Below are 48114 nucleotides of genomic sequence, written 5' to 3' on the forward strand. Positions count from 1 at the left end.
TCACCTTGCCCGACTTGGCATCGAGCGAGACGAGGGTGGTGTCGGCCTGGTGCAGCAGGATGGCGCCGTCGGCATAGGCCAGGCCACGGTTGACCGTGTCGCAGCACATGACCGGGATCACGGACGGGTCCTGCTTGGGCTCGTACTTCCAGACGATCTTGGCGTCGTGGTCGAGGTCGAGCGCGTAGACGAGGTTGGGGAAGGGGGTGTGCACGTACATCATGTTGCCGACGACGAGCGGGGAGCCCTCGTGGCCGCGCAGCACGCCGGTCGAGAAGGTCCAGGCGACCTGGAGGTTCTTGACGTTGCCGGCGTTGATCTGGTCGAGCTTCGAGTAACGGGTGTTGGCGTAGTCAACCGTCTGAAGCACCTGCTGAGCAGGATTGTTGATTTCTTTGATGAGGTTTTCGTTGGCGATGGCCGGGGCCGCAGCCGCCATGCCAGCACCGAGTGCGAGAAGATGGACCGCTCTCATGGATTCCTCCGACAGATCTTAAATCCCCGCGCGCAATCTTTCTGATTACGAAGGAGGACCTGACCTGTTGTTTGCGACAGGGATCAAAGCTCCGATAGCGGGCAGTTGAGTCGGGGGCCGCAAGGCCACCGAGCCAGAAGCCACCATCCCTTTGGCGACCTCCTCGAAACCGAAGCTTGAACGAACTCTAAGAAAAATTTGGCCGCCGTCAACTCGCTTGCGGGCTCCAAAAACGGGTCCCGTTCAAGTCCTAGTGACCCGCGCGCGGGGGATCGATCGTCTATCGCTCTGCAATACGAATTGTTGCAGTGCAAAACAAAAGTCTTGCCCTACAAAGTTACTTTTCAGTTCCCCAGCCTCGGCTCATGACGATGCTGCATGGACGAGACGCGAAAGCGACACCGCCATGCTCGGTGCGAGGGAGGCGTGCCCGCCGCGGAGGCACCGGCCGCGTTCAGGAGAGTTCGGCAAAGAATGCATTGCAAAATGCCCAAGCTTGCGTTCGGGACCCGCAGAGGCCCGCCAATCGCGTCGGACGGTCGCGACCGGGGCGTTTGGCGGCCCTCTGCGGCGAGACGGCGCAGACACGTCGCGCGCTCGAACCGAGCCCATTCTCCCAAGGACCTGTGGAGGAGCGGACCGCGAGCCGTCGCCTCAGTACCTCGTGAGAGCGGTTTCGGCGCGACTCAGCGCGTCAGGTGCGCTGGAGGCCGGCCTTCACCTTGTCGGGCGTGAACGGCGCTGAGCGCAGGCGCGCGCCGCTCGCATCGAACACGGCGTTCGAGATCGCGGAGGAGACGATGGCGGCCGAGGGTTCGCCGGCACCCCACGGCTTGTCGCGCGGCCGGTCGATCAGGTCGATCGCGATCTCCGGCACCTCGGGGAAGGTGAGGATCGGGTAGCTCTCCCAGTCGAGGCTCGTCACGCGGGAGCGGTCGAAGGTGACCTCCTCCTTGAGCGTGCGGCTGACCGTCTGGATGATGTTGCCCTCGATCTGGTTGCGCACCCCGTCCGGGTTGATGATCTGGCCGCAATCCTGCGCCACGCAGAACCGGGTGACCCGGATGGCGCCGGTCCGGCGCTCGACCTCCACCTCGGCGACGGCCGCCACGTAGGTCCGGTAGAGTTCGTACTTCACGTAGGAGAGGCCGCGCCCGCGCAGGATCTCGCCCTCCTGCTGGCGCGGCGAGGGCCGGCTGTCCCAGTTCGCGAGGGCCGCGGCCCGTCGCAGCACCGTGATCCCGCGCTCGTCGCTCAGGCTGCGCAGCCGGAATTCCAGCGGGTCGACGCCTGCGGCGGCGGCGAGTTCGTCCAGGAAGGATTCGTTGGCGAAGGTGTTCTGCATCCGCCCCGGCGTCCGGATCCAGGAGGGACGCAGCGGCGTCTCGGCGAGCCGGTGGCAGACCGTGCGCACATTGGGGAAGGCGTACGGCACCCCGGAATTGTGGATGATGTTCCCGGGCGCGTTGTTCGTCTCGTGCGGCAGGCCCGCGAGGCTCGCGGCCACGAGCGGCACGTTGCCGGCCGCGCCGTCGGGGATGAAGAACTCGGAGGCCCAGGCCGCGACGTTCCCCTCCCCGTCCAGGCGGGCGGAGAGATCGATCAGGGTCGGCGGCCCCTTCGGGTCCCAGCCATGCTCGTCGGCCCGCGACCATTGCACCCGCACCGGATGGCCGACTGCGCGGGCGAGCAGCGCCGCATCGCCCGCCGCGTCCTCGTGCCCGTTTCGCCCGTAGCAGCCCGAGCCCTCGATGTAGATGCAGCGCACGTCGTCGAGGGGCAGGCCCATCATCGCGGCGAGCTGCTTGCGGAGGGCGTGCGTCATCTGCGACGCCGTCCAGACGCTGAGCTTGCCCTCGCTCAGCATCGCCACCGCGCAGGAGGGGCCGATCGAGCCGTGCGTTTGGATGGCGAAGTCGTAGGTCGCCTTGAGTATCCTGCCCTCGCCCGGAAGAGAACCGACGGCGTCGCCGACATTCATGGTGACGTCGTCCTTGACGATTCGGGTGCCGCGGACGTGCTCCCAGAGGCGAGCCTGGTCGGGCAGTTCCTCGGCTTCCGACCAGCGCGCCTGGACCTGGCGCGCGGCCTTGATCGCCGCCCACTCGGTGCGGGCGACGATACCGAGGAAGTTGCCCTCGCGCACGATCCGGATCAGGCCCGGCACGTCGCGTACCGAGGTCTCGTCGACGCTCTGGAGCTGCGCCCCGATCGCCGGCGGGCGCACCACGCGCCCGTGCAGCATGCCGGGGAGCCGGAAATCCTGCATGTAGGCGAAGCGTCCGGCGATCTTCTCCGGGATGTCGAGGCGCTGCACGGACCGGCCGACCAGGGTGTAGCTCCCCGGGTCCTTCGGCGCGGCCTCCTTGTCGACCTTGAGGGAGAAGCGTCCGTCCTTCAGGAGCTCGCCGTAGGCGACGCCCTCTCCGCCTCCCTTCGGACGCACGATCCCGGCCTCGGTCTCGAGGTCCTCGCGCTTGCGGCCGAGGCGCTCGGCGGCGAGCGTCAGGATCTGGCGGCGCGCGGTGGCGCAGGCGAGGCGGATCTGCATGCCGCCGTTCTGGATCGACAGGCTGCCGTAGGTGGGACCTTGGTCGGGGGTGAGCGCCGTGTCCCCCTGGACGAGGGTGACGTGGTCGAGGGGCAGGTCGAGCTCCTCGGCCGCCATCTGGATCAGGGCCGTCCGCACGCCCGTGCCGAGATCGACCTTGCCGGAATAGATGGTGGCGAAGCCGTCGCGGCTGAGCGCCAGGAAGGCGTCGACCTCCTCCGGCGAGACGGGCTTGGAGGGCGCGGTCGCCGAGGCGGCGTGCGCCGGGCCCTGACCGCTCAGGGCGAAGCCGACGACGAGGGCGCTGCCCTTTAGGAGCGCGCGGCGGGAGAGGTTCATCGCGACCATCGTCCCCTCCCCTACAGGCTCGCCGAGGCGCGCTCGACCGCGCGCACGATTCTCAGATGCGTACCGCAGCGGCAGAGATTGCCGGCGAGTGCCTGCAGGATCTCGGCCCGGCTCGGCTTCGGGTTCTGCGCCAGCAGCGCGGCCGATTGCATGATCATGCCGTTGATGCAGTAGCCGCACTGGGCCGCCTGCTCTTCCACGAAGGCCGCCTGCAGCGGATGCGGCGTGCCGCTCGTCGCGAGACCCTCAAGCGTCACGACCTTCTGCCCCGGCTGCAGCGCCGAGAGCGGAGTCGTGCAGGAGCGGACAGCCTGTCCGTCGACGTGAACCGTGCAGGCGCCGCACTGGCCGAGGCCGCAGCCGAAGCGCGGACCACGCAGCTCCAGCTCGTTGCGAAGCACGTAGAGGAGAGGGGTATCCGGATCGTCGGGAGAGACGGTGACGGCGCGGCCGTTCACGGAAAGGGATATGGGCTTGCCCATCGCGGCTCCTCGCACCGTCCCCGGCGCGCCTGTCGGGTTCAGATTGAATACAATCTTCCGCGCCGAGGTAGAGACCCGATCGCGGGTGAAGGTCAAGATTCAGCGGGGCTGCACCCCGCGTGAGCCGCTCGACGTGCCGCGCCCTTCCCTCGGACGCTCAGAGGCCGCTCAGCAGCCCCGTGCTCTCGAACTCCGCGACGTCGCCCACGAGGTCGGTCAGCGCGATGTCGATGCGCCGGCCGTTCTTGAGGCGCAGCACGGAATCCGGCTCCAGCCAGATCGGGCGCAATCCGACGGGGCTGCCGACCAGGGTGCCGTGGGCGACGATGCTGCCCTGGCGGCGCTCGATCACCACCCTGTAGCGCACCCGGACGGGTTCGCAGCCCACGGCAGAGACGTGGCCGCGTCCCGTCAGCGTCTGCAGGACTTCGTTCGGTTCGTACATCGGGCCGGGATACGCGGGAGAGGTGCGGGACGTTCCGGCAATCAACTTGCCGATTAATCCCGGCACCGCAACCGGTCACCGGTCCCGAAGGCCCGAATGATCCTCAAGAATGAGCGAGATCATCCCACGTCGCGAACGACCACGCGCCCTCGCTCGATCGAGAGGGCGAGGCGCCCGCTCTTCAGGGCGAGGGCCTTCTCGCCGAACAGCCCGCGACGCCAGCCGTGCAGGACCGGCACGTCGGCCTCGTCGTCGTCCGCGAGTGCCTCCAAATCGTCGACGGTCGCGATGATCTTCGGGGCCACGCCTTCCGCCTCGCAGACGGCCTTGAGCAGCACCTTGAGCAACTCGACGAGGGCACCATTGCCGCCGCCGCCGCGCCCGCGGCTGCGCTCGGGCATGGCGATCTCGCCGGTGTCGCGGGCGAAACCCCGCTCGACCGCGGCGAGGATCTCGGCGCCCGTGCGCGAGCGTTCGAAGCCGGCGGGGATCGAGCGCAGGCGGCTCAGCGCCTCGACGCTGCGGGGGGCGGACGTGGCGACGTCGATGACCGCCTCGTCCTTGAGGATCCGTCCCCGCGGGACGTTGCGGGTCTGCGCCTCGCGCTCGCGCCAGGCGGCAACCTCCATCAGCACCGCGATCTCGCGGGGCTTGCGCATCCGCCCGGAGAGCCGGCGCCAGGCCTGGGCAGGGTCGGCCCGGTAGGTCTCGGGCGAGGTGAGCACGCCCATCTCCTCGTCGAGCCACGCGCCACGGTCGGTCTCGACGAGCTGCCCCGCCAGCACCTCGTAGATCTTCACGAGATGCGTCACGTCGGATAGGGCGTAGGCGAGCTGAGCGTCCGAGAGCGGCCGCCGGGACCAGTCGGTGAAGCGGGACGACTTATCGATCTTGGCCTTGGCCACGTCGTTGACGAGCTGCTCGTAGGAGACCGAGTCGCCGTAGCCGCAGACCATGGCCGCGACCTGCGTGTCGAAGAACGGGTGCGGCAGGATCTCGCCCAGCATCCAGATGATCTCGAGATCCTGCCGGGCCGAGTGGAACACCTTCACCACGCCCTCGTCGGCCATCAGGTCGACGAAGGGCTTCAGGTCGATCTTGGGCGCCAGCGGGTCGACGAGCACCGCCGTGCCGTCCGGCCCCGCCATCTGGATCAGGCAGAGCTTCGGATAGTACGTGGTCTCGCGCATGAACTCCGTGTCGACGGTCACGAAGGGCTGTGCGGCCAGGCGGGTGCAGGCGTCGGCGAGCGCCGACGTGGTGGCGATCAGGTCCATGGCCCGGCTATATCGAAGGTTTGTCGGGAAAGGGAGGCGCGGCGCGCGCGAAGTCCCCGCAATTTCAAGCGCGTCCGTCAGGCCGCCTGACGCCCCGGGCGGCTCTTCAGGCGTCGCATCGCCGCAGACCGCTCCCGGCGCTGCGCCTCGGCCCGAGCGAGGAGCAGGTCGAGGATGCCGGCCTCGACGCGCTGCCCGGTCGCCCCGTCGGTCAGCCGACGGATCCGGTCGACCCGGAAACCGCGATAGCCGCCGCGCCCGCGGTCGATGCCGCCGATGAGCGTCCGGCCGGGGCCGAGCTTCAGCTCGCGCGCCTCCAGCCGGCGCGCGCTCCACGCGCCGTTCCCATCCTCGTAGACGAGCTCGAAGCTTCCTTCGAGCGGCAGGACGCGCCACGCGCCTTCCTGCCGCTCGGCCGGACGAGGCTCGGGCCGCGCCTCCGGAAAGGCCTCGTCGGCCTGCCCGCCCGGGGCAGCCGCGGAGGCGAAAAAAGCGTGCATGTTCATGGGACTTATATGGGATCGCCGGGTGCGAATCGGAAGGGCTGGCCCGTACGCATGGCGCGGGTCTTCCGGCTTCGCGGAGCCTTCCGCTTGACTTCCCTCCCCCCGCGTGAATGGTGCCGGCCTCCCACCCGAAGAAGTCCGCCATGCACCGTTATCGTACCCATACCTGTGGGCAGCTCCGCCCGTCCGACGTCGGCGGGACCGTCCGCCTGTCCGGCTGGTGCCACCGCATCCGCGACCACGGTGGCGTGCTCTTCATCGATCTGCGCGACCATTACGGCCTGACGCAATGCGTGGTGGATTCCGATTCCAAGGCGTTCAAGGCCGCCGAGAGCGTGCGCTCCGAGTGGGTGATCCGCATCGACGGGCGCGTGCGCACGCGGCCCGCGGGCACCGAGAACGCTGAGCTGCCCACCGGCGCGGTCGAGGTCTACATCGACGATCTCGAAGTGCTGGGCGCCGCCGCCGAGCTGCCGCTCCCCGTCTTCGGCGACCAGGAATATCCGGAGGAGACGCGGCTCAAGTACCGCTTCCTCGATCTTCGGCGCGACAAGCTCCACGCCAACATCATGAAGCGCGGCGCGATCGTCGATTCGCTCCGCCGCCGGATGCGCGAGGGCGGGTTCTTCGAGTTCCAGACCCCGATCCTGACGGCCTCGTCGCCGGAAGGGGCCCGCGATTACCTCGTGCCCTCCCGCGTCCACCCGGGCAAGTTCTACGCGCTGCCGCAGGCGCCGCAGCAGTTCAAGCAGCTCACGATGATCGCGGGCTTCGACCGCTATTTCCAGATCGCGCCCTGCTTCCGCGACGAGGATGCGCGCGCCGACCGCAGCCCCGGCGAGTTCTACCAGCTCGACATCGAGATGAGCTTCGTCACGCAGGAGGACGTGTTCCAGGCGGTCGAGCCGGTGCTGCGAGGGGTTTTCGAGGAGTTCGCCGAGGGCAAGCGCGTGACGGCGGAATTCCCGCGCATCACCTACGCCGACGCCATGATGAAGTACGGCGTCGACAAGCCGGATCTGCGCAACCCGCTGATCATCGCCGACGTCACCGACGAGTTCGGCGAGGATTCGGTCGAGTTCAAGGCGTTCAAGGGCGTCATCAAGTCGGGCGGCGTGGTGCGCGCCATCCCCGCGACGGGTGCCACGGGCCAGCCCCGCTCCTTCTTCGACAAGCTGAACGACTGGGCCCGCTCGGAAGGCGCGCCCGGGCTCGGCTACATCGTGTTCGAGGAGGAGGCCGGCCAGCTCTCCGGCAAGGGCCCGATCGCCAAGTTCATCCCCGCCGAGATCCAGGCGCGCATCGCCGTGAAGGCCGGCGCGAAGGCGGGCGACGCCGTGTTCTTCTCCGCCGGCCCTGAGCCGAAGGCGGCCGCGCTCGCCGGCAAGGCCCGCATCCGCATCGGCGACGAGCTGAACCTCTCGGACAGGGATCAGTACGCCTTCTGCTGGATCACCGATTTCCCGATGTACGAGTGGAACGAGGAGGAGAAGCGCATCGACTTCTCGCACAACCCGTTCTCGATGCCGAACTTCGACCATGACGCCTTCCTGAAGCTCGGGGCGGAGGACGAGGCGACGATCCTCGGCATCAAGGCGTTCCAGTACGACATCGTCTGCAACGGCACCGAGCTGTCCTCGGGCGCGATCCGGAATCACAAGCCCGAGATCATGGAGAAGGCGTTCGGGCTGGCCGGCTACGGGCGCGATGTGCTGGAGGCGAAGTTCGGCGGCATGCTGAATGCGCTGCGCCTCGGCGCCCCGCCCCACGGCGGCATCGCGCCGGGCGTCGACCGTATCGTCATGCTCCTGTGCAACGAGCCCAACATCCGCGAGGTGGTGCTCTTCCCCATGAACCAGCGCGCGGAGGACCTGATGATGGGCGCCCCCTCGGAGGCGACGCCGAAACAGCTGCGCGAGCTTCACATTCGCCTGAACCTGCCCGAGAAGAAGGGCTGAGCCTCTGCCCGTAGCCGGAACCGCGGATATCTCGGAGGCAGCCGGGCGATCGCGTCCGGCTGCCTCCGGTCGCCGGGTCTGCGCGATGCCGCCTCACGTGCCGTCTGCCCGCCCCCTCGCCCTCCTCGCAGCCGCAGTGCTCGTCCTTCCGGCACCGGCGGGGGCGGCCCAGCCGAAATCCTGTCGCCCGACGCTCGGCGAGTATCGGGCGCTCAAGCCCGGTTTCAGTTACGCCGAGGCCAGCGCGCGGCTCGGCTGCGGCGGGCGGCGGGAGACTGCTCTGAAGGTCGGCACGCTGCGCCGGTCGACCTATAGCTGGATGGGGCGGGGAAGCTACGGCGCCAATCTGAACCTGACCTTCGTCAACGACCGCCTGATCGACACGTCGCAGCTCGGGCTGCGCTAGGGATCAAGGCGGCTGGGGCCGAGCCGGACCGTCCATCCGGGAAGCCTCCGGGAGTGACCGTGCCGAGCCTCGTCGCGATCGTCGTCGCCCACGACAGCGCCCACGCCCTTCCGGACTGCCTCGCCGCGCTCGCCGCCGAGCACGTCCCGGCGATCGTCGTCGACAATGCGAGCCGCGATGACTCGGGGAGGATCGCGGAAGCCGCCGGTGCCCTGGTCATCCGCAACAGGCGCAACGAGGGCTTCGGCCGTGCGAACAACATCGGTGCGCAGGCAGCGGAGCATGCAGCGCGCATCCTCATCCTCAATCCGGATCTCGTCCTTCAGCCCGGCGCGGCCGACGCGTTGCTGCGCGCCGCCGACGCCTATCCGGACGCCGGGCTCCTCGCCCCCCGCCTCGTGGAGCCGGACGGCCGCGTCTTCTTCCAGCCCCGCTCGCTGCTCTCGCCCTACCTGCCGAACCCGAAGGGGCGCCTCGCCCTGCCGGAGGGCAACGTCTGCGCGCCCTTCCTCTCAGGGGCCTGCCTGATGGCAGAGCGCGAATTCTTCCTTGGCCTCGGCGGCTTCGACGAGAACATCTTCCTGTTCTACGAGGATGACGACCTCTGCCGCCGGGTCGCGGATACGGGCCGCGCACTCGTGCACGTCGATGCCGCCGTGGCGAGCCACGGACGGGGCCGCTCCTCCGCTCCCGAACCCGGCCGCGTGTTCCGCACCCGCTGGCACCAATCCTGGTCGCGGGCCTATGTCAGCCGCAAGTACGGGCTGCCGGACCCGAGCCCGCGCACCGTCGCGGTCAACGGCGCGAAGCTCGCCCTGTCGCGCATCGCGCTTCGCCGCGCATCGTGCGAGCGCTATGCCGGCTCGGCCGCGGGCGCCCTCGCGGCCATGCGCGGCGAGACCGCGCTCGCGAAGGAGGGCTTGGCCGGATGAGCAGGTCGATGGCCGCGCGGCTCCCGTGACCGCGCTGCCCCCTTCCGCGGCGCGGAACCTCGCCGTGCGCCTCCTGTGCGGGCACGGTTTCGTGATGCGCGCCGGGAACGAGCGTGGCGACACCCTCTATCTCGCCCGCGCGGGAGAGGCGTGGCTGGTGCGGGTATCGAACCACGCCCGCACGGCGCTGCAACGCGCCCGCCGCCGGGATATCCTGACGAGCCTCGTGATCCGCGAGCCGCGGACGCCCGCCCAGGTTGAGGCCCTCGTCGCGGCCGCGATGCGGGACTTCGACGCCGAGCGGCGCAGGCGAGCGGATCAGCCCTCGGCCGAGCCGTCGCGGAAATAGGGCTCGACCGCTCCCTTGAGCTTCACGGTCATCGGGTTGCCGGCGCGGTCGAGGGTCTTTCCGGCGCTGAGGCGCACCCACCCCTCGCTGACGCAATATTCCTCGACGTTGGTCTTCTCGACGCCCTTGAAGCGCACCCCGACGCCGCGCTCCAGCGCCTTCTCGTCGTAGAAGGGGCTGTTCGGATTGACCGCGAGGCGGTCCGGAGGCGTGTCGGGCGTGGCGTCGGACATAGGGCTGGTCTCGTCTGCGTCGGATTTCAGCGCCTACGGGATTCAGGGCCGCCCTGCAACGGCGCCGAGAGCCGCGATGAGCGCGTCCGCCCGGGGCGATTGCAGCAGCGGGACGAGGGAGGCGACGCGCTCCGGCGGGAGGTCCCACCACGCGCAGGCGAGCAGGGCCTCGACCGTCTCCGGATCGAAGCGATGGCGCGCGATCCGGCTCGGGTTGCCGACGACGATCGCGTAGGGCGGCACGTCGCGGCTGACGACGGCGCGCGCCCCGATCACCGCCCCATGCCCGATCGTGACCCCGGGCAGGATCAGGCATCCGGAACCCAGCCAGACATCGTGCCCGATCACCACGTCGCCACGGGAAACTTGGTAGTCCTGAGGGGCCTCGACGTCCGGCCAGAGGGCCGTCATCGCCGCGAACGGATAGGTGGAGATCCACTCCGTCCGGTGGCCGCCGCCGAGCAGGATCTCGGCATCATCCGCGATGGAACAATAGCGCCCGATCGTCAGGTGCCGCCCCGACTTCGCGAAGCGCACCCGGGGCCTCCCGTAAGAATAGGCGCCGATGGAGAAACCGTGCTTCCGGACGAGACGGCGCAGGTGGATGCGGGTCTCGTTGTGCGGGTTGCGCGCATTCCGCAAGCGGTGCAACAGAACCTTCAAGCGGCGCGCCCCGTCCCGGCGCGGGCAGGCACCGTGCCGAGACGCGGCGAGCAGGGAGAGAGGGCCATGGCCGACAACATGTCCGAGGATCTCAAATCCGGGGCGCTCGTCTATCACCGTCTGCCCCGTCCCGGGAAGCTCGAGATCCAGGCCACCAAGCCGCTGGGCAACCAGCGCGACCTCGCCCTCGCCTATTCTCCCGGCGTCGCCGCCGCCTGCATGGCGATCCACGACGACCCGCAGGAAGCGGCGACCCTGACCATCCGCCAGAACCTCGTCGCCGTGCTCTCGAACGGCACCGCCGTGCTCGGCCTCGGCGATATCGGACCGCTCGCCTCGAAGCCCGTGATGGAGGGCAAGGCCGTCTTGTTCAAGAAGTTCGCCGGTATCGACGTGTTCGATATCGAGGTCGACGAGCACGATGTCGACAAGCTCGTCGACGTGGTCTGCGCGCTGGAGCCGACCTTCGGCGGCATCAACCTTGAGGACATCAAGGCGCCCGAGTGCTTCGAGGTGGAGGAGCGCTGCCGGGCGCGGATGAACATCCCGGTCTTCCACGACGACCAGCACGGCACCGCGATCATCGTGGCGGCGGCCGTGCTCAACGGGCTCGAACTCGCCGGCAAGCAACTGGCGGACGCCCGCATTGTGACCTCCGGCGCCGGCGCGGCGGCGATCGCCTGCCTCAACCTCCTCGTGTCGCTCGGCGCCAAGCGCGAGAACATCACCGTCACCGACATCAAGGGCGTGGTCTTCAAGGGCCGCACCGAGCTGATGGACCGCTGGAAGGAGGTCTACGCCCAGGAGACCGAGGCGCGCACGCTCGCCGACGTCATCGCGGGAACGGACGTCTTCATCGGCCTCTCGGCGGGCGGCGTCCTCAAGCCCGAATACCTGGAATCGATGGCGGAGAACCCGCTCATCATGGCGCTCGCCAACCCCTACCCCGAGATCATGCCGGACCTCGCGCAGGAGAAGCGCCCCGATGCGATGATCTGCACCGGGCGGTCCGACTTCCCGAACCAAGTCAACAACGTCCTGTGCTTCCCCTACATCTTCCGAGGGGCGCTGGACGTCGGTGCCACCTCGATCAACGAGGAGATGAAGAAGGCTGCCGTGAAGGCGATCGCGGCGCTCGCCCGCGAGACGCCCTCCGACGTCGTGGCCCGCGCCTATGGCGGCGAAGCCCGGCCCTTCGGCCCCCGCTCTCTGATCCCGAGCCCGTTCGACCCGCGCCTGATCCTGCGCATCGCCCCGGCCGTGGCGAAGGCGGCGATGGATTCGGGGGTCGCCGGGCGGCCGGTGGCCAACATCCAGGCCTATGCCGAATCCCTCGACCGGTTCGTGCACCGCTCCGGCTTCATCATGAAGCCGCTCTTCTCGAAGGCGAAGGAGGACCCGAAGCGGGTCATCTACGCCGAGGGCGAGGACGAGCGGGTACTGCGCGCCGTCCAGGCCATCGTCGAGGATGGGGTCGCCAAGCCGATTCTCGTCGGCCGCCCGCGGGTGATCGAGACCCGCCTCAAGCGCTTCGGATTGTCCCTGCGCCTCGGTGAGGATTTCGAGCTGATCGATCCAGAGGACGATCCGCGCTACCGCAAATACGTGCAGACCTACCTCGACGTGGCCGGCCGCCGCGGCATCACCCCGGACGCCGCGCGCACGGTGGTGCGCACCAACACGACGGTGATCGGCGCGATCGCGGTCCATCGCGGCGAGGCGGACGCGCTGATCTGCGGCCTGGAGGGCCGGTTCGAGACGCGGCTGCGGGCGATCCGCGACATCATCGGGCTCAATCCCGGCGTGACCGAGTGCGCCGCGATGAGCCTGATCGTCACGAAGAAGGGGGCCTACGTCCTCGCCGACACCCATGTCCGGCACGACCCGACCGCGGAGGAGATCTGCGAGGTGGCGATCGCCTGCGCGAACCACGTGACGCGCTTCGGGCTGACGCCGAAGATCGCGCTCCTCAGCCACTCCGATTTCGGCCAGTCGGATTCCGCCTCGGCCCGGAAGATGCGCCATGCCCTCGGGCTGATCGAGAAGCGCGCACCGGATATCCAGGTCGACGGCGAGATGCAGGCCGATTCCGCGATGTCGGAATTGGTGCGCGACCGGGTGCTGCCGGGCTCGCGGCTCAAGGGGGCGGCCAACGTCCTCATCTTCCCGAATCTCGACGCGGCCAACATCGCCTTCCAATTCGCGAAGGTCCTGTCCGACGCGCTGCCGGTGGGTCCGCTCCTGATCGGGCCGTCGAAGCCCGCCCACATCCTCACGCCGTCCGTGACGGCCCGCGGCATCGTCAACATCACCGCCGCGGCGGTGGTCGAGGCCCAAGCCGGCGGCCCTCTCCGGGTCGAGGAGGGCGGCGAGTCCGGCGCCGGGATGATCTCGGAATAAGAAATCACCCTGAAAGGGTGGAGCCCCGGGCGTCGGCCCGGGGCTCCCGGTCTTTCAGTCGAGCCCTCGCCTCAGAGCCGGTATCCCTCCGGCTTCACGGCACCGAGGCGCCCGCCGAAGAAGGCCGCGAGCGCGCCGAGGACGAGGGCCAGCGCCGCGTAGAGCGCTCCCTGTGCCGCCGCGCTGCGGGTCGCCTCGGCGGCGGCCTGCGCCTTCTGCTTGGCCTCGGTCGCGGCCTGCTCGTACTGCTTCTGGTAGGTCTGGACCTGGGCCCGCGCCTGATCCACCGGGATGTTCTGCGCCTTGGCCAGCGCCTCCGCGGCCCGATCCTCGGCCTTGGCCTTCTCGCCGGCATCACCCGACAGATACGCGCGGATGGCGCCGACGGCCGCGTCGCGGAGCGCCGCCGGGTCCTGCCCGCCGGTGGATTGACGGACCTGCTGCTCGATTCCTTCGAGAGGGTTCGAGATCTTGTTCAGGTTCGGTGCCGCGACCTGGGCCGCCGTCTGCACCGAACTGCCGATCGCCTGACCCGCGCCGCCGATCGCGCTCGACACCGTGCCGAAGGCGCCACCGATCAGGCCGCCGACCGTCGAGGTGAGGAGATAGAGCACGACGAGGGTCGTCACTGCCCAGGAGACGAGGCCGTGATAGGCCGCAGTCGAACCGGACGCCCGCCCCGACAGACGCCCGGCGAGATAGCCGCCGATCAACGAGGCGACGATGCCGGATCCGACCCACCAGAGGCCGGCCGTGAGGGAGGCCGTGCCGGCGCTCGGATTGCCCGCACCCGTTGTGCTGAGCGCCGACAGGCCGACCCCGAGGCCGATCATGTTGAGAATGATCTGCGCGACCAGGGCCGCGACGGCGCCGGCGAAAATCGCGCCCCAGGAGACCTGATGCAGCAGGACGGCACGGGCTTCGGCCGGTGCGACGGAGGACGAGAGGGCCAAGATGGAACTCCTTGCTGAAGACGATGGCGTGTGAGGGAATGCGCAGGCGAGATAGGGTCGCTCAGCGGCGGCCGTGCAGGATCAGGCCGAGCCCGTATCCGACGAGTCCGGCAACGAGGAGCGCCGCGATGGGTCGGCCGCCGACCTGCTCCACGACGGCCTCGCCGCCCATGCGGAGCGACCGCAAACCCCGATCGTAGACTTCACCCGTATGCTCGGCCGCCTCGTCGGCGGCTTGGCCGATCGCCTCGCGGGCACCCGCGAGCAGCCGCTCGCCGCGTGCCTCGGCGGAGCGCAGGCGGCCGCCGATCCGGGCCCCGCTATCCCCCGTGACATCGCCGAGCGCACTCTCGGCATCGCCGGCGATTTCCTTGGCGGCGGCGCTGATGGAATTCAGGGTCATGTGCTTGTCTCCGGACATGGATCCGCTCTCGCGGGCGGCAGGGCCGACCGCGTCGCGGGATCCCGGTAGGATTGATCTGCTCTCGATCGGGAATGGCGCGGCGGAGGCGCATGGCGCCGCCGGTGAGACCGGGACGCCCTCCTGCCGATGCCGGCCCGAACCTCGACGAACACCCTCATGCCAGGGATCGCGAGGATCGGACCGAGACGACGGCCTGCCGAGTGTCCCTGTCACGCTCCCGATCGATGCGCCGCGTCTGGCGCGGCGGGTGAACGCGAGATGGGGCGCTTTCGCACCAGGGCAATGATGCGATTTCACCAATCCAGAGCCGAAGGCACGATCACAAAGTCGTGCTTCTACTTTGAATTGTATAATCTAGGTTGTGAGTTGCGGAGTGCGGTGCGGCCCCGGCTGCGTGGGCGCGGCCGGTCTCAGCCGATCTCGATCCTGCCGTCGAGGCCGAGGATGCGCCCGAGGCCGCGGACGCGGTTGAGCAGGCGGTCGCCGGCGAGAGCCTCCCAGGCCGGAGGCAGGCGCAGCACGACCTTGCCGTCCTCCACCACCAGGGGCATCCGTTCCAGCGTCCCGCCCATCCCGGCCGAGATCGGGAAGGCGACGCGCAGGAGGCCACCGACGAGGCGGGCCCGGTCGAACAGACGAGGGCCGGCGAGGCTGCGCAGCATCGGGCTCGCCTTCTCCGGTGCGACGCCCTCGTGGCGGAAATAGACGGCCAGCGCCAGATAGGCCCGGCCCGGGTGATCGACGCCAACGAAGGCCGCGTTCGTGATGATGTTGATGCTCTGCTCGCCGCGGTAATCGGGGTGGGCCCGCCAGCCGATGTCGGAGAGCAGGCAGGCGGCGTGGCGCAGGCGCCGCTCGTCCGCCGTCTCCGGCCCGTCGAGGGTTTCGACGAACCGGTCGGTCCAGGCGAGGAGTTCTTCCCCGTGCGCGGGCGAACGGGCACGCAGGGCGTTCAATTCGGAGGCCGCGGCGATCAGCGGGTCGATCAGTCGTGTCTCGCGGTCGAGCTGCTCGAAGAGCAGGCCCTCCCGCACGCCGGAGGCCGAGATCGCGACCTCCCGCGGGCGACCCGCCCGGATGATCTCCTCCAAAACCACGGCACCGTAGGCGAGGAGCGGCCGCCGCGCCTCGGAGATCGACTCGACGTCCTGCAACTGCGCCGCGTCGACCTGCTCGACCATCTCCAGGAAGTTCAGCTCGTCCGTCGGCTCCACGCTGTAGCCGTGCATCACGTGGACGGGGTAGCCGCGGGCCGCTTGGTGCAGACGCGCCAGCGCCCGCCACGTGCCGCCGACCGCGTAGAAGCTGCGGCCCTTCAGCGTCTCGAGCTGCGGCGCCGCCTTCTTGAGGTGCTCGCGCACGAGCTTGGCCGCCTTCTTGAGGGAGCCGCCAGAGAGGTCCTGGAGCGCGAGACCGCCGAGCGGCATCGTCACGCCCTGCCCCACGATGAAGCCGCGCACGTCCACGAGTTCCAGGGAGCCGCCGCCGAGATCGCCCACCACGCCGTCAGGCGCGTGAAAGCCCGAGATCACGCCGAGAGCCGAGAGTTCCGCCTCGCGCCGGCCGGAGAGCAGCTCGATCTTCTGCCCGCAGGCGGCTTCCGCCGCCGCCAGGAAGGCGGGGCCGTTCTCGGCGTCGCGTGCGGCAGCGGTTGCCAGCACGAACAGACGCGAGACCCGCATCGTCGTGCACAGGACCCGGAAGCGGGCGAGCGCGGAGAGGGCTCGGCGCGTCGCGTCCTCGTTGAGCCGGCCCGTGGTCAGCACAGTCCGGCCGAGCCCGCAGAGCACCTTCTCGTTGTAGAGCGGGGTCGGAGCCCGGGTCAGCCCGTCATACGCGACGAGGCGGACCGAGTTCGATCCGATGTCGATGATGGCGACGGGGGCGAGACGCTCGCCGTCGTCGGAGGGGTCGGATTGCACGAGCGTCAGGTTGGTGCGCTGGAGCCCCAAGGCGCGTATCCCTCGTTTCGGGCCCGCGGGCGGCCGCCGCGGGCTCGGCTTCGCTCAGGCGCCGCGCCGGATCCCATCCCGGGCCCGAGGCCCGGGCTCAGGTCCGCTGCGCTCTGCGACTGAGCGCGCGGGGGCTCGATTTCTTCGACGACTTGCCGCGCCCGGACAGGCTCGGATTCGTCATGAAATACTTGTGCGCGTTGAACGGCTCCTCGCCGTCCGCGGGCTTCATGCGCTCGCTCGCCCCGGACGCCAGTACACGCCAGCTCTGCCGGTTGTCGAGGAGGTTCGCCAGCATGATCTGATCGAGCACCTGCTGATGCACAGTCGGATTGAGGATCGGCAGGAGCGATTCCACGCGCCGGTCGAGGTTGCGCTGCATCAGGTCGGCCGAGGAAATGTAGACCGTGGCCTTCGGATGGGGCAGCCCGACACCGTTGCCGAAGGCGTAGATGCGGCCGTGCTCTAGGAAGCGTCCGACGATCGACTTCACCCGGATCGTCTCTGAGAGCCCGGGGATCCCCGGGCGCAGGCAGCAGATACCGCGCACGATGCAGTCGATCTGCACGCCGGAGCAGGAGGCGTCGTAGAGCGCGTCGATGATCTGCTGGTCGACGAGCGAGTTGCACTTGATCCAGATCGCGGCGGGCCGGCCCGCCTTGGCGTGCTCCACCTCCGCCTCGATATGCTCCAGGAGCCGCGTCTTGAGGGTCAGTGGGGAGACCGCCATCCGCTCGAGCTCGGCCGGCTCCGCGTATCCGGTGATGAAGTTGAAGAGGCGGGAGACGTCGCGGGCGATGGCGGGATCCGCCGTGAAGAAGGACAGGTCCGTGTAGATGCGGGCCGTGATCGGGTGATAGTTGCCGGTGCCGACATGGCAGTAGGTGACGAGCCGGTCGCCCTCGCGCCGGACCACCATCGAGAGCTTCGCGTGGGTCTTCAGCTCCACGAAGCCGAACACCACCTGCGCACCCGCCTTCTCGAGGTTGCGCGCCCAGCGGATATTGGCTTCCTCGTCGAAGCGGGCCTTCAATTCGACAAGGGCGGTGACCGATTTGCCGGCCTCGGCGGCCTCGGCGAGCGCCGCGACGATCGGCGAATTCGAGGAGGTGCGGTAGAGGGTCTGCTTGATCGCCACCACGTTCGGGTCGCGGGCGGCCTGGAAGAGGAATTGCACCACGGAGTCGAACGACTCGTAGGGGTGGTGGACGATGAAGTCCTTCTGCCGGATCGCCGCGAAGACGTCGCCGCCCGATTCCCGGATGCGCTCGGGGAAGCGCGGATTGTAGGGCTTGAACTTGAGATCCGGCCGGTCGATCCCGACGATCTGCGACAATTCGTTGAGCGCGAGCATTCCCTCGATCAGGAACACGGCCTCGCTCGCGATCTCCAGCTCGTCCGCCACGAAGGCGCGGAGATCCTCCGGCATCCCGGCCTCGACCTCGAGGCGGATCACCACCCCGCGGCGGCGCTGCTTCAGCGCGGTCTCAAAGTGGAGGACGAGATCTTCCGCCTCCTCCTCGATCTCGAGATCGGAGTCGCGCACCACCCGGAAGGCGCCCTGGCCGCGGACGAGATAGCCCGGGAAGAGCCGGCCGGTGAACATCACGATCACCTGCTCGATCGCGATGAAGCGGGCGACCGGATCTCCGGCGAGGTCCGGCAGGCGCACGAAGCGGTCGAGCACGGCCGGCAGGCGGATCAGGGCGCGCAACACCCGTCCGTCGCGCGGGCGCACCAGCATCAGGGCGATGGTGGAGCCGAGATTCGGGATGAAGGGGAAGGGGTGGGCCGGGTCGATCGCGAGGGGTGTCAGGACGGGGAAGACGTGGTTGAGGAAGTAATCCTCCAGCCAGCGCCCGTGCTCGGCCGCGAGCTCACCCGGATCGACGAGGTCGATGTCGACGCCGTGCAGCTCGGCCTTCAATTCGCGCCAGCGCGCCTGCTGGTCCTCGGCGAGGCGCGAGACCTCGTGGCCGATCCGCAGGAGCTGCTCGGAGGGCGTCAGGCCGTCCTGCGAGGGCACGACGAGGCCCGCGCGGACCTGATCATGCAGGCCGGCCACGCGCACCATGAAGAACTCGTCGAGGTTGTTGGCCGAGATGGAGAGGAAGCGCAGCTGCTCCAGCAACGGGTGATTGGTGTTGGAGGCCTCTTCCAGCACGCGCCGGTTGAACTGCAGCCAGGACAATTCGCGGTTGACGAAGCGCTCGGGCGAGTGCCGCAGATGACGCCCCGCCTCCAGCACCGGCTCGCGGGCCGTGCTGCCGGCGAGGTCGGCGGCCGGCTCGGTCCGCGTCTCGGCGGATTCCGCCGTCGCCGGCCAATCATCGGCGGCCTCGGCCGGTGCCTTGGACGCGCCGCCGCGGGTCGCGGGCATGCGGCGCACGGCCGCCGTGCGCGCCGCGGCAGCCTGCGCCGGGGCGCGCCGGCGGGACGGCGCGGCGGGATCGCGGATCTCGACGGCCTCCGGAGCCTCGTTCTCCCGTGCGTCCGTGCTCGGCTCCATCTCCGACACCCTTCATCCTCCGCTTGCCGTCTTCCGGGCGGGCTCACTAGCACGCGCGCCCGGCATTGATTTGACAGTTCCGTGACGCCGGCCGCCGAATTCGCCGTCGGCCGGCTCAGTCGCCCTCCTCCTGCATCCCGAGGCGCTCCAGCACCGCGAGCGCGAGCGGCCGGGTGATCCGGCGCCCTCGGCCGAGGGCGTCGCGGTCGAGCTCGCTCACGACCTCGCGGGCGCGGGCGAGCGACCGGTCGATGCGGAGCGCCAGAGCATCGACGACGCTCAGATCGACCACGAGTTGCCGGTCGACGAACAGCTTCACGATCACCGCCCTGAGCAGGGCGTCGTCCGGGGGCAGGATGCTCGCGCCCGGGGCGAGCCGCAGGCGCGAGAGCAGGTCCGGCGTCCGGATCCCGAGCCCGTCGACGGGCTCCGCGCTGGTGACCAGCACCGGGCAGCGCCGCTCGCGGGCGAGGTTGAGAAGGTGGAACAGGGCGGCCTCGTCGAGGCTCCCGGCCCTGTCGACATCCTCGACGACGAGGGCGCCGTTCGAGACGAGGTGCGTGACGCTGGCGGCGCCGACCTCGGCGGCGGTCACGGTCCAGGCATGGGCCCGCGTCGCCCAGATCGAGGCGAGATGGCTCTTGCCGCTGCCTGACGGGCCGGTGAGGACGAGCACCGTATCCGGCCAATCGGGCCACGCCTCGATCAGGGCGTAGGCCGCCTCGTTGGCGGGGCTCACGAGGAAGTCCTCGCGGCCGTAGCGCGGGTCCAGGGGCAGATCGAACGTGAGTTGTCGGGGCGGTGCGTTCTCGCGCATGCGGGCTCTAGTCTCGCCGGGGCGGCTGCCCCGTCAAGGGCTGCATGCCGTCCCGATGCGGCAGGAGGGGCGGCTCGTCGGCGTGGTAGAGCCGGCTCTGCAGATAACGCTCGATGGCGAAGCGCACGACCACGCCGATCGAGGCCGCGATCGGCACCGCCAGGAGCAGGCCGACGAAGCCGAACAGGGAGCCGAAGGCGAGGAGCGCGAACATCAGCCAGACCGGATGCAGGCCGACCGACTCGCCGACGAGCTTCGGCGAGATGATGTTGCCCTCCAGGAACTGCCCGACCAGGAAGACTCCGACGGTGAGGCCGATATGCAGCCAGTCGGAGCCCGGCCAGAACTGCACCAGGGCGACGCCGACCGAGAGCAGGAATCCGGTGAGAGTGCCGACATAGGGGATGAACGTGAGGAAGCCCGCGATCAGCCCGATCAGGACGCCGAAATTCAGCCCGACGAGCCAGAGGCCCACCGCGTAGAAGGTGCCGAGGATCAGGCAGACGAGGGTCTGCCCGCGCACGAAACCGGTGATCGCGCCGTCGATCTCACGGCCGAGACGACGCACCACCGGGCGGTGGCGGGGTGGAACCCAGGAATCGAGCTTGGCGATCATCCGGTCCCAATCGACGAGAATGTAGAAGGCGACGACCGGCGTCACGACGAGGAGCGAAGCGATCGAGATCAGCGCCTGGCTCCCGGACCAGAGCGACTTCAGGAAGGTGAGGAGCCACGCGCCGCCCTGGCTCGCCAGCGTGCCGACCGAGGATTGCAGCTCGGTGAGCACATCCGTGCCGCCGATCCGTTGGAGCAGCGGCCCGACCCGCTCGGCCAGGATCCCCTGCAGGCGTGAGATCGTGCCGGGCAGCGTGGTGATCAGCGCGGCGATCTGGCTCGCGGCGAGCGGGATCACGATCAGCAGCGTGATGACGAGGACGACGACGAAGAGCGCGAGGATCAGCAGGCTCGCCGCGAGGCGCCCGAGGCCGAGCCGCTCCAGCCGGTCCGCCAGCGGGTCGAGCAGGTAGGCGAGCGCGATGCCGGCCACGAAGGGCAGAAGCACGTCGCGCAGCAGGTAGAGGAGGATCAGCAGGACGAGCGCCGCGCTGAACCCGATCAACGTCCTGCCGCGCATCTGTCCGTTCCTACACCGTTCGACCGGCGCCGAGAGTGGGAACGAAGCTGCGCCCGATCAAGGGCGCGCCCCCGGGGATCCGGTGCCGTCCCGCAGGACGCGGCCGTAGGCGGCGAGCGACAGGAGGCTCGTTCCCGCCACGATCCAGCAGCCGACCAGAACGGCTCCGCCGATGGGAAAGTCGCCAGCGCGCGCCACGAGGACGAGGGTCGCGAGGCCGATCTGCGCCGCCGTATTGAGCTTGCCGATGAGCAGAGGCCGGATCGCGAGGCGGCGGCCATTGAGCCGGGCGAGGAGGATCGCGCCGATCACGATGAGGTCGCGGGCGATCACGACCGCGAGAAGCCAGACCGGCAGCGCGCCGACGGTCGCAAGCGCCACGAAGACGGAGACGAGAAGCGCCTTGTCGGCGAGGGGGTCGAGAAGGGCGCCGAGGCGGCTTTCCATTCCGAACCGCTTGGCGAGGAAGCCGTCCAGCGCGTCCGAGGCCCCGGCGACGACGAAGAGGGCGAGCGCCGCGCCCCAGGCGCCCTGCCCGATCAGGACGAGGATGACGGGCACGAGGCCGAGGCGGCCGAGGGTGATGAGGTTCGGAAGGGTCATGCGGTGACCGGCAAGGCGCACGGCTCGCCTCTGCGGCCGACGCCACCGCCGTGCTAGCATCCGCGAGCGGATATGCAGAAGCCTGATCGACCGGCGCGGCCGCGACGCCCGGCTCTCCTTCGGGGTGGCGACGCACGGTGCGGGCGGAGCCGACTCGCCCTTCCCGCCGCAACCCGGTAGAGGAACCGCGGGATCGCGGCTGGGACGAGCGAGCATGACGGACAAGGGGCTGACCTACGCGCAGGCGGGCGTCGACATCGATGCCGGCAACGCCATGGTCGAGACGATCAAGCCGCTGGTGCGCGCGACGCGCCGCCCCGGGGCGGATGCCGAGATCGGCGGATTCGGCGGCCTGTTCGACCTCAAGGCCGCGGGCTTCAAGGACGCGATCCTCGTAGCGGCGAATGACGGCGTCGGCACCAAGGTGAAGATCGCGATCGAGACGGGGCGCCACGCGACGATCGGCATCGACCTCGTGGCAATGTGCGTCAACGACATCATCGTCCAGGGCGCCGAGCCGCTCTTCTTCCTGGATTACTACGCCACCGGGAAGCTCGTGCCCGGCGTCGGCGCCGACATCGTGCGGGGCATCGCCGATGGGTGCCGGCAGGCCGGCTGCGCGCTGATCGGCGGCGAGACCGCCGAGATGCCGGGCCTGTACGAAGGCCAGGATTACGACCTCGCGGGCTTCGCCGTGGGTGCGGCCGAGCGCGGCACGCTGCTGCCGCGTGACGGGATCGCCCCGGGCGATGGGGTGCTCGGCCTGCCCTCATCCGGCGTGCACTCGAACGGCTTCTCGCTGGTGCGCCGGATCGTGGCGAAGACCGGCTTGGCCTGGGACGCACCCGCTCCGTTCGCGCAAGGGGTGAGCCTCGGCGAGGCGCTTCTGGAGCCGACCCGGATCTACGTGAAGCCGCTGCTCGCCGCGCTCGGCGCGAACCACGGCATCAAGGCTCTCGCGCACATCACGGGCGGAGGGTTTCCCGACAACCTGCCCCGCGTGCTGCCGGACGGCGTCGGCATCGAGATCGACCTCTCGGCCGTCGCGCCGCCTCCCGTCTTCGGCTGGCTCGCCCGCGAGGGCGGCGTGGCCGAGCCCGAGATGCTCCGCACGTTCAATTGCGGCATCGGTATGGTGATCGTGGCCGCGGCGGCTGAGGTCGAGGCGGTGGCCGAGGCCCTGAGAGCGGCCGGCGAGGCGCCGGTGCGGCTCGGGCGGATCACCGAGCGAGGGGCGGAGCCCGTCACCTTCACGGGCGCCCTCGCGCTGTGACGGGCGCCATGCGCAAGCCCCGCGTCGCGATCCTGATCTCGGGGCGCGGCTCGAACATGGTCTCGCTGATCGAGGCGGCGCAGGCGCCCGATTTCCCGGCCGAGATCGTGCTCGTTCTGTCGAACCGGCCCGAGGCGGCGGGACTCGCGCGCGCCTCGGAGGCGGGAATCCCGGCCCGCGCGATCGACCACCGGGCCTATCCCGACCGGGCGAGCTTCGACGCGGCGCTGCAGGCGGCGCTCGAAGCGGAGAGGATCGACCTCGTCTGCCTCGCCGGCTTCATGCGGATCTTCACGCCGGGTTTCGTCGAGGCGTGGTCGGGCCGGATGCTCAACATCCACCCCTCGCTGCTGCCCCTGTTCCGGGGCACCCACACGCACGAGCAGGCGCTCGCGGCGGGCGTGCGCCTGCATGGCTGCACGGTGCATTTCGTGGTGCCGGAACTCGACGCCGGGCCGATCGTGGCGCAGGCGGCCGTGCCGGTCCGTCCGGGCGACGATGCCGACAGCCTCGCGGCGCGCGTAATCGTCGAGGAGCACCGCCTCTACCCTGCCGCGCTCGCCCTGGTGGCAGGAGGGAGGGCGCGGCTCGCAGAGGGTCGGGTCGTGTTCGACGAGGCTCTGCCGCGGGCGCAGGGCGCCCTCCTGAGCCTCGTCGCGTAGCGGGAATGCTCCCGCGTCAGGGACGAGCGCCGCGGCTCAGACCGGGCGCTGCAGCTTGCAGGAATCGAGAGCCGACAGCGCCTTCGCGCGGGCCGAATCGTTGAAGTAGCCGGTCGTGCGGTAGGCCTCGATCTCGGACTCGTCGAGGGTGCGCAGCGTCTGCTTGGCGTAGCAGCCGCAGGGGCGCTCCAGCGAGGCTTCCGACGCGCTGGTGAGGCGGGCCTGGATCACCGCGCAGGCGTGGCGCACGCGGCTCTCGAGGTTGGCCTTCGGTGCCGTGCGGAGCGCCGGGTCGGGCTGGTACTGCTCGAAGGGAGCCGAGGAGCCACCGGCGAGGGCGGCGGTCGCGCCGAGCGCGAGCAGGCCGGCGGCGATCAGCGTGGAGAAGCGGCGGGTCATGGTGGAATGAGTCCGTTGGCAGGCGCGTGGAACCTTCGCCGTTGGACTCCTCGCTACCCCGCCCCGTCAAGGGCGCCCCGGCCACACCGCATCCCGATCGTGAGATCCGGCAAAACGGCGTCGCCGAAGGCGCATCGGTGTGGCGCGGCGGTCACCGCGGACCGCCGGCGCCAGGTCCGCCCTCAGCCGGCGATGTCGCTGTCCTGGAAGAACTGCGCGATCTCGATCCGGGCGTTCTCGGCGCTGTCCGAACCGTGCACGGTGTTCTCGCCGACCGACTCGGCGAACTTCTTGCGGATCGTGCCCTCGGCGGCCTGGGCCGGGTTCGTCGCGCCCATCACCTCGCGGTACTTCGCAACCGCGTTCTCTCCCTCGAGAACCTGCACCACGACCGGGCCCGAGGTCATGAACTCGACGAGCTCGCCGAAGAACGGGCGCTCCTTGTGCACCTCGTAGAACTTTTCCGCCTGCGCGCGGCTCATCTGAATGCGGCGCTGGCCGACGATGCGCAGGCCCGCCTCCTCGATCACGGCATTGACCGCGCCGGTGAGGTTCCGCCGGGTGGCGTCGGGCTTGAGGATGGAGAAGGTGCGCTCGGTGGCCATGATCCGTCCGGGTTTCTCGTGTCGGGAAAGCGTGGGCGAGCGGAAAACCGCTTCGGCGCCGGGCTTATAGCGGGGGCGATGCCCGCTCTCAACCCGAGCACGGGCCGGGGCGGAGCATGTTCGGCGGACCCCGAATATGGCGTTGCCGCAACACTGCCGAAAAATCGCCAGAAAGCCACCGTTGATTGCACCTCCGACTCCCCCCTCCCGCCGAGCCTGCGCGCAGGCCCCAGCCCAGGAGACCAGGACATGCGTATCGCCCTCTCGTCCGCCCTCAGTCTCGCCGGTATCGCGGGGGCCCATGCCGACACGGCCAAGGACCCCTCGGGGACGTGGCTGACGGAGGATGGCCGGGCGAAGATCCGCCTCGATCGCTGCGGCCCCGCCCAGGCGAATGTCTGCGGCAAGGTGGTCTGGCTCAAGGTGCCGAACACGGATGCGGGCACGCCGCGCACGGACCTGAAGAACCCGGACCCGAAGAAGCGCACCCGCCCGATCATCGGCCTGCCGCTCATCGATGGGCTGAAGCCGGACGAGGCCAAGTTCTCGGGTGAGATCTACAACGCCGACGAGGGAAAGACCTATCAGGTCAGTCTGGAGCGCGAGAGCGGCAGCGAGCTCAGCGTGACCGGCTGCCTGCTCAAGGTTCTCTGCGGCTCGCAGACCTGGACCAAGGTGCCGGACGTGAACCAGCAGGCCGCCGTGGTGACACCGGAGCCCGGCGCCAAGCCGGCGCCGAAAGCCGCCGCGAAGCCGGCCGCACCCGCCGCCAAGGCCGACAAGCCTGCCGAGTGAGGCCCTCGCCCCTCCCCTGTTCGGGGAGGGGCGACCTCTCAGATCGCGGCGAGCCCCCGCTGCACGGCCGGACGCGCCAGGACCCGGTCGAGCCAAGCCTTCACGTTCGGCAGCGGACCGACGTCGATGCCCTGCTTCTCGTGGAACTTGGCCCAGGTGAGCGTGGCCATGTCGGCGACGGAGTAATCGCCCGCGAGGTAGTCCCGCCCGGCCAAGCGGTGATCAAGCACGCCGTAGAGGCGGTTTGCCTCCGCCGTGAAGCGGTCGATCGCGTAGGGGATCTTCTCCTGCGCGTAGATGCGGAAATGGTGCGCTTGGCCGAGCATCGGCCCGAAGCCCCCCACCTGCCAGAACAGCCACTCGTCGACCGCCACCCGCGCCCGCTCGTCGGCCGGGTAGAACTGGCCGGTCTTGCGGCCGAGATATTGCAGGATCGCGCCCGATTCGAAGATCGTGATCGGCTGCCCTCCCGGGCCGTCCGGATCGACGATCGCGGGAATCTTGTTGTTCGGCGAGATCCGCAGGAAATCGGGCGCCATCTGCTCGCCCTTGCCGATGTTCACGGGCACCACCCGATAGGGCAGCCCGCATTCCTCGAGCATGATCGGGATCTTCCAGCCGTTCGGCGTGCTCCAGGTGTGCACGTCGATGGGTGTGCCCGTGACGGCGGCCATGGTGCCTGCTCCTGAAGGATGTCCACGGTCCGCCCGGCTCAGCGCCTGGCCCGTGCGGACCCTCGCGCAGCTAGCCCAGATTCCGGGATGGCCTCAAGGGTTCCGCGCGGATCCGTCACGATCGCGAGATCGCGCCCGGCTTGGCGGGGACGGCGGGTTCGCGCCTCGGCACGCCCTCTTGCCGTTCGGGCCCATCGGCGCTGTGATGGTCGCCGCGCACGGCCGCGCCCGCGGCCTGCGGCAGGTCGGGGATCCATCACGATGCTCTCACGTCTCATCGTCGCGGCGCTCGCCGCGCCGCTCTTCCTCGTGCAGCCCGCGCTCGCCAAGGATCCGCCGGCGGCCAAGCCTGCCGCTGCCGAGCCCGCGGCCAAGGAACTCACGCCCGGCCAGAGTGCGGCCCGCGAGCGCCAGAAGAAGTGCGGCGCCGAGTGGCGCGGCCTCTCCGCGACCGAGAAGACCGCCCAGGGGCCGAAATGGCCGCAATATTTCAGCAAGTGCGTCAAGCGCCTGAAGCAGCAGAAGGCGTGAGAGCGAACCTCCGGACCGTCCCGCGGGTTCTTCGCCGGCGGAGGAGGCGAGGAGGCTGCGAGGAATGATGGGTGAGCGACGCGCCCTGCAACGCGTGGTGGCCCTGGCCGCCGTGATCCCGATCTCGGCCGGGCTCTACGGAGTGTTGTTCGGGATCAACGGACTCGCGGGCGGCGTCGAGAACGTCTCGGCCGACAGTCATTTCCGCTACCTGTCGGGCCTCCTGACCGGCATCGGCCTGCTGTTCTGGTCTTGCGTGCCCGGCATCGAGGGAAAGACGCGTCTGTTCCGCTTCCTCACCCTCGTCGTGGTGCTCGGTGGTCTCGCCCGGCTTCTCGGGCTCTACCTTACCGGGCTGCCCTCGCTCACGATGCTCGCGGCCCTCGGAGTGGAACTGGTGCTGACCCCCCTCCTCTGCCTCTGGCAGGCGCGGGTCGCGGCGCGCGCCGGTGAGGCCGCGCCCCTGCCGAGGGACGTGTGACGATGCCGCGCGCGATTGGCCCCCGCCGTCACGCGCAGCCGCCCGGGCGGGACGCCTCGGGGTTCGCCGGATGAGCGGGGCCGTCGCCCCCGCATCGTCGCGGATCGATCGCTGGCTCGACCGGATCGAGGCCGTCGTGCCTCGCCCCTCCGCCTGGGCCTTCGCCCTGCGGATCTGGCTCGCGATGATGCTCGCGCTCTACGCGGCCTTCTGGCTTCAGCTCGAGAGCGCTTCGTCGGCGGCCGTCTGCGTGGCAATCCTCGCCCAGCCCAAGCGCGGGCAGGCCCTGTCGAAGGCGTTCTACCGCTTCTTCGGCACGCTCGTCGGGGCCGCCGTCGCACTCCTTCTCGTGGCCGCTTTCGGGCAGGACCGCGTGCTGCTCCTCGTGAGCTTCACGGTGTGGCTGTCGCTGTGCGTGTTCGTTGCCAACTTCCTGCAGGACACCCGCGCCTACGGCGCGATGCTATCCGGCTACACGGTGGCGATCATCGCGATCGCCAACATCGACACGCCTGAGGCCGCGTTCGACTCGGCCGTATCCCGGGTGGCCGCGATCGCGGTCGGGATCGTCTCCATCACGTTCATCAACGACGCGCTCGCCTCGCCCACGACTTGGCAATCCCTGCGCACGAGCCTGTCGGACGTCCTCGACCGGGTGACGGCCTTCGCCCATGTCTGCCTAACGCGGGGCGATCCGGGACCGGAGGCGGCGCTCGGCCAGATCAGGGCCATCGCCCCCCTGCGGGCCGATGCCGGCGCCGTCGCGGGCGAGCTCGACGACGGCCCGCAGCGGGCGGCAGGGACCCGCAGCGCGATCGCGGCGCTCTACGCCGTCTCAGCCTGCGCCCGCACCTTCGCCATCGCGGTCGGGTGGATGGGGGCCCCGACGCCGGCGGTCGAGGAGGCCCGCGGGATCTGCGCGCGCCTGACCGGAGAGGGGCGCCCGAGCGCGCGAAGCCTCGCGGAGGCGCGGGCCCGCCTCTGCGAGCTCCTGCGGACAGCGGCGATGCGGGACGAGCCCGACGTCGACGAGGTGCTCGCCCTTCAGCGCGCCCTCGACCTTGCCCGCGCCCTCGACTTCGCCCGCGATGGGCTCGGCTCGCTCAGCGAGGGCAACCGGCCGCTGCGCGACGTGAGGCTGCCGACGCACCGCGACTTCGCGGTGGCTCTGCGCGCTGCCGCGCGGATCGCCCTCGCCTTCGGCCTCACCTGCCTGCTCTTCGTCTTCGCCGGCTGGCCCGCCACCTCCTTCGCCCTGGTACAGGTCGCGGCGACGGGCGCCCTGTCCTCCCTCAACCCGGATCCGAAGAAGTTCGCCAACGGCGTGCTTATCGGGATGAGCCTCGCCTCGGCCGCGGCGGGCATCGTGCTCTTCGTGGTGCTGGCCGGGGGGCAGGGCTTCCCGCTCCTCGCCATCGCGATGGCGCCGGTGATCTTCCTCGCCTGCTTCCTCAGCCTGCGGCCGGCCACCTTCGGGATCGGCTTCATCCTGCTCGTGTTCTTTCCCGTCCTCGTGTCGCCCGCCAATCCTCAGGTCTACGATCTGCAGGTGTTCGTGCAGAACGCCCTGCTCGTGCTCGTCGCCGCCGGGATCCTCTGGCTGACCGTCCGCCTCGTGCTGCCGGTCTCGCCGGAACAGGCGCGCCGCTACGCCTTCGAATCGGCGCGACGGGATCTGCGCGACGCGCTCGTCGGCGAGGGCGGCGACGCCACGACCCGCACGAGCCTCAACAGCGACAGGCTGTTCCAGTACGCGCAGGTGAATACGGGGTCCGAGCCCGTGCGCAAACGCCGCCTGGAACTCGCCTTCGCCATCGCGCAACTCGAGGCCTCCGCGGCGCGCGCGCACGCGCAACTGCGCGCGCTCTGGCCCGATCCGGGGCTGAGGCAGGTCTCCGTGCGGGGGCGCCTGCTCCTCGACGAGGAGCGGTTCGGCGAGATCCCGGAGGCGGCCGCCGATCTCCTGCGGGCGGCGCGTCACCGTGGGCGGGAGATCGAGCTCGGCGCCGCCCGCGCGGCGAGCGACCTCGTCGCGTCCGCGCACGTCATCGGGCGTCACCGGCGGTTCCTGCACCGCCTCGGCCTGCCGGGATCGTGACCGCCATGCACCGCGACCTCGACCTCGGCGGCATCCTGATCTCACCCTTCGTGGCCTATGCCGCCGCTTCCCTCGTCATCCTGGTGCTGATGCGCGCCCTCTTCGCGCGGATCCGCCTCGCCCGGTACGTCGCCAACCCGCCCCTCGTCGAGGCCGGGCTCTACATCTGCATCGTCGCCCTGATGGTCGCCCTGTTCTGATGACCGATCCCGATCCGAGATCCCGCCCAGACGCCGACCCGCTCCACGCCGCGGAGCCGGCCGCCAGCGACGCGCCGATTCTGCCGGCCCGCCGCCGGGTCCGGCTCGGCCGCATCCTCCGGCTCGTCGCCACCGCGCTCGTCCTCGTCCTCGCGGCGGCGGCGGCTGCCTTCGTCTGGTCCTACTACGTGACCGCGCCCTGGACCCGCGACGGGCAGGTGCGCGTGCAGGTTGCGAGTGTCGCGCCGCAGGTCTCGGGCCAGATCGTGGAACTGCGCGTCACGGACAACCAAACCGTGCGCCAGGGCGACATTCTCTATCGGATCGACCCGTTCGACTACGAGGTCGCGATCGCGTCGGCCGAGGCGGAGTTGAAGAACCGGGAGGCCGACCTCCAGGTCAAGCGCACGCAGGCCCAGCGGCGCGAGCAACTGACCACCCTCTCGACCTCCGTCGAGGAGAAGCAGCAATACGAGGGCACCGCCAAGATCGCGGAGGCGGCCCTCGACAGCGCGAAGGCTCAGCTCTCGCAGGCGAAGATCAACCTCGCACGCACGGAGGTGCGCTCGCCGGTGAACGGGCGGGTGACCAACCTGCTCCTGCGCAACGGCGACTACGCGACCAAGGGCACCGTCAACGTCGCGGTGATCGACACGGACTCGTTCTGGATCGACGGCTACTTCGAGGAGACGAAGATGCCTCATATCCGCGTCGGCGATCGCGCCGAGGCCGTCCTGATGGGGTTCGGCGAGAGCCTGCGCGGGACCGTCGAGAGCGTGACGCTCGGCATCAGCACCGCGAATGCCGCGCCGAGCACGCAGGGCCTGCCCTCTGTGAACCCCGTCTATACCTGGGTGCGCCTCGCCCAACGGGTGCCGGTGCGCATCCGCATCGACCACGTCCCCGAGGGCATCACCCTCGTCGCCGGCATGACCTGCACCGTCTCCCTGGGCGAGGCCGGCCTGCGCGGGCGCGACTGGTTGCTGACGGCCTGGGCCCGCCTGCGCGATCAGGGGCGGCGCCCGCCGCGCGAGAACTGATCCGGCCCAGCGTCCGCTTCGCAGTGCAGCAAAACATTGGCGTAAGTTCTTGCAAGCTGGAGGTGCAATGCGAAGAGCAGAGCGACGATGAGAAACGTCAAGCGTCGCCGCATTTTCCGACTTGACTGAGTGCGAATACGCTCGCAGGCTACGCGTGTGCTTCGGAAAAGGAAGCACAGGCCGCACCGGAAGTGGTTCCCTGCCACGCGGGCGAGCCCGGATGCGACGGAGCCGGTGCGAGCCGGGAGATCGGGCTGAAGGAGACGGGCATGACGCCACCTCAGCAGAGTGCCGCGACGATGACCCCGGGACCGGTTCGGCCCGAGGCCTAGTGGCGACCACACGGACAACCGGACGGAGACGGCTCTAGGGGCGCAGAAGCGGCCGCAACGGCGCGACTTCGAACACGCACCAGCCCCACCTGAAGCCGTTTCCGCCGCGGTTCCTCCCGGCTAAGCCGGACGATGTCGGCGAAAGCGCGGCCCGCGCCGAGAGGCGGACGGGCCTTCTCGCGCGGCTTACTCGATCCCGAGCTTGGACTTGAGCAGCGCGTTCACCGCGGCCGGGTTCGCCTTGCCGCCGGTGGCCTTCATGGTCTGCCCGACGAACCAGCCGAGCAGGGTCGGCTTCTCCTTCGCCTGGGTCACCTTGTCCGGGTTCTGAGCGATGATCGCGTCGATCGCCGCCTCGATGGCGCCGGTGTCGGTCACCTGCTTCAGGCCGCGCGCCTCGACGATCTGGCGCGGGTCGCCGCCTTCCGTCCAGACGATCTCGAACAGATCCTTGGCGATCTTGCCGGAGATCACGCCCTCGCCGATCAGGTCGATGATCGCGCCGAGCTGGGCGGCCGAGACCGGTGTCTCCTCGATCCCCCTGCCTTCCTTGTTGAGCCGGCCGAACAGCTCGTTGATCACCCAATTCGCCGCGGCCTTGCCGTCCCGGCCCTTGGCGACGGCCTCGTAGTAATCGGCAGAGGCGCGCTCGGCGACGAGCACGCCCGCATCGTAGGCCGAGAGGCCGAATTCCGAGACGAAGCGCGCCTTCTTCGCGTCGGGCAGCTCCGGCAGCCCCCCGGCCAGACCGTCGACATAGGCCTGCTCGAATTCGAGCGGCAGCAGGTCGGGATCGGGGAAATAGCGATAATCGTGCGCCTCTTCCTTCGAGCGCATCGAGCGGGTCTCGCCCTTGCCGGGATCGAAGAGGCGGGTCTCCTGGTCGATCTTCCCGCCATCCTCGAGAATCGCGATCTGGCGGCGGGCCTCGGTCTCGATGGCCTGCCCGATGAAGCGGATCGAATTGACGTTCTTGATCTCGCAGCGGGTGCCGAGCGGCTCGCCGGGGCGGCGCACCGAGACGTTCACGTCGGCACGGAGATTCCCCTTCTCCATGTCGCCGTCGCAGGTGCCGAGATAGCGCAGGATGGTGCGCAGCTTCGTCACGTAGGCGCGCGCCTCCTCGGAGGAGCGAAGATCCGGCCGCGAGACGATCTCCATCAGCGCCACGCCCGAGCGGTTCAGGTCGACGAAGCTCTGATTCGGGCTCTGGTCGTGCAGGGACTTGCCGGCATCCTGCTCGAGATGCAGGCGCTCGATGCCCACCGTGATCGACTCGCCGTCCGCGAGATCGACCAGGACCTCGCCCTCGCCCACGATCGGGTCCTTGTACTGCGAGATCTGATAGCCCTGCGGCAGATCGGGGTAGAAATAGTTCTTCCGGTCGAACACCGAGCGCAGGTTGATCTTCGCCTTGAGGCCGAGGCCGGTGCGGATCGCCTGCGCCACGCATTCCTCGTTGATCACGGGGAGCATGCCGGGCATCGCCGCGTCGACCAGGGAGACATGCGCGTTCGGCTCCGCCCCGAAGGCGGTGGGAGCGCCCGAGAACAGCTTCGAGCGGCTCGTGACCTGGGCGTGGATCTCCATGCCGATCACGACCTCCCAGTCGTGCAGGCCGCCCTTGATCAGCTTCTTCGGGTTCACGGGTGCGTTCATGGTCGTCCGGGCCGGATGGATGGGGTCGGGTCCGCTCGTTCGGTCAGTTACGGGCCGCCGACGCGGAGGGTCAAGCGCGCGGCCGGATCGCCCGGCGGGCGAGGAAGCCGACCATCGCCCAGACGAGGGCGCCGATCGTGCGCACGGGGAAGAAGGTCGGCCCGTCGTGGCTCACCGGCGCGGGCCAGGGGATCCCGATCGCGGAGATCGCCCAGGAGGCCAGCACCGAGACCGCGAGAGCGATGATCGCCGCGATGAAGACCTTGCCGAACTGGCTGGCCGTCCATCCGAGATAGAGGGCGAGGCCGACGAGGATGGGATCGAAGGCGGCCCAGATCCAGACGGTCCAGGGATAGTAGGGGACGCTCACGCCCACCACGCCCTGGGCAGGCTCATGCGGCCGGCCGCATCCTCGATCGCCTGCGCGGTCGCGAACAGGGTTTCCTCGTCGAAGGGGCGGCCGATGAGCTGCAGCCCGAGCGGCAGGCCCTGCGCATCGAGCCCCGCCGGGACCGCGATGCCGGGAAGCCCCGCCATGTTCACGGTCACCGTGAAGACGTCGTTGAGGTACATCTCGACCGGGTCGGCCGAGGCCTTCTCGCCGATGGCGAAGGCGGAGGACGGGGTCGCCGGGGTCAGGATCGCGTCGACGCCGGCCGCGTAGACCGCCTCGAAATCGCGCTTGATCAGGGTGCGGATCTTCTGGGCGCGCACGTAATAGGCGTCGTAGTAGCCCGCCGAGAGCACGTAGGTGCCGATCATGATGCGCCGCTTGACCTCGCGGCCGAAGCCGGCGGCGCGGGTGTTCTCGTACATCCCGACGATGTCCTTGCCCGGCACGCGCAGGCCGTAGCGGACGCCGTCGTAGCGGGCGAGGTTCGAGGAGGCCTCGGCCGGGGCCACGATGTAATAGGCCGGCAGCGCGTACCGGGTATTCGGCAGCGAGATCTCCCGGATTTCGGCGCCCGCCGCGCGCAGCCACTCGGCGCCCTGGTCCCAGAGGCGCTGGATCTCGGCGGGCATGCCGTCGACCCGGTACTCCTTCGGAATGCCGATGGTGAGGCCCTTCACGCCGCGCGACACGGCGGCCTCGAAATCCGGCACCGGCAGGTCGACGCAGGTCGTGTCACGGGCGTCCGGGCCGGCCATGGAGCCGAGCAGGATCGCGCAGTCGCGGACCGTGCGGGCGATCGGGCCGGCTTGGTCGAGGGAGGAGGCGAAGGCCACCGTGCCCCAGCGCGAGCAGCGCCCGTAGGTCGGCTTGATGCCGACCGTGCCCGTGAAGGCCGCGGGCTGGCGGATCGAGCCGCCGGTATCCGTCGCGGTGGCGCCGAGGCAGAGATGGGCGGCGACCGCGGCGGCGGAGCCACCCGACGATCCGCCCGGCACGATCGGCGCGTCGGAGCCGTTGCGCCGCCACGGCGAGATCACGTTGCCGTAGGCGCTGGTCTCGTTCGAGGAGCCCATGGCGAACTCATCGAGGTTGAGCTTGCCCAGCATCACGGCGCCGTCGCGCCAGAGGTTGTGGGTGACGGCGGATTCGTAGTGCGGCTCGAAGCCTTCGAGGATCTTCGAGCCGGCGGTCGTGACCACGCCGTGCGTGCAGAACAGGTCCTTGATGCCGAGCGGCAGGCCTTCGAGGGGGCGACCCTCGCCCTTGGCAATCTTCGCGTCCGAGACCTCGGCCATCGCGAGGGCGCGGTCGGGCGTCTCCAGGAGGTAGGCGTTGAGGGCGCGGGCCTTCTCGAGGGCCGCGATATGGGCCTGCGCCAACTCGCGCGCGGAGAAGTCCTTGGCCCTCAGGCCGTCGCGCGCCTCGGCGAGGGTGAGTTCGTTGAGTTCCGTCACGATTGTCCGTCCTCAGCGGCCCGCCCAGGTGGCGGCCGGCCTGCCCGCCGGGCGGCGGGCGCGTCGCAAGTGGCGGGCCTGAAGGCCCGCGCCTCCGGTCCTACTCGACCACCTTGGGAACGATGAAGTAATGGTCCTCGGTCTCGGGCGCGTTGGCGACGACCTCCTGCGCCCGGTCGCCGTCCGTGATGACGTCCGCGCGCTTCTTCATCGCCATCGGCGTCACCGAGGTCATCGGCTCGACATTCGCCACGTCGACGGCGCCGAGTTGCTCGACGAAGGCGAGGATCGCGTTGAGCTCGCCCTGGAGCGGCGCCACGTCCGCCTCGCTCACCGCGATGCGGGCGAGATGCGCGATGCGCCGGACTGTCTGTGCGTCGACCGACATGCTGACTTGTTCATCCTCGCGCGGGAGGCCCGAAGCAGGGCGGCCGCGTGCGGCGCCCGGGGCAATCGTCCGCGCTATAGCACCGGCCTTCGCGCGCCCGCAACGCGGGCGGCGGCACCGTCGGCCGGGGGGTGCGGCCTCAGGTCACGACGTGGTTCGGAGTCACCGAGATCTCGATCACGATGCCGGGACGCTTGGGATGGCGCTCGGCCTGGGCGAAGCCGAAGACCAGGGTCTCGAACGCCAGGAGCAGCATCAGCTTGTGCCGCCGCCGCAAGCCCCGGCGCTCGCCCGGAGCGTCGGGCTGTGCCTCCGGGCGGATTCTGCCGACCGCGACGAGGGCGGCGGCCGGCACGGCCCGGCCCGCGGCGGAGGTCACGAGGCGCAGGATCGGCTTCATCCGCGGCATCCGGCTCGGCGCTGTCACGGGCGACCTCGAAAAGGGTTAAGGAATTCTTAAACGCGACTATGGCCGAACGGGTGCCGGCACGGCTAGAGCAAGGTTTCGTTATGGTTAATGCGTCGGACGTGCGGAGGGGCGGGATGTGGCAGGCGGTGTTCGGGGACCTTCGCCCCGGCTGTCCGTCCAGCGAGGCCGAGATCGCGCGGGCTGAGGAGGAGCTTGGCTTCGCCCTGCCGGATTCCTACCGGAGCTTCTGCCGCGATTGCGGGGCCGGGATCGCGGGCGGCCTCATCCGGATCGCGACGCCGCTGCCCTTCGAAGCCGCGGATCTCGTCACGCGCGGCGGCCTGATCGCGCACAGCGTGGGCAGCGCCGCGCAGGCGCTCGCCGCGAATCCGGCCTTCGCGGACCGGCCCTTCCGCTTCGACGTCGCGGGCGACGATCCGAGCGTGCTCGATCGCGCCTTCTTCTTCGGAGAGACCCTCGACGGGGCCTTCCTGTTCTGGGACGTCCGGGGGACCGGCGAGTACGACATCTGGGTGATGGGAGCCGACTTGGAAAGCGTGCGCTTCGGTGCGGAGAGCCTCGACGAACTCTTTCGTACCCTGCAGGGGCCGCGCGCCGGCGCGATCCTCGGACCCGAAGCGGAGCCCCTGCCCTCCCGTTTCGAGGGCATCGAGGAGGCGGTGCTGGCACGGGCCGGGGCGCCCGCAAACCCGGACGCGCCGTGACCGCCGACGAGATCCTCGCTTTCGCCGAGGCTTCGCGCGCGGGCGCACGCCTGATCGGGATCGATCTCGGCACGAAGACGATCGGGCTCGCCCTCTCCGACCTCGGCCGGACCATCGCGACGCCGCTCGAGACCATCCGCCGGGTCAAGTTCACGCAGGACGCGACGCGCCTCAAGGTCCTGTGCGGGCAGCATTCCGTGGGCGGGCTGGTGATGGGTCTGCCCCTCAACATGGATGGCAGCGCCGGGCCGCGGGTCCAGTCGACGCGCGCCTTCGTGCGCAACCTCAAGCCCCTGCTCGACCTGCCGGTCCTCTACTGGGACGAGCGCCTCTCGACGGCGGTGGTGACGCGCGCGCTGATCGAGGCCGACGCCTCGCGGGCGCGCCGGGGCGAGCTCGTGGACAAGCTCGCCGCCACCTACATCCTGCAGGGCTGCCTCGACGCGATGCGGGACCGCACGGCGACGGACGACGACGACCCCGACTACTGACCGATCAGCGAGACGGTGCCGCTGCCGTGGCGCTCGATCCGGCCGTCGAGCTCGAGTTCGAGAAGCGTGGTCTGGACGATCCGCACGCTGAGGCCGCTCGCGCGGGCGAGTTCGTCCGTCCCGACCGGCGTCGGGCTCAGGTAGGCGATCAATCGGCTGCGGTCATCCCCCGCTTCCGCGAGGGAGGAAGCGGGGGATGCAGGCTCGGCGAGCCCGTCTGCCGGAACCGTCAGCGCGATCCCGTCGAGGTCGATCTCGTCCCAGAAGATGGGCTCGTCGGCGAGGTCGGGCCGGTCGACGGCGAGGGCCGAGCCGGTGCCAACCTCCGCCACCAGGGGGGCGAGGACGAGGAGGACATGGTCGGGTTCGGCCACGAGCGTCGCGCCCTGGCGGATCAGGTCGTTCGTGCCCTCAGCCCGCGGATCGAGGGGCGAGCCCGGCACCGCGAAGACCTCGCGCCCCTGCTCCAGGGCGAAGCGGGCCGTGATGAGGGAGCCCGAGCGCCGCGCCGCCTCGACGACGACGCTGCCGAGCGAGAGCCCCGAGATGATGCGGTTGCGCCTCGGGAAGTCGCGGCCCCGCGGCTCCCAGCCCATCGGCATCTCGGCGACCACCGCGCCGCCATCCCCGAGGATCGCGTCCACCAGCCCGGCATGGTTGGCGGGATAGATCCGGTCCTGCCCGCCCGCGAGCACGGCGACCGTACCGGTCGCCAGCGCCGCCTTGTGCGCCCGCGCGTCGATGCCGCGGGCGAGGCCCGAGACGACGACGAGACCGGCCTCGCCGAGCGCCCGCGCCAAGCGCTCGGTGAAGGCGAGGCCTGCGGCCGAGGCGTTGCGCGAGCCGACGATGGCGACGCAGGGCCGCCGCAGCACGGCCGCCTCGCCGCGAATCGCGAGGAGCGGCGGCGCGCTGTCGGTCGCCTGCAGGGCTCTCGGATAGTCGGGCTCGCCCATGGCCACGAGGCGGATCCCGAGCCGGGCCGCCGCCGCGATCTCGGCCTCGGCCTCACCGCGCGTCGGCGGCAGGATCCGCCGCCCCCGCGCCGCGGTCAGGTTCGGCAGCGCGTCGAGGGCGGGGCCGGCCCCGCCGAAACGGTTGATCAGCCCGCGGAAGGTGCGGGGGCCGACGCCCTCGGTGCGGATCAGGCGCAGCCAGTCGAGCCGCTGCGCGTCGGTGAGCTGCATCCCCCCTCCTTGGTCCCTCCCCCGAAGGACCGGCAGGCGGGCGGCTCAGCCCTTCTGCCCGATGCGCCCCTCGGTGCCGGCCATCAGGCGGCGGATGTTGGGCGCGTGCTTCCACCATAGCAGGGCGGCGAGCACGAGGAAGAGCAGCGCCGCGCGCGGGTCGCCGAGCGCCCAGAGGACGAAGGGGGTCGCCGCCGAGGCGACGAGGGCCGAGAGGGAGGAATAGCGGAGCGCGAAGGCGAGGCCGAGCCAGAGCGCCGCGAAGGCGAGCACCGCGAGGGGATTCAGCGCCAGGAGAACGCCGATGAAGGTCGCCACGCCCTTGCCGCCCTTGAAGCCGAGCCAAGCCGGGTAGAGGTGCCCGAGAAAAGCGCCCAGCCCGGCCAGCAGGGCCGCCGTCTCGCCGAATCGGGCGGCGACCAGCACGGCGGCGGTGCCCTTCAGGGCATCGCAGAGCAGCGTCGCCGCGGCGAGGCCCTTCCGGCCCGTGCGCAGGACGTTCGTCGCGCCGATATTGCCCGAGCCGATCGCCCGCACGTCGCCGAGCCCGGCAATCCGCGTGAAGATCAGCCCGAACGGGATCGATCCCAGGAGATAGCCGCCCACGAGCCAGGTGGCGAGGATCGGCCACGCGGCCGCGCCCGAATCCATCAGGCGGTCTCCGCGAGGTCGTGGCCGCGATGCACGACCTTGCCGCCGACGAGGGTCAGCACGGCCGCCCCCTGCAGGCGTGCCTCGTCGAAGGGCGAGTTCTTCGAGCGGGACTTCAACTGCCGCTTGTCGAGGAGATAAGGCACGTCCGGATCGATCACGACGAGGTCGGCCGGCGCGCCGACCGCGAGGCGGCCCGCCTCGCGACCGAGGATCTCGGCCGGGCGCGTCGACAGCGCCCGCAGGAGTTGCGGCAGGGCGACGTCGCCGGTGTGGACGAGGCGCAGGGCCGCTCCGAGCAGCGTCTCGATGCCCAGCGCCCCGTCCGCGGCCTCGGCGAAGGGCAGGCGCTTCGTCTCGACATCCTGCGGATTGTGGTCCGAGACCACGACGTCGATCAGCCCCTCGGCGAGCGCGCCGACCACGGCCTGCCGGTCGGCCTCGTGCCGGAGCGGCGGCGAGAGCCTGCAGAAGGTGCGGTAATGCCCGATGTCGCCCTCGTTGAGGACGAGGTTGTTGACCGAGACGCCGCAGGTGACGGGCAGCCCGTCCACCTTCGCGCGGCGGACGATCTCGACCGAATCGGCGCAGGAGATCATCGCGGCGTGGTAGCGGCCGCCGGTCAGCCGCACGAGGCGGATGTCGCGCTCCAGCATCACGGTCTCGGCCTCGCGCGGGATGCCGTGGAGCCCGAGGCGGGAGGCCATCTCGCCCTCGTTCATCACCCCGTCGCCGACGAGATCCGGCTCCTCGGCATGCTGCATCAGGAGCACGCCGAAATCCCGGGCATAGGTGAGCGCCCGGCGCATCACCTGGGCATTGGTCACCGCCCGCAGCCCGTCCGTGAACGCCACGGCTCCGGCTTCCCTCAGGAGGCCGAACTCCGTCATCTCGGCGCCCGCTAGCCCCTTGGTGATGGCGGCGGCCGGCAGGACGTTGACGCTCGCCGTGTCGCGGGCGCGGCGCAGCACGAAATCGACGATGGCCGGCCCGTCGATGACCGGGTTCGTATCCGGCATGCAGACGAGCGTCGTGACGCCGCCCGCGGCCGCGGCGGCGCTCGCGCTCGCCAGCGTCTCCCGATGCTCCGCACCGGGCTCGCCGACGAAGGCGCGCATGTCGATGAGGCCGGGCGCGAGGACGTGGCCGGCGCAGTCGACGACCTCCGCGCCTTCCGGCGCCGGGGGCGTTGTGCCCCAGACGATGTCGGCGATGCGGCCTTCGCGCACGAGGATCGCGCCGGGACCTTCGCGGCCGGCGGCGGGATCGATCAGCCGGGCATTCGAGAGGAGAAGGGGGCGAAGCGACATCGGCATCACGCGTTCGGCAGGTGCGTCGCGAGGGCTTCCAGCACCGCCATCCGCACGGCGACGCCCATCTCGACCTGCTCGCGGATCAGCGACTGGGCCCCGTCCGCGATGTCGGAGGCGATCTCGACGCCGCGGTTCATGGGTCCCGGATGCATCACCAGGGCGTCCGGCTTGGCGAGCCGCAGCTTGTCGTGATCGAGGCCGAAATAGCGGAAATATTCCTTCACGGAGGGCACGAAGGAGCCGTTCATGCGCTCGCGCTGGAGGCGCAGCATCATCACGATGTCGCAGCCGCCGAGGCCCTCGCGCATGTTCGTGAACACCTCCACGCCGAAGCGCTCGATCCCGGTGGGCAGCAGCGTCGAGGGGCCGATCACCCGCACGCGGGCGCCGAGCGCCTGCAGCAGGATGATGTTGGAGCGCGCCACGCGGGAGTGCAGGACATCGCCGCAGATCGCCACCTGGAGCCCTTCGATCCCGCCCTTGTTGCGGCGGATCGTCAGCGCGTCGAGGAGCGCCTGGGTCGGATGCTCGTGGGCGCCGTCACCGGCGTTGACCACCGCGCAATCGACCTTCCGGGCGAGCAGGTGCACGGCGCCGGCGGCGTGGTGGCGCACCACGATGATGTCGGGCCGCATGGCGTTGAGGGTCGCCGCCGTGTCGATCAGCGTCTCGCCCTTCTTCACCGACGAGGAGGCGACCGACATGTTCATGACGTCGGCGCCGAGGCGCTTGCCCGCGAGCTCGAACGAGGATTGCGTCCGGGTCGAGGGCTCGAAGAACAGGTTGATCTGGGTGCGGCCGCGCAGGGTGGTGCGCTTCTTCTCGACCTGCCGGGAGATGTCGACGGCGGCGTCGGCCCGGTCGAGCAGGCCCTCGATCTCGGGGCGGGTCAGCCCCTCGATACCGAGCAGGTGGCGATGCGGGAAGCTCGGGGTCACGGGCGCACTCATGTCGAGGCCGGGCTATAGGTCGCGGGCACGGGCGCCGCAAGGCTCGGCGCCCCTCGCCCCCACAAACTCGTGAGACGACGACCCCTCGCAACCTTCCCGTTCTGCCCAACGTAGACGCGTAACTTCCGGCGGTGCCGCGGCGAACGAGTCCGCAGCGGCTTCCCGAGCGCCGGCCAGCGGATCACGAGCGCCTGCCCTTGTCTCTCTCATCGGCCCCGACCCGTCCTGTCGAGGAGGCTCGCGGACCCGCCCGGGTCTGGACCTTCCGGCATCCCCTGGTGATCCGCCTCGCACATTGGATCAACGTCGCCTGCCTCGCCGTGCTGCTGATGAGCGGCCTGCAGATCTTCAACGCGCACCCGGCCCTCTACTGGGGCGCGGCTTCCACCTTCGACGCGCCCGCCCTCGCCATAACGAGCGACGAGGGGCCGAACGGGACGCCGCGCGGGATCACGCAGATCGGGACGCACACCTTCGACACCACGGGCTGGCTCGGCCTCTCCTCGGTGGCTGGAGAGCAGACCGACCGCGCCTTCCCATCCTGGGCGACGCTGCCGGCCGGCCAGGACCTCGCGACCGGTCGCCGCTGGCACTACCTGTTCGCCTGGGCCTTCGTGATCAACGGGCTGGTCTACATCGCCTACGGCCTCGGCACGGGGCAGTTGCGGCGCCGCCTGATCCCGGACGGGGACCAGATCCGCGACATCGGCGGCTCGATCCGCGAGCACCTGACCCTGCACTTCCCGGAGGGCGAGGAGGCGCGCCGCTACAACGTCCTGCAGAAGCTGACCTACCTCGTGGTCGTGCTCATCCTCCTGCCCGTCATGGTGCTGGCCGGCCTCGCGATGTCGCCCGGGCTCGACGCGGCCTTCCCCTTCCTCACCGAAATGTTCGGGGGCCGGCAATCGGCCCGCAGCGTGCACTTCATCGTGGCGAACCTGCTCGTCCTGTTCGTCATCATCCACGTGCTGCTCGTGCTGCTCTCGGGCTTCTGGAACAACATGCGCGGCATGGTCACGGGATGGTTCGCGATCCGACGGATGCCCGGCGAGACGATCGAGGCGGGAGAGCGCCGATGAAGAGCCTCGCCCCCCATCGCCGCCGCTTCCTGCGCGGAGCGGCCGGTCTCCTCGGTGCGGCCGCCCTCGGCGGCTGCGACCGGCTCGCCGAGACCGCGTTCGGTCGCCGCACGCTCAAGCTCGGCGAGGACGCGAACCTGTTCGTGCAGCGCCTGCTCCTGACGCCGCAATCGCTCGCCCGCGAATTCCCGGAGACGGCGATCTCCAGCTATTTCAAGCCGAACGGCACGATCGACCCGCCCGACGAGGCGTACCGCGCCCTCGTCGCGAACATGTTCTCCGGCTTCCGGCTCGGGGTCGGCGGCCTCGTCGAGGCGCCGCAGGCCCTCACGCTCGCGGATCTCCGCGCCCTGCCCGCCCGCACCCAGATCACGCGCCACGATTGCGTCGAGGGCTGGAGCTCGATCGGCAAGTGGACCGGCGTTCCCCTCTCGGAAATCCTGAGCCGCGCCCGGCTCAAGCCGGAAGCCCGCTACATCGTGTTCCATTGCGCAGACACGATGGAGGTGTCCGGCGGCGGCCTGGAGGAGAGCGGCACGCCGATCCGCTATTACGAGAGCATCGACCTCACCGACGCCTACCATCCGCAGACGATCCTGGCCTACGACATGAACGGCAAGGCGCTCCCGGTGGAGCACGGAGCCCCCTTGCGCCTGCGCCTCGAACGCCAGCTCGGCTACAAGATGGCGAAGTACGTGATGCGGATCGAGGTGGTGGACTCGTTGGCCAAGCTCGGCGACGGTCAGGGCGGCTACTGGGAGGACCGGGGTTACGAGTGGTACGCGGGGATCTGAGCGCCGTTCGACCCCCTTCTCCCAGCGACGGCGGACGGACGGGCAGCCCGCGCGATTTGACATCCCGCCGCCCTTCCACCACTTCTGCCGGCGAGATGGCCCCTCCCTCGGAGGCGGCCGGCATCCGACACAATTGCATCTGACCGTCGCTGCGGTGGGCTCTGGCAAGAGGCTGACCCGTTCATGAAAGTCGTCGTCGTCGAGTCGCCGGCCAAGGCCAAGACGATCAACAAATATCTGGGCCGCGACTACGAGGTCATCGCCTCCTTTGGCCATATTCGCGACCTGCCGGCCAAGGACGGCTCGGTCGATCCCGAGAACGACTTCCTCATGCTGTGGGAGTTGGAGGATCGCGGTGCGAAGCGGGTCTCCGAGATCGCCAAGGCCGTGAAGGGCGCGGAGAAGCTCATCCTCGCCACCGACCCGGACCGTGAGGGCGAGGCGATCTCCTGGCACGTGATCGAGGCGCTCGCCGCCCGCAAGGCGCTGAAGGGCGTGCCGGTCGAGCGGGTGACGTTCAACGCCATCACCAAGGACGCGGTCCAGACCGCGATGCGCCAGCCCCGCGAGATCGACCAGGCCCTGGTCGACGCCTACCTCGCCCGCCGTGCGCTCGACTACCTCGTCGGCTTCAACCTCTCGCCCGTCCTCTGGCGCAAGCTCCCCGGCGCCCGCTCGGCCGGCCGGGTGCAGTCGGTGGCGCTCCGCCTCGTCTGCGAGCGCGAGTACGAGATCGAGACCTTCCGTCCCCGCGAGTACTGGTCGATCGTCGCGACGCTGGCGACGGAGGCCGGCGCCGTGTTCGAGGCGCGGCTCGTCGGCGCCGACGGCAAGCGCATCCAGCGCCTCGACGTCGGCAACGGCGAGGAGGCGGCGGCCTTCAAGCGCGACCTCGAACTCGCGACCTTCCAGGTGGCGAGCGTCGAGGCGAAGCCCGCCAAGCGCCACCCGCAGCCGCCCTTCACGACCTCCACGCTGCAGCAGGAGGCCTCGCGCAAGCTCGGCATGGCGCCGGCCCAGACCATGCGGGTCGCGCAGCGCCTCTACGAAGGCGTCGAGATCGGCGGCGAGACGGTGGGCATCATCACCTACATGCGGACCGACGGCGTCGACATGGCGCCGGAGGCGATCCAGGACGCCCGCCGCGTGATCGGACGCGAGTTCGGCGACGCCTACGTACCCGGCGCCCCGCGCAAGTACAGCACCAAGGCGAAGAACGCGCAGGAGGCCCACGAGGCGGTGCGCCCGACCGAGATGAGCCGCCTGCCGAAGCAGGTCGCCCGCTACCTCGATCCCGAGCAGGCCCGGCTCTACGACCTGATCTGGACCCGCACCGTGGCGAGCCAGATGGAATCGGCCGAGCTCGAGCGCACGACCGTCGACGTGACGGCGAGCGTCGGCCCGCGCCGGATCGATCTGCGCGCCACCGGCCAGGTGGTGAAGTTCGACGGCTTCCTCGCTCTCTACCAGGAGGGCAAGGACGACGAGGCCGACGAGGAGAGCCGCCGCCTGCCGCCGATGAAGGCGGGCGATCCGCTCAAGCGCGAGCGCATCACCTCCACGCAGCACTTCACCGAGCCGCCGCCGCGCTATTCGGAGGCCAGCCTCGTCAAGCGCATGGAGGAACTCGGCATCGGGCGGCCCTCGACCTACGCCGCGATCCTGCAGACGCTGCGCGACCGCGAATACGTCAAGATCGAGAAGAAGCGCCTCGTCCCCGAGGACAAGGGCCGGCTCGTCACGGGCTTCCTGGAGAGCTTCTTCAAGCGCTACGTCGAGTACGATTTCACCGCCGATCTCGAGGGCCAGCTCGACCGGGTCTCGAACGCCGAGATCGATTGGCGCGAGGTTCTGCGCGAGTTCTGGCGCGACTTCTCCGCCGCGGTCGGGGGCACGAAGGAGCTTCGGGTCGCGGAGGTGCTGGAGGCGCTGAACGAGCTCCTCGGCGCCCACATCTTCCCCGAGCGGGCGGACGGCGCGAACCCGCGGTCCTGCCCGAATTGCGGCTCGGGCTCGCTCTCGCTCAAGCTCGGCAAGTTTGGCGCCTTCGTCGGCTGCTCGAACTACCCCGAGTGCAAGTACACCCGCCAGCTCTCGGCCACCGGCATCGAGGGCGAGGGCGACGGTTCCTCGTCCGAGGGTGGCCAGCCCGGCGTGCGGGTGCTCGGAAACGACCCCGCCACGGGGTTGCCGGTGACGCTGCGCGACGGCCGGTTCGGCCCCTTCGTGCAGCTCGGCGAGACCTCCGCCGAGAAGGGCGCCGAGAAGCCGAAGCGCTCCTCGCTTCCCAAGGGCGTCGCCCCCTCGGCGGTCGATCTGGAGAAGGCGCTGCGCCTCCTGGCCCTGCCGCGCGAGGTGGCGCGCCATCCCGAGACGGGGGAGCCGATCCTGGCCAATCTCGGCCGGTTCGGGCCCTACGTGCAGCACGGCAAGACCTACGCGAACCTGGGCAAGGACGACGACGTCCTCGAGATCGGCGCCAATCGGGCGATCGACCTCATCGTGGCCAAGGAGCAGGGCGGCGGCCGCGGGCGCCCCGCCTCGGATCCCGGCCGCGCGCTCGGCAAGGACCCGGCCTCGGGCCGCGAATTGACGGTGAAGGCCGGGCGATACGGCCCCTACGTCACCGACGGGGAGGTCAACGCCACGCTGCCGAAGGCGGTGAGCGCCGAGGCCCTGACGCTCGAGGAGGGGATCGGGCTCGTCAACGCCAAGCGTGCCTCGGGCGGCGGCAAGGCTCCCGCGCGCGGCCGCAAGGGCGCAGGAGCCCGCAAGGCTCCGGCCCGGAAGGCGGCGTCCGAGGGCGAGGAGGCGGCGCCGAAGAAGCGGGCGGCTGCGAAGTCCGCGGGCAAGGCCAGTGGCGGCAAGGCTGCCGCCAAGCCGGCAGCCAAGAAGACGGCGGCCCGGGGCTGAGACCCCGGACGTCCCTCAGACCAGGTAGGTGATCGTCGCGGCGAGTGCGGTCGCGAAGGTCGCCAGCGCGAGGGTCGCAGGGGTGACGAAAGCAGCCCGCGCGGCATCCCGGGCCTCCTCGGCGAAGCCGAAGGCCTCGCCAGCCGCCCGCTCGTAGCGTGCGAGGGCGATGTGGCGGGCTTGAGCGGCGGCGTTGCTCATCGGCGTCCTGCTCCCACTTCCCGTCGCGGAACACCGCGCTACGGCAAAGCTTTGCCGTGACAATGCGCCAGCGCACATAAAGGTTCCCTGAACGGTCGCGGTGTCCGCGATCAGCTGTGAGGCGATCTTAACCATCCCTCCCGCATCAGTTTGATGACGGTCGCCGGGCCTGCGAGCGGGTCCGCCGTGCCGGCGGCGCATTTGGCCGCTACGGCGCCGCCATGCGATGCTCGACCGCACCGGCACAGGCGCCGGTCGCTTTGATGTTTCCGGTTTGTTCCGGTAGAACGAGCGGATGAAGGCACATGCTGCGAAACGAAATCCGGCGGCACGGGGGACACGCGTGAGCGATCCGGCACGGGATCTGTTCGGTCCGGGCGCGAAGGCGCCCGCCGCGGGCCTCGGCAGCCGGGAGGAGGCGCGCCGCCGCGTGAGCCTGACGCCCCCTCCCCCCACGCCCGATTCCGCGGAAGCGGGCTACGACGCCTCCGCCATCGAGGTGCTGGAGGGGCTGGAGCCGGTGCGCCGCCGGCCCGGCATGTATATCGGCGGCACCGACGAGCGGGCGCTGCACCACCTCTTCGCCGAGGTGATCGACAACTCGATGGACGAGGCGGTGGCGGGCCACGCGAGCTTCATCGAGGTGGAACTCGAGGAATCCGGCGCCCTGGTCGTCACCGACAACGGCCGCGGCATCCCGGTCGACCCGCATCCGAAATTCCCGGGCAAGTCCGCGCTCGAGGTCATCATGACCACGCTGCATGCGGGCGGGAAGTTCGACTCGAAGGTCTACGAGACCTCCGGCGGCCTGCACGGGGTCGGCATCTCGGTGGTGAACGCGCTCTCCGACCTCCTCGAGGTCGAGGTCGCCCGCAACCAGACGCTCTATCGCCAGACCTTCTCGCGCGGCCACGCGCAGGGTGGGCTGGAGACGGTGGGGCGCGTCCAGAACCGGCGCGGCACGCGGGTGCGCTTCCACCCGGATGCCGAGATTTTCGGCTCGCTCAAGTTCGATCCGCGCCGCCTCTTCAAGATGGCGCGCTCCAAGGCCTACCTGTTCGGCGGCGTCGAGATCCGCTGGCGCTGCGCCCCTGCCCTCTTGGAGGGGCTCGAGGGCGTGCCGGTCGAGGCCGTCCATCGCTTTCCCGGAGGCTTGCGCGACTACCTCGCCCGTGACATCGAGGGGAAGGAGCTCGTCACCGACGCGATCTTCTCTGGCAAGGTCACGAAGCCGGGCAGCCACGGCTCGCTCGAATGGGCGGTGGCCTGGATGGTCCAGGACGACGGCGTCTCCTCCTCCTACTGCAACACGATCCCGACGCCCGAGGGCGGCACCCACGAATCCGGTCTGCGCGTCGCCCTGCTGCGGGCGCTGCGCGAGCACGCGGAGCGGGTGAACCAGGCCAAGCGCATGGCCGCGGTGACGACCGACGACGTGATGGCGACCTGCGCCTCAATGCTCTCGGTCTTCATCCGCGAGCCCGAGTTCCAGGGCCAGACCAAGGACAAGCTCGCCACGGTGGAAGCCTCCCGCATCGTCGAGACGGCGGTGCGGGACGCCTTCGACCACTGGCTCGCGGATTCGCCCGCCCAGGCCAACAAGCTCCTCGACTGGGTGATCGACCGGGCCGAGGAGCGCCTGCGCCGCCGCCAGGAGAAGGAGGTCGCCCGCAAGACCGCGACCCGCAAGCTCCGCCTGCCCGGCAAGCTCGCCGATTGCTCGGCCGCCGGAACCGCGGGCTCGGAGATCTTCATCGTCGAGGGCGACTCGGCCGGCGGTTCGGCGAAGCAGGCCAGGGACCGGGCGACCCAGGCGATCCTGCCCTTGCGCGGCAAGATCCTGAACGTCGCCTCGGCGAGCCGCGACAAGCTCGGCGCCAACCAGCTGATCTCGGACCTGACCCAGGCGCTCGGCTGCGGCACCGGCCACCAGTATCGCGAGGAGGATCTCCGCTACGAGAAGGTGATCATCATGACGGACGCCGACGTCGACGGCGCCCACATCGCCTCGCTCCTGATCACCTTCTTCTACCGGCAGATGCCCCGCCTGATCGACAAGGGGCATCTCTACCTCGCGATCCCGCCCCTCTACCGGCTCCAGCAGGGCACCAAGACCGCCTACGCGCGGGACGACGCCCACAAGGACCAGCTGATCAAGGCCCAGTTCAAGAGCGGCAAGGTGGAGATCGGGCGCTTCAAGGGCCTCGGCGAGATGATGCCGGCGCAGCTCAAGGAGACGACGATGGATCCGAAGAAGCGCACGCTCCTGCGCGTCGCGGTCCTCGACGAGGCGCGGGAATCGACCGGCGACACGGTCGAACGCCTGATGGGCAACAAGCCCGAGGCCCGCTTCGCCTTCATCTCCGAGCGCGCCGCCTTCGCCGACGGGACTGACCTCGACATCTGAGTCGAGCGGGCGGGCGCTTCCCAGCGGGTCGCCTGCTGTCCGCAGGCGGCGCGTTCGCCCCCTCCCGCGAGGGCGGCGCCTCGAGCGCATCCCGTGCCCCGCGCATCTCCCCCGCCATCCTCGAAAACGAGAAAGCCCGGCCGTGAGGCCGGGCTTTCCGCTCGTCGTCTCAATGGGCGGCGCCGGAGCGCCGCCCAAGAGGCCGATCTTAGTAGGAACCGAACTTGTAGTTGAGGCCGGCGCGGACGACGGCGAACTCGTCGTTGCGGCGGGAGACGAAGTTCGGGACGGCGTAGACGACGCCGCCGGTCTGGTTGTTGACGACCAGGGCGCCCGCGGTGCGGTTGCCGCGGTCGAGGTTCACGTACAGGCCTTCCACCTTCAGCGTCACGGCCGAGGAGCGGAAGAAGTTCAGGAAGGAGTCGGTCGGCAGCGCATACTCGATGCCGCCGCCCGCCGCCCAGCCGGTGCGGAAGTCGTCGTTGCCGCGGAAGCCGCCGAAGCGCTGCTCGTTGCTGCCGGCGCCGTAGGCGAAGCCGCCGGTGCCGTAGAGCAGGGTGCGGTCGAAGGCGTAGCCGAGGCGGCCGCGCA

The 48114-nt window shown here is 70.1% G+C and carries 47 protein-coding genes and 1 pseudogene; 19 read left to right on the forward strand and 29 right to left on the reverse strand.

Going from position 1 to position 48114, the window contains the following annotated elements; genetic code table 11:
* The 6 genes and pseudogenes from E1J50_RS10365 to E1J50_RS10390 form a co-directional block, all read right to left on the reverse strand.
* Nucleotides 1-475, reverse strand: a pseudogene (locus E1J50_RS10365) (PQQ-dependent dehydrogenase, methanol/ethanol family); the annotation flags it as partial.
* A gap of 694 nt (nucleotides 476-1169) precedes the next feature.
* A complete protein-coding gene (locus E1J50_RS10370) occupies nucleotides 1170-3374 on the reverse strand; it encodes a xanthine dehydrogenase family protein molybdopterin-binding subunit (protein WP_132253175.1) in 2205 nt (734 codons plus the stop codon).
* A gap of 11 nt (nucleotides 3375-3385) precedes the next feature.
* Nucleotides 3386-3856 (reverse strand): (2Fe-2S)-binding protein, encoded by a 471-nt coding sequence (locus tag E1J50_RS10375; RefSeq protein ID WP_132253177.1) that lies wholly within the window; start codon nucleotides 3854-3856, stop codon nucleotides 3386-3388.
* Between the two features lie 157 nt (nucleotides 3857-4013).
* Nucleotides 4014-4301, reverse strand: a complete 288-nt coding sequence (locus tag E1J50_RS10380; protein ID WP_132253179.1) for a hypothetical protein — start codon at nucleotides 4299-4301, stop codon at nucleotides 4014-4016.
* 119 nt (nucleotides 4302-4420) lie between these two features.
* Nucleotides 4421-5578, reverse strand: coding sequence for a ribonuclease D (rnd, locus tag E1J50_RS10385; protein ID WP_132253181.1), 1158 nt, complete (start codon nucleotides 5576-5578; stop codon nucleotides 4421-4423).
* Between the two features lie 77 nt (nucleotides 5579-5655).
* Nucleotides 5656-6084: a hypothetical protein gene (locus E1J50_RS10390; protein WP_132253183.1), complete on the reverse strand. Its 429-nt coding sequence runs from the start codon at nucleotides 6082-6084 to the stop codon at nucleotides 5656-5658.
* A gap of 143 nt (nucleotides 6085-6227) precedes the next feature.
* Here E1J50_RS10390 and aspS point away from each other — a divergent pair, with 143 nt between their 5' ends.
* From aspS to E1J50_RS10410, 4 genes are all read left to right on the forward strand, one after another.
* Nucleotides 6228-8042, forward strand: a complete 1815-nt coding sequence (gene aspS / locus E1J50_RS10395; protein WP_132253185.1) for an aspartate--tRNA ligase — start codon at nucleotides 6228-6230, stop codon at nucleotides 8040-8042.
* A gap of 97 nt (nucleotides 8043-8139) precedes the next feature.
* A complete protein-coding gene (locus E1J50_RS10400; protein ID WP_132253187.1) occupies nucleotides 8140-8448 on the forward strand; it encodes a hypothetical protein in 309 nt (102 codons plus the stop codon).
* Nucleotides 8449-8507: 59 nt separating this feature from the next.
* A complete protein-coding gene (locus tag E1J50_RS10405) occupies nucleotides 8508-9380 on the forward strand; it encodes a glycosyltransferase (RefSeq protein ID WP_132253189.1) in 873 nt (290 codons plus the stop codon).
* A gap of 25 nt (nucleotides 9381-9405) precedes the next feature.
* On the forward strand, nucleotides 9406-9729 hold the full coding sequence (locus tag E1J50_RS10410; RefSeq protein ID WP_132253191.1) for a hypothetical protein: 324 nt from the start codon (nucleotides 9406-9408) through the stop codon (nucleotides 9727-9729).
* On the opposite strand, the gene E1J50_RS10415 is transcribed toward E1J50_RS10410, so the two are convergent.
* Nucleotides 9699-9962 (reverse strand): DUF3297 family protein, encoded by a 264-nt coding sequence (locus tag E1J50_RS10415; RefSeq protein ID WP_132253193.1) that lies wholly within the window; start codon nucleotides 9960-9962, stop codon nucleotides 9699-9701. The genes E1J50_RS10410 and E1J50_RS10415 overlap by 31 nt on opposite strands.
* Before the next feature lie 42 nt (nucleotides 9963-10004).
* On the reverse strand, nucleotides 10005-10613 hold the full coding sequence (locus E1J50_RS10420; protein WP_132253274.1) for a CatB-related O-acetyltransferase: 609 nt from the start codon (nucleotides 10611-10613) through the stop codon (nucleotides 10005-10007).
* A 78-nt stretch (nucleotides 10614-10691) separates the two neighbouring features.
* Here E1J50_RS10420 and E1J50_RS10425 point away from each other — a divergent pair, with 78 nt between their 5' ends.
* A complete protein-coding gene (locus tag E1J50_RS10425) occupies nucleotides 10692-13025 on the forward strand; it encodes an NADP-dependent malic enzyme (protein WP_132253195.1) in 2334 nt (777 codons plus the stop codon).
* Between the two features lie 71 nt (nucleotides 13026-13096).
* On the opposite strand, the gene E1J50_RS10430 is transcribed toward E1J50_RS10425, so the two are convergent.
* The 7 genes from E1J50_RS10430 to E1J50_RS10460 form a co-directional block, all read right to left on the reverse strand.
* The gene (locus tag E1J50_RS10430; protein ID WP_245516514.1) at nucleotides 13097-13978 is read right to left on the reverse strand and encodes a PhnA-like protein; all 882 of its coding nucleotides are present in this window, start codon (nucleotides 13976-13978) and stop codon (nucleotides 13097-13099) included.
* A 61-nt stretch (nucleotides 13979-14039) separates the two neighbouring features.
* Nucleotides 14040-14381 (reverse strand): CsbD family protein, encoded by a 342-nt coding sequence (locus E1J50_RS10435; RefSeq protein WP_132253199.1) that lies wholly within the window; start codon nucleotides 14379-14381, stop codon nucleotides 14040-14042.
* Nucleotides 14382-14812: 431 nt separating this feature from the next.
* Nucleotides 14813-16354, reverse strand: a complete 1542-nt coding sequence (ppx, locus tag E1J50_RS10440; RefSeq protein ID WP_132253201.1) for an exopolyphosphatase — start codon at nucleotides 16352-16354, stop codon at nucleotides 14813-14815.
* A gap of 97 nt (nucleotides 16355-16451) precedes the next feature.
* A complete protein-coding gene (locus E1J50_RS10445; protein ID WP_425374923.1) occupies nucleotides 16452-18863 on the reverse strand; it encodes an RNA degradosome polyphosphate kinase in 2412 nt (803 codons plus the stop codon).
* A 115-nt stretch (nucleotides 18864-18978) separates the two neighbouring features.
* Entirely contained in the window at nucleotides 18979-19680 is a 702-nt protein-coding gene (locus E1J50_RS10450; RefSeq protein WP_132253206.1) for a P-loop NTPase family protein, read from the reverse strand.
* Nucleotides 19681-19687: 7 nt separating this feature from the next.
* Complete coding sequence (locus E1J50_RS10455) at nucleotides 19688-20815, reverse strand: AI-2E family transporter (protein ID WP_132253208.1); 1128 nt, start codon at nucleotides 20813-20815, stop codon at nucleotides 19688-19690.
* A 57-nt stretch (nucleotides 20816-20872) separates the two neighbouring features.
* A complete protein-coding gene (locus E1J50_RS10460) occupies nucleotides 20873-21418 on the reverse strand; it encodes a CDP-alcohol phosphatidyltransferase family protein (protein WP_132253211.1) in 546 nt (181 codons plus the stop codon).
* A gap of 214 nt (nucleotides 21419-21632) precedes the next feature.
* Between E1J50_RS10460 and purM the strand changes: the two genes are divergently transcribed.
* Both purM and purN read left to right on the forward strand, forming a co-directional pair.
* Nucleotides 21633-22691, forward strand: coding sequence for a phosphoribosylformylglycinamidine cyclo-ligase (gene purM, locus E1J50_RS10465; protein ID WP_132253214.1), 1059 nt, complete (start codon nucleotides 21633-21635; stop codon nucleotides 22689-22691).
* Nucleotides 22688-23353, forward strand: coding sequence for a phosphoribosylglycinamide formyltransferase (gene purN / locus E1J50_RS10470; RefSeq protein WP_132253217.1), 666 nt, complete (start codon nucleotides 22688-22690; stop codon nucleotides 23351-23353). The genes purM and purN overlap by 4 nt, the downstream gene beginning before the upstream one ends.
* A 36-nt stretch (nucleotides 23354-23389) precedes the next feature.
* Here the strand turns inward: purN and E1J50_RS10475 are convergent, their stop codons facing one another.
* Complete coding sequence (locus E1J50_RS10475) at nucleotides 23390-23752, reverse strand: hypothetical protein (protein WP_132253219.1); 363 nt, start codon at nucleotides 23750-23752, stop codon at nucleotides 23390-23392.
* Nucleotides 23753-23934: 182 nt separating this feature from the next.
* Nucleotides 23935-24357 (reverse strand): nucleoside-diphosphate kinase, encoded by a 423-nt coding sequence (gene ndk, locus E1J50_RS10480; RefSeq protein WP_132253222.1) that lies wholly within the window; start codon nucleotides 24355-24357, stop codon nucleotides 23935-23937.
* Between the two features lie 249 nt (nucleotides 24358-24606).
* On the opposite strand from ndk, the gene E1J50_RS10485 reads away from it, so the two are divergent.
* Nucleotides 24607-25152 carry a DUF2147 domain-containing protein gene (locus E1J50_RS10485; RefSeq protein WP_132253224.1) on the forward strand — a complete coding sequence of 182 codons (546 nt, stop codon included), beginning with the start codon at nucleotides 24607-24609 and terminating at the stop codon, nucleotides 25150-25152.
* Nucleotides 25153-25190: 38 nt separating this feature from the next.
* On the opposite strand, the gene E1J50_RS10490 is transcribed toward E1J50_RS10485, so the two are convergent.
* Nucleotides 25191-25826 (reverse strand): glutathione S-transferase family protein, encoded by a 636-nt coding sequence (locus tag E1J50_RS10490; RefSeq protein WP_132253227.1) that lies wholly within the window; start codon nucleotides 25824-25826, stop codon nucleotides 25191-25193.
* A 261-nt stretch (nucleotides 25827-26087) separates the two neighbouring features.
* On the opposite strand from E1J50_RS10490, the gene E1J50_RS10495 reads away from it, so the two are divergent.
* From E1J50_RS10495 to E1J50_RS10515, 5 genes are all read left to right on the forward strand, one after another.
* Complete coding sequence (locus E1J50_RS10495) at nucleotides 26088-26357, forward strand: hypothetical protein (protein WP_132253229.1); 270 nt, start codon at nucleotides 26088-26090, stop codon at nucleotides 26355-26357.
* A 64-nt stretch (nucleotides 26358-26421) separates the two neighbouring features.
* On the forward strand, nucleotides 26422-26838 hold the full coding sequence (locus tag E1J50_RS10500; protein WP_132253231.1) for a DUF4345 domain-containing protein: 417 nt from the start codon (nucleotides 26422-26424) through the stop codon (nucleotides 26836-26838).
* Between the two features lie 70 nt (nucleotides 26839-26908).
* The gene (locus E1J50_RS10505; RefSeq protein ID WP_132253233.1) at nucleotides 26909-28936 is read left to right on the forward strand and encodes an FUSC family protein; all 2028 of its coding nucleotides are present in this window, start codon (nucleotides 26909-26911) and stop codon (nucleotides 28934-28936) included.
* Between the two features lie 5 nt (nucleotides 28937-28941).
* On the forward strand, nucleotides 28942-29136 hold the full coding sequence (locus E1J50_RS10510; RefSeq protein ID WP_132253235.1) for a DUF1656 domain-containing protein: 195 nt from the start codon (nucleotides 28942-28944) through the stop codon (nucleotides 29134-29136).
* Nucleotides 29136-30176 carry an efflux RND transporter periplasmic adaptor subunit gene (locus E1J50_RS10515; RefSeq protein WP_132253237.1) on the forward strand — a complete coding sequence of 347 codons (1041 nt, stop codon included), beginning with the start codon at nucleotides 29136-29138 and terminating at the stop codon, nucleotides 30174-30176. The genes E1J50_RS10510 and E1J50_RS10515 overlap by 1 nt, the downstream gene beginning before the upstream one ends.
* A gap of 518 nt (nucleotides 30177-30694) precedes the next feature.
* Here the strand turns inward: E1J50_RS10515 and gatB are convergent.
* The 5 genes from gatB to E1J50_RS10540 form a co-directional block, all read right to left on the reverse strand.
* A complete protein-coding gene (gene gatB, locus E1J50_RS10520; protein ID WP_132253239.1) occupies nucleotides 30695-32167 on the reverse strand; it encodes an Asp-tRNA(Asn)/Glu-tRNA(Gln) amidotransferase subunit GatB in 1473 nt (490 codons plus the stop codon).
* A 70-nt stretch (nucleotides 32168-32237) separates the two neighbouring features.
* Nucleotides 32238-32537, reverse strand: a complete 300-nt coding sequence (locus tag E1J50_RS10525) for a hypothetical protein (protein ID WP_132253242.1) — start codon at nucleotides 32535-32537, stop codon at nucleotides 32238-32240.
* Nucleotides 32534-34015, reverse strand: coding sequence for an Asp-tRNA(Asn)/Glu-tRNA(Gln) amidotransferase subunit GatA (gatA, locus tag E1J50_RS10530; protein ID WP_132253244.1), 1482 nt, complete (start codon nucleotides 34013-34015; stop codon nucleotides 32534-32536). The genes E1J50_RS10525 and gatA overlap by 4 nt, the downstream gene beginning before the upstream one ends.
* A gap of 100 nt (nucleotides 34016-34115) precedes the next feature.
* Nucleotides 34116-34403, reverse strand: a complete 288-nt coding sequence (gene gatC / locus E1J50_RS10535) for an Asp-tRNA(Asn)/Glu-tRNA(Gln) amidotransferase subunit GatC (protein ID WP_132253246.1) — start codon at nucleotides 34401-34403, stop codon at nucleotides 34116-34118.
* A gap of 139 nt (nucleotides 34404-34542) precedes the next feature.
* Nucleotides 34543-34830 carry a hypothetical protein gene (locus tag E1J50_RS10540; RefSeq protein WP_132253248.1) on the reverse strand — a complete coding sequence of 96 codons (288 nt, stop codon included), beginning with the start codon at nucleotides 34828-34830 and terminating at the stop codon, nucleotides 34543-34545.
* 116 nt (nucleotides 34831-34946) lie between these two features.
* Here E1J50_RS10540 and E1J50_RS10545 point away from each other — a divergent pair, with 116 nt between their 5' ends.
* Together E1J50_RS10545 and ruvX are read left to right on the forward strand one after the other, a co-directional pair.
* On the forward strand, nucleotides 34947-35537 hold the full coding sequence (locus tag E1J50_RS10545) for an SMI1/KNR4 family protein (protein ID WP_132253250.1): 591 nt from the start codon (nucleotides 34947-34949) through the stop codon (nucleotides 35535-35537).
* The gene (ruvX, locus tag E1J50_RS10550) at nucleotides 35534-36028 is read left to right on the forward strand and encodes a Holliday junction resolvase RuvX (protein ID WP_132253253.1); all 495 of its coding nucleotides are present in this window, start codon (nucleotides 35534-35536) and stop codon (nucleotides 36026-36028) included. The genes E1J50_RS10545 and ruvX overlap by 4 nt, the downstream gene beginning before the upstream one ends.
* On the opposite strand, the gene dprA is transcribed toward ruvX, so the two are convergent.
* Genes dprA through E1J50_RS10570 form a run of 4 tightly spaced genes read right to left on the reverse strand, consistent with a single transcriptional unit; the run spans nucleotide 36022 to nucleotide 40129 of the window.
* Nucleotides 36022-37215 (reverse strand): DNA-processing protein DprA, encoded by a 1194-nt coding sequence (dprA, locus tag E1J50_RS10555; protein ID WP_132253255.1) that lies wholly within the window; start codon nucleotides 37213-37215, stop codon nucleotides 36022-36024. The two genes, ruvX and dprA, sit on opposite strands and share 7 nt — an antisense overlap.
* A 45-nt stretch (nucleotides 37216-37260) precedes the next feature.
* Nucleotides 37261-37866, reverse strand: coding sequence for a glycerol-3-phosphate 1-O-acyltransferase PlsY (gene plsY / locus E1J50_RS10560; protein ID WP_132253257.1), 606 nt, complete (start codon nucleotides 37864-37866; stop codon nucleotides 37261-37263).
* Nucleotides 37866-39176: a dihydroorotase gene (locus E1J50_RS10565; protein WP_425374925.1), complete on the reverse strand. Its 1311-nt coding sequence runs from the start codon at nucleotides 39174-39176 to the stop codon at nucleotides 37866-37868. Before E1J50_RS10565 ends, plsY begins: the two co-directional genes overlap by 1 nt.
* Nucleotides 39177-39181: 5 nt before the next feature.
* The gene (locus tag E1J50_RS10570; RefSeq protein WP_132253261.1) at nucleotides 39182-40129 is read right to left on the reverse strand and encodes an aspartate carbamoyltransferase catalytic subunit; all 948 of its coding nucleotides are present in this window, start codon (nucleotides 40127-40129) and stop codon (nucleotides 39182-39184) included.
* A gap of 197 nt (nucleotides 40130-40326) precedes the next feature.
* Here E1J50_RS10570 and E1J50_RS10575 point away from each other — a divergent pair, with 197 nt between their 5' ends.
* The 3 genes from E1J50_RS10575 to topA all read left to right on the forward strand — a co-directional run bounded on the left by E1J50_RS10575 (nucleotide 40327) and on the right by topA (nucleotide 44915).
* Nucleotides 40327-41208: a cytochrome b/b6 domain-containing protein gene (locus E1J50_RS10575; RefSeq protein ID WP_132253263.1), complete on the forward strand. Its 882-nt coding sequence runs from the start codon at nucleotides 40327-40329 to the stop codon at nucleotides 41206-41208.
* Nucleotides 41205-42002, forward strand: a complete 798-nt coding sequence (locus E1J50_RS10580) for a molybdopterin-binding protein (protein ID WP_132253265.1) — start codon at nucleotides 41205-41207, stop codon at nucleotides 42000-42002. The genes E1J50_RS10575 and E1J50_RS10580 overlap by 4 nt, the downstream gene beginning before the upstream one ends.
* Before the next feature lie 183 nt (nucleotides 42003-42185).
* A complete protein-coding gene (gene topA / locus E1J50_RS10585) occupies nucleotides 42186-44915 on the forward strand; it encodes a type I DNA topoisomerase (protein WP_132253267.1) in 2730 nt (909 codons plus the stop codon).
* 15 nt (nucleotides 44916-44930) lie between these two features.
* On the opposite strand, the gene E1J50_RS10590 is transcribed toward topA, so the two are convergent.
* On the reverse strand, nucleotides 44931-45116 hold the full coding sequence (locus E1J50_RS10590) for a hypothetical protein (RefSeq protein WP_132253269.1): 186 nt from the start codon (nucleotides 45114-45116) through the stop codon (nucleotides 44931-44933).
* Nucleotides 45117-45459: 343 nt separating this feature from the next.
* Between E1J50_RS10590 and parE the strand changes: the two genes are divergently transcribed.
* A complete protein-coding gene (parE, locus tag E1J50_RS10595; protein ID WP_132253271.1) occupies nucleotides 45460-47523 on the forward strand; it encodes a DNA topoisomerase IV subunit B in 2064 nt (687 codons plus the stop codon).
* Between the two features lie 208 nt (nucleotides 47524-47731).
* Here parE and E1J50_RS10600 read toward each other — a convergent pair.
* A partial coding sequence (locus E1J50_RS10600; protein WP_425374924.1) for an outer membrane protein occupies nucleotides 47732-48114 on the reverse strand: 383 nt, incomplete at its 5' end.

The sequence above is a fragment of the Methylobacterium segetis genome, from assembly GCF_004348265.1.
Classification (GTDB): domain Bacteria; phylum Pseudomonadota; class Alphaproteobacteria; order Rhizobiales; family Beijerinckiaceae; genus Methylobacterium; species Methylobacterium segetis.

Coding starts and splice junctions, on each gene's coding strand:
- E1J50_RS10370 (WP_132253175.1), bottom strand. CDS start 3,374: ATGGTCGCGATGAACCTCTCCCGCCGCGCGCTCCTAAAGGGCAGCGCC.
- E1J50_RS10375 (WP_132253177.1), bottom strand. CDS start 3,856: ATGGGCAAGCCCATATCCCTTTCCGTGAACGGCCGCGCCGTCACCGTC.
- E1J50_RS10380 (WP_132253179.1), bottom strand. CDS start 4,301: ATGTACGAACCGAACGAAGTCCTGCAGACGCTGACGGGACGCGGCCAC.
- rnd (WP_132253181.1), bottom strand. CDS start 5,578: ATGGACCTGATCGCCACCACGTCGGCGCTCGCCGACGCCTGCACCCGC.
- E1J50_RS10390 (WP_132253183.1), bottom strand. CDS start 6,084: ATGAACATGCACGCTTTTTTCGCCTCCGCGGCTGCCCCGGGCGGGCAG.
- aspS (WP_132253185.1), top strand. CDS start 6,228: ATGCACCGTTATCGTACCCATACCTGTGGGCAGCTCCGCCCGTCCGAC.
- E1J50_RS10415 (WP_132253193.1), bottom strand. CDS start 9,962: ATGTCCGACGCCACGCCCGACACGCCTCCGGACCGCCTCGCGGTCAAT.
- E1J50_RS10425 (WP_132253195.1), top strand. CDS start 10,692: ATGGCCGACAACATGTCCGAGGATCTCAAATCCGGGGCGCTCGTCTAT.
- E1J50_RS10435 (WP_132253199.1), bottom strand. CDS start 14,381: ATGACCCTGAATTCCATCAGCGCCGCCGCCAAGGAAATCGCCGGCGAT.
- E1J50_RS10445 (WP_425374923.1), bottom strand. CDS start 18,863: ATGGAGCCGAGCACGGACGCACGGGAGAACGAGGCTCCGGAGGCCGTC.
- E1J50_RS10450 (WP_132253206.1), bottom strand. CDS start 19,680: ATGCGCGAGAACGCACCGCCCCGACAACTCACGTTCGATCTGCCCCTG.
- E1J50_RS10455 (WP_132253208.1), bottom strand. CDS start 20,815: ATGCGCGGCAGGACGTTGATCGGGTTCAGCGCGGCGCTCGTCCTGCTG.
- E1J50_RS10460 (WP_132253211.1), bottom strand. CDS start 21,418: ATGACCCTTCCGAACCTCATCACCCTCGGCCGCCTCGGCCTCGTGCCC.
- purM (WP_132253214.1), top strand. CDS start 21,633: ATGACGGACAAGGGGCTGACCTACGCGCAGGCGGGCGTCGACATCGAT.
- E1J50_RS10475 (WP_132253219.1), bottom strand. CDS start 23,752: ATGACCCGCCGCTTCTCCACGCTGATCGCCGCCGGCCTGCTCGCGCTC.
- ndk (WP_132253222.1), bottom strand. CDS start 24,357: ATGGCCACCGAGCGCACCTTCTCCATCCTCAAGCCCGACGCCACCCGG.
- E1J50_RS10485 (WP_132253224.1), top strand. CDS start 24,607: ATGCGTATCGCCCTCTCGTCCGCCCTCAGTCTCGCCGGTATCGCGGGG.
- E1J50_RS10490 (WP_132253227.1), bottom strand. CDS start 25,826: ATGGCCGCCGTCACGGGCACACCCATCGACGTGCACACCTGGAGCACG.
- E1J50_RS10495 (WP_132253229.1), top strand. CDS start 26,088: ATGCTCTCACGTCTCATCGTCGCGGCGCTCGCCGCGCCGCTCTTCCTC.
- E1J50_RS10500 (WP_132253231.1), top strand. CDS start 26,422: ATGATGGGTGAGCGACGCGCCCTGCAACGCGTGGTGGCCCTGGCCGCC.
- E1J50_RS10505 (WP_132253233.1), top strand. CDS start 26,909: ATGAGCGGGGCCGTCGCCCCCGCATCGTCGCGGATCGATCGCTGGCTC.
- E1J50_RS10510 (WP_132253235.1), top strand. CDS start 28,942: ATGCACCGCGACCTCGACCTCGGCGGCATCCTGATCTCACCCTTCGTG.
- E1J50_RS10515 (WP_132253237.1), top strand. CDS start 29,136: ATGACCGATCCCGATCCGAGATCCCGCCCAGACGCCGACCCGCTCCAC.
- gatB (WP_132253239.1), bottom strand. CDS start 32,167: ATGAACGCACCCGTGAACCCGAAGAAGCTGATCAAGGGCGGCCTGCAC.
- gatC (WP_132253246.1), bottom strand. CDS start 34,403: ATGTCGGTCGACGCACAGACAGTCCGGCGCATCGCGCATCTCGCCCGC.
- E1J50_RS10545 (WP_132253250.1), top strand. CDS start 34,947: ATGTGGCAGGCGGTGTTCGGGGACCTTCGCCCCGGCTGTCCGTCCAGC.
- dprA (WP_132253255.1), bottom strand. CDS start 37,215: ATGCAGCTCACCGACGCGCAGCGGCTCGACTGGCTGCGCCTGATCCGC.
- plsY (WP_132253257.1), bottom strand. CDS start 37,866: ATGGATTCGGGCGCGGCCGCGTGGCCGATCCTCGCCACCTGGCTCGTG.
- E1J50_RS10565 (WP_425374925.1), bottom strand. CDS start 39,176: ATGTCGCTTCGCCCCCTTCTCCTCTCGAATGCCCGGCTGATCGATCCC.
- E1J50_RS10570 (WP_132253261.1), bottom strand. CDS start 40,129: ATGAGTGCGCCCGTGACCCCGAGCTTCCCGCATCGCCACCTGCTCGGT.
- E1J50_RS10580 (WP_132253265.1), top strand. CDS start 41,205: ATGAAGAGCCTCGCCCCCCATCGCCGCCGCTTCCTGCGCGGAGCGGCC.
- topA (WP_132253267.1), top strand. CDS start 42,186: ATGAAAGTCGTCGTCGTCGAGTCGCCGGCCAAGGCCAAGACGATCAAC.
- E1J50_RS10590 (WP_132253269.1), bottom strand. CDS start 45,116: ATGAGCAACGCCGCCGCTCAAGCCCGCCACATCGCCCTCGCACGCTAC.